General features: G+C 69.2%; 54 protein-coding genes (1 of these 54 running past the window's edge). 26 read left to right on the top strand and 28 right to left on the bottom strand.

What is annotated here, in order from left to right; genetic code table 11:
• Positions 1-371, bottom strand: the 5' portion of a protein-coding gene (locus tag BM145_RS13540) for a PaaI family thioesterase (RefSeq protein ID WP_093334197.1). 52 nt of this gene lie to the left of the window's left edge; only the first 371 of its 423 coding nucleotides appear in the window; the start codon lies at positions 369-371; its stop codon lies off the left edge, out of view.
• 96 nt (positions 372-467) lie between these two features.
• Between BM145_RS13540 and BM145_RS13535 the strand changes: the two genes are divergently transcribed.
• Positions 468-1,250 carry a crotonase/enoyl-CoA hydratase family protein gene (locus BM145_RS13535; RefSeq protein ID WP_093334196.1) on the top strand — a complete coding sequence of 261 codons (783 nt, stop codon included), beginning with the start codon at positions 468-470 and terminating at the stop codon, positions 1,248-1,250.
• A gap of 166 nt (positions 1,251-1,416) precedes the next feature.
• Here BM145_RS13535 and BM145_RS13530 read toward each other — a convergent pair whose 3' ends face one another.
• Both BM145_RS13530 and BM145_RS13525 read right to left on the bottom strand, forming a co-directional pair.
• Positions 1,417-1,683 carry a hypothetical protein gene (locus tag BM145_RS13530; protein ID WP_093334195.1) on the bottom strand — a complete coding sequence of 89 codons (267 nt, stop codon included), beginning with the start codon at positions 1,681-1,683 and terminating at the stop codon, positions 1,417-1,419.
• A gap of 55 nt (positions 1,684-1,738) precedes the next feature.
• Positions 1,739-3,178 carry a DEAD/DEAH box helicase gene (locus BM145_RS13525; protein ID WP_093334194.1) on the bottom strand — a complete coding sequence of 480 codons (1,440 nt, stop codon included), beginning with the start codon at positions 3,176-3,178 and terminating at the stop codon, positions 1,739-1,741.
• Between the two features lie 250 nt (positions 3,179-3,428).
• Between BM145_RS13525 and BM145_RS13520 the strand changes: the two genes are divergently transcribed.
• The 5 genes from BM145_RS13520 to rarD all read left to right on the top strand — a co-directional run bounded on the left by BM145_RS13520 (position 3,429) and on the right by rarD (position 9,584).
• Entirely contained in the window at positions 3,429-4,430 is a 1,002-nt protein-coding gene (locus BM145_RS13520) for a fumarylacetoacetate hydrolase family protein (RefSeq protein ID WP_093334193.1), read from the top strand.
• A 210-nt stretch (positions 4,431-4,640) separates the two neighbouring features.
• The gene (locus BM145_RS13515) at positions 4,641-5,936 is read left to right on the top strand and encodes a 3-methyl-2-oxobutanoate dehydrogenase (2-methylpropanoyl-transferring) subunit alpha (RefSeq protein ID WP_093334192.1); all 1,296 of its coding nucleotides are present in this window, start codon (positions 4,641-4,643) and stop codon (positions 5,934-5,936) included.
• Positions 5,937-6,111: 175 nt separating this feature from the next.
• Positions 6,112-7,119 carry an alpha-ketoacid dehydrogenase subunit beta gene (locus BM145_RS13510; RefSeq protein ID WP_093334311.1) on the top strand — a complete coding sequence of 336 codons (1,008 nt, stop codon included), beginning with the start codon at positions 6,112-6,114 and terminating at the stop codon, positions 7,117-7,119.
• Positions 7,120-8,514, top strand: a complete 1,395-nt coding sequence (locus tag BM145_RS13505; RefSeq protein WP_093334191.1) for a dihydrolipoamide acetyltransferase family protein — start codon at positions 7,120-7,122, stop codon at positions 8,512-8,514. It begins immediately after the preceding gene.
• Positions 8,515-8,678: 164 nt separating this feature from the next.
• A complete protein-coding gene (gene rarD, locus BM145_RS13500; protein ID WP_093334190.1) occupies positions 8,679-9,584 on the top strand; it encodes an EamA family transporter RarD in 906 nt (301 codons plus the stop codon).
• Positions 9,585-9,713: 129 nt separating this feature from the next.
• On the opposite strand, the gene BM145_RS13495 is transcribed toward rarD, so the two are convergent.
• Positions 9,714-10,910, bottom strand: coding sequence for an acetyl-CoA C-acyltransferase (locus tag BM145_RS13495; protein WP_093334310.1), 1,197 nt, complete (start codon positions 10,908-10,910; stop codon positions 9,714-9,716).
• 105 nt (positions 10,911-11,015) lie between these two features.
• Here BM145_RS13495 and BM145_RS13490 point away from each other — a divergent pair, with 105 nt between their 5' ends.
• Entirely contained in the window at positions 11,016-11,780 is a 765-nt protein-coding gene (locus BM145_RS13490; protein ID WP_093334189.1) for an enoyl-CoA hydratase/isomerase family protein, read from the top strand.
• 392 nt (positions 11,781-12,172) lie between these two features.
• Here the strand turns inward: BM145_RS13490 and gorA are convergent, their stop codons facing one another.
• Genes gorA through pgi form a run of 4 tightly spaced genes read right to left on the bottom strand, consistent with a single transcriptional unit; the run spans position 12,173 to position 15,678 of the window.
• Positions 12,173-13,519 (bottom strand): glutathione-disulfide reductase, encoded by a 1,347-nt coding sequence (gene gorA, locus BM145_RS13485; protein WP_093334188.1) that lies wholly within the window; start codon positions 13,517-13,519, stop codon positions 12,173-12,175.
• Between the two features lies 1 nt (position 13,520).
• A complete protein-coding gene (gene vapC, locus BM145_RS13480; RefSeq protein ID WP_093334187.1) occupies positions 13,521-13,940 on the bottom strand; it encodes a type II toxin-antitoxin system VapC family toxin in 420 nt (139 codons plus the stop codon).
• On the bottom strand, positions 13,934-14,143 hold the full coding sequence (locus tag BM145_RS13475) for a type II toxin-antitoxin system VapB family antitoxin (protein WP_093334186.1): 210 nt from the start codon (positions 14,141-14,143) through the stop codon (positions 13,934-13,936). Before BM145_RS13475 ends, vapC begins: the two co-directional genes overlap by 7 nt.
• Positions 14,144-14,187: 44 nt before the next feature.
• Positions 14,188-15,678, bottom strand: a complete 1,491-nt coding sequence (gene pgi, locus BM145_RS13470) for a glucose-6-phosphate isomerase (RefSeq protein ID WP_177200217.1) — start codon at positions 15,676-15,678, stop codon at positions 14,188-14,190.
• A gap of 103 nt (positions 15,679-15,781) precedes the next feature.
• Here pgi and lepB point away from each other — a divergent pair, with 103 nt between their 5' ends.
• From lepB to era, 3 genes are all read left to right on the top strand, one after another.
• Complete coding sequence (gene lepB, locus BM145_RS16430; protein ID WP_245739364.1) at positions 15,782-16,606, top strand: signal peptidase I; 825 nt, start codon at positions 15,782-15,784, stop codon at positions 16,604-16,606.
• Positions 16,603-17,268 carry a ribonuclease III gene (gene rnc / locus BM145_RS16425; protein ID WP_245739362.1) on the top strand — a complete coding sequence of 222 codons (666 nt, stop codon included), beginning with the start codon at positions 16,603-16,605 and terminating at the stop codon, positions 17,266-17,268. The genes lepB and rnc overlap by 4 nt, the downstream gene beginning before the upstream one ends.
• A 258-nt stretch (positions 17,269-17,526) precedes the next feature.
• Positions 17,527-18,444, top strand: a complete 918-nt coding sequence (gene era / locus BM145_RS13460) for a GTPase Era (RefSeq protein WP_093334185.1) — start codon at positions 17,527-17,529, stop codon at positions 18,442-18,444.
• A 414-nt stretch (positions 18,445-18,858) separates the two neighbouring features.
• Here the strand turns inward: era and BM145_RS13450 are convergent, their stop codons facing one another.
• Positions 18,859-19,560, bottom strand: a complete 702-nt coding sequence (locus BM145_RS13450; RefSeq protein WP_093334183.1) for an NAD-dependent deacylase — start codon at positions 19,558-19,560, stop codon at positions 18,859-18,861.
• Positions 19,561-19,834: 274 nt separating this feature from the next.
• Here BM145_RS13450 and dapB point away from each other — a divergent pair, with 274 nt between their 5' ends.
• Genes dapB through BM145_RS13435 form a run of 3 tightly spaced genes read left to right on the top strand, consistent with a single transcriptional unit; the run spans position 19,835 to position 21,578 of the window.
• A complete protein-coding gene (dapB, locus tag BM145_RS13445) occupies positions 19,835-20,554 on the top strand; it encodes a 4-hydroxy-tetrahydrodipicolinate reductase (protein WP_093334182.1) in 720 nt (239 codons plus the stop codon).
• The gene (nth, locus tag BM145_RS13440; RefSeq protein WP_093334181.1) at positions 20,551-21,204 is read left to right on the top strand and encodes an endonuclease III; all 654 of its coding nucleotides are present in this window, start codon (positions 20,551-20,553) and stop codon (positions 21,202-21,204) included. Before dapB ends, nth begins: the two co-directional genes overlap by 4 nt.
• 11 nt (positions 21,205-21,215) lie before the next feature.
• Positions 21,216-21,578, top strand: a complete 363-nt coding sequence (locus BM145_RS13435) for a hypothetical protein (protein ID WP_093334180.1) — start codon at positions 21,216-21,218, stop codon at positions 21,576-21,578.
• Here the strand turns inward: BM145_RS13435 and BM145_RS13430 are convergent.
• The 4 genes from BM145_RS13430 to ku all read right to left on the bottom strand — a co-directional run bounded on the left by BM145_RS13430 (position 21,575) and on the right by ku (position 28,719).
• A complete protein-coding gene (locus BM145_RS13430; RefSeq protein ID WP_093334179.1) occupies positions 21,575-22,456 on the bottom strand; it encodes a transglutaminase family protein in 882 nt (293 codons plus the stop codon). The genes BM145_RS13435 and BM145_RS13430 overlap by 4 nt on opposite strands.
• A gap of 8 nt (positions 22,457-22,464) precedes the next feature.
• Complete coding sequence (locus BM145_RS13425; RefSeq protein WP_093334178.1) at positions 22,465-24,924, bottom strand: circularly permuted type 2 ATP-grasp protein; 2,460 nt, start codon at positions 24,922-24,924, stop codon at positions 22,465-22,467.
• A gap of 363 nt (positions 24,925-25,287) precedes the next feature.
• Positions 25,288-27,750 (bottom strand): DNA ligase D, encoded by a 2,463-nt coding sequence (ligD, locus tag BM145_RS13420; RefSeq protein ID WP_093334177.1) that lies wholly within the window; start codon positions 27,748-27,750, stop codon positions 25,288-25,290.
• Positions 27,751-27,855: 105 nt separating this feature from the next.
• Entirely contained in the window at positions 27,856-28,719 is an 864-nt protein-coding gene (gene ku / locus BM145_RS13415) for a non-homologous end joining protein Ku (RefSeq protein WP_093334176.1), read from the bottom strand.
• A gap of 88 nt (positions 28,720-28,807) precedes the next feature.
• Here ku and pdxH point away from each other — a divergent pair, with 88 nt between their 5' ends.
• The 3 genes from pdxH (at position 28,808) to BM145_RS13400 (ending at position 31,279) form a co-directional block, all read left to right on the top strand.
• Positions 28,808-29,383, top strand: a complete 576-nt coding sequence (gene pdxH / locus BM145_RS13410; RefSeq protein WP_093334175.1) for a pyridoxamine 5'-phosphate oxidase — start codon at positions 28,808-28,810, stop codon at positions 29,381-29,383.
• Positions 29,380-30,327 (top strand): cation diffusion facilitator family transporter, encoded by a 948-nt coding sequence (locus BM145_RS13405; protein WP_093334174.1) that lies wholly within the window; start codon positions 29,380-29,382, stop codon positions 30,325-30,327. The genes pdxH and BM145_RS13405 overlap by 4 nt, the downstream gene beginning before the upstream one ends.
• Before the next feature lie 154 nt (positions 30,328-30,481).
• Entirely contained in the window at positions 30,482-31,279 is a 798-nt protein-coding gene (locus tag BM145_RS13400; RefSeq protein ID WP_093334307.1) for a PhzF family phenazine biosynthesis protein, read from the top strand.
• A gap of 45 nt (positions 31,280-31,324) precedes the next feature.
• Here BM145_RS13400 and BM145_RS13395 read toward each other — a convergent pair whose 3' ends face one another.
• From BM145_RS13395 to BM145_RS13380, 4 genes are read right to left on the bottom strand one after another with little or no spacing between them, the layout of a single operon-like run.
• Positions 31,325-31,543 (bottom strand): hypothetical protein, encoded by a 219-nt coding sequence (locus BM145_RS13395; RefSeq protein ID WP_093334306.1) that lies wholly within the window; start codon positions 31,541-31,543, stop codon positions 31,325-31,327.
• A 14-nt stretch (positions 31,544-31,557) separates the two neighbouring features.
• Positions 31,558-31,827: a hypothetical protein gene (locus BM145_RS13390; protein ID WP_093334173.1), complete on the bottom strand. Its 270-nt coding sequence runs from the start codon at positions 31,825-31,827 to the stop codon at positions 31,558-31,560.
• 56 nt (positions 31,828-31,883) lie between these two features.
• Complete coding sequence (locus BM145_RS13385) at positions 31,884-32,372, bottom strand: DUF421 domain-containing protein (protein WP_093334172.1); 489 nt, start codon at positions 32,370-32,372, stop codon at positions 31,884-31,886.
• A gap of 12 nt (positions 32,373-32,384) precedes the next feature.
• Positions 32,385-33,392, bottom strand: a complete 1,008-nt coding sequence (locus tag BM145_RS13380; RefSeq protein WP_093334171.1) for a ligase-associated DNA damage response exonuclease — start codon at positions 33,390-33,392, stop codon at positions 32,385-32,387.
• Positions 33,393-33,504: 112 nt separating this feature from the next.
• Here BM145_RS13380 and BM145_RS16115 point away from each other — a divergent pair, with 112 nt between their 5' ends.
• Positions 33,505-33,720, top strand: a complete 216-nt coding sequence (locus BM145_RS16115; protein WP_177200214.1) for a hypothetical protein — start codon at positions 33,505-33,507, stop codon at positions 33,718-33,720.
• The gene (locus BM145_RS13375; RefSeq protein WP_093334305.1) at positions 33,717-36,125 is read left to right on the top strand and encodes a ligase-associated DNA damage response DEXH box helicase; all 2,409 of its coding nucleotides are present in this window, start codon (positions 33,717-33,719) and stop codon (positions 36,123-36,125) included. The genes BM145_RS16115 and BM145_RS13375 overlap by 4 nt, the downstream gene beginning before the upstream one ends.
• A 165-nt stretch (positions 36,126-36,290) precedes the next feature.
• Here the strand turns inward: BM145_RS13375 and BM145_RS13370 are convergent, their stop codons facing one another.
• From BM145_RS13370 to BM145_RS13360, 3 genes are all read right to left on the bottom strand, one after another.
• On the bottom strand, positions 36,291-37,733 hold the full coding sequence (locus BM145_RS13370; protein ID WP_093334170.1) for a M48 family metalloprotease: 1,443 nt from the start codon (positions 37,731-37,733) through the stop codon (positions 36,291-36,293).
• A gap of 57 nt (positions 37,734-37,790) precedes the next feature.
• A complete protein-coding gene (locus BM145_RS13365) occupies positions 37,791-39,620 on the bottom strand; it encodes a DUF885 domain-containing protein (RefSeq protein WP_093334169.1) in 1,830 nt (609 codons plus the stop codon).
• 67 nt (positions 39,621-39,687) lie between these two features.
• Positions 39,688-40,146: a hypothetical protein gene (locus BM145_RS13360; RefSeq protein WP_093334168.1), complete on the bottom strand. Its 459-nt coding sequence runs from the start codon at positions 40,144-40,146 to the stop codon at positions 39,688-39,690.
• A gap of 109 nt (positions 40,147-40,255) precedes the next feature.
• Here BM145_RS13360 and uvrA point away from each other — a divergent pair, with 109 nt between their 5' ends.
• Positions 40,256-43,162: an excinuclease ABC subunit UvrA gene (gene uvrA / locus BM145_RS13355; protein WP_093334167.1), complete on the top strand. Its 2,907-nt coding sequence runs from the start codon at positions 40,256-40,258 to the stop codon at positions 43,160-43,162.
• A gap of 72 nt (positions 43,163-43,234) precedes the next feature.
• Here uvrA and BM145_RS16110 read toward each other — a convergent pair whose 3' ends face one another.
• Complete coding sequence (locus BM145_RS16110; protein WP_177200216.1) at positions 43,235-43,390, bottom strand: hypothetical protein; 156 nt, start codon at positions 43,388-43,390, stop codon at positions 43,235-43,237.
• A 75-nt stretch (positions 43,391-43,465) separates the two neighbouring features.
• On the opposite strand from BM145_RS16110, the gene BM145_RS13350 reads away from it, so the two are divergent.
• Positions 43,466-45,067 (top strand): anti-phage dCTP deaminase, encoded by a 1,602-nt coding sequence (locus tag BM145_RS13350; RefSeq protein ID WP_177200215.1) that lies wholly within the window; start codon positions 43,466-43,468, stop codon positions 45,065-45,067.
• 6 nt (positions 45,068-45,073) lie between these two features.
• Here BM145_RS13350 and BM145_RS13345 read toward each other — a convergent pair whose 3' ends face one another.
• Both BM145_RS13345 and BM145_RS13340 read right to left on the bottom strand, forming a co-directional pair.
• Complete coding sequence (locus tag BM145_RS13345) at positions 45,074-45,358, bottom strand: BrnA antitoxin family protein (RefSeq protein WP_093334166.1); 285 nt, start codon at positions 45,356-45,358, stop codon at positions 45,074-45,076.
• Entirely contained in the window at positions 45,318-45,590 is a 273-nt protein-coding gene (locus BM145_RS13340) for a BrnT family toxin (protein WP_093334165.1), read from the bottom strand. Before BM145_RS13340 ends, BM145_RS13345 begins: the two co-directional genes overlap by 41 nt.
• A 251-nt stretch (positions 45,591-45,841) precedes the next feature.
• Here BM145_RS13340 and BM145_RS13335 point away from each other — a divergent pair, with 251 nt between their 5' ends.
• Together BM145_RS13335 and BM145_RS13330 are read left to right on the top strand one after the other, a co-directional pair.
• Positions 45,842-46,480 (top strand): hypothetical protein, encoded by a 639-nt coding sequence (locus tag BM145_RS13335; protein ID WP_143090191.1) that lies wholly within the window; start codon positions 45,842-45,844, stop codon positions 46,478-46,480.
• A gap of 149 nt (positions 46,481-46,629) precedes the next feature.
• On the top strand, positions 46,630-47,124 hold the full coding sequence (locus BM145_RS13330) for a hypothetical protein (protein ID WP_093334163.1): 495 nt from the start codon (positions 46,630-46,632) through the stop codon (positions 47,122-47,124).
• Between the two features lie 6 nt (positions 47,125-47,130).
• Here BM145_RS13330 and BM145_RS13325 read toward each other — a convergent pair whose 3' ends face one another.
• From BM145_RS13325 to pyk, 4 genes are read right to left on the bottom strand one after another with little or no spacing between them, the layout of a single operon-like run.
• Positions 47,131-47,892 (bottom strand): Crp/Fnr family transcriptional regulator, encoded by a 762-nt coding sequence (locus tag BM145_RS13325; RefSeq protein WP_093334162.1) that lies wholly within the window; start codon positions 47,890-47,892, stop codon positions 47,131-47,133.
• 49 nt (positions 47,893-47,941) lie between these two features.
• Positions 47,942-48,121: a YbdD/YjiX family protein gene (locus tag BM145_RS13320; protein WP_093334161.1), complete on the bottom strand. Its 180-nt coding sequence runs from the start codon at positions 48,119-48,121 to the stop codon at positions 47,942-47,944.
• On the bottom strand, positions 48,118-50,157 hold the full coding sequence (locus BM145_RS13315) for a carbon starvation CstA family protein (protein ID WP_093334160.1): 2,040 nt from the start codon (positions 50,155-50,157) through the stop codon (positions 48,118-48,120). The genes BM145_RS13320 and BM145_RS13315 overlap by 4 nt, the downstream gene beginning before the upstream one ends.
• A 56-nt stretch (positions 50,158-50,213) precedes the next feature.
• Positions 50,214-51,677 carry a pyruvate kinase gene (gene pyk, locus BM145_RS13310; RefSeq protein WP_093334159.1) on the bottom strand — a complete coding sequence of 488 codons (1,464 nt, stop codon included), beginning with the start codon at positions 51,675-51,677 and terminating at the stop codon, positions 50,214-50,216.
• A gap of 74 nt (positions 51,678-51,751) precedes the next feature.
• On the opposite strand from pyk, the gene BM145_RS13305 reads away from it, so the two are divergent.
• From BM145_RS13305 to BM145_RS15765, 4 genes are all read left to right on the top strand, one after another.
• Positions 51,752-52,045, top strand: coding sequence for a DUF1244 domain-containing protein (locus tag BM145_RS13305; RefSeq protein ID WP_093334158.1), 294 nt, complete (start codon positions 51,752-51,754; stop codon positions 52,043-52,045).
• 49 nt (positions 52,046-52,094) lie between these two features.
• Positions 52,095-53,399: a metal-dependent hydrolase family protein gene (locus tag BM145_RS13300; protein ID WP_093334157.1), complete on the top strand. Its 1,305-nt coding sequence runs from the start codon at positions 52,095-52,097 to the stop codon at positions 53,397-53,399.
• Positions 53,400-53,521: 122 nt separating this feature from the next.
• Entirely contained in the window at positions 53,522-53,788 is a 267-nt protein-coding gene (locus BM145_RS13295) for a DUF2312 domain-containing protein (protein WP_093334156.1), read from the top strand.
• 554 nt (positions 53,789-54,342) lie between these two features.
• Positions 54,343-54,630 carry a hypothetical protein gene (locus tag BM145_RS15765; RefSeq protein ID WP_143090190.1) on the top strand — a complete coding sequence of 96 codons (288 nt, stop codon included), beginning with the start codon at positions 54,343-54,345 and terminating at the stop codon, positions 54,628-54,630.
• On the opposite strand, the gene BM145_RS13290 is transcribed toward BM145_RS15765, so the two are convergent.
• A protein-coding gene (locus tag BM145_RS13290; protein ID WP_093333954.1) for an IS5 family transposase occupies positions 54,589-55,340 on the bottom strand; the annotation gives its coding sequence in 2 pieces (ribosomal slippage) (positions 54,589-55,007 and positions 55,007-55,340; 753 coding nt in all). The genes BM145_RS15765 and BM145_RS13290 overlap by 42 nt on opposite strands.
• Between the last annotated feature and the right edge of the window lie 81 nt (positions 55,341-55,421).

Genomic DNA, 55,421 nt, shown 5'->3' with positions numbered 1-55,421 from the left:
GCAGGGTCGCCGTCGTGCGCCTCGCCGCGCACGAAGGCGACCGATGGGGTGAGGCGGGTGCAGGTGCCGCGGCCGATCACCGTGCGGCCGGGCGCGGCGGCGCGGAGGTGATCGACGCGCAGGTCCAGCGTGGCATGCGGCAGGAAGGCACCGCGCCTGGTCCAGATCGCGAGCGAGGTCGCCATGTCGATCAGCGTGACGATCGGCCCGGAGGCGAGGGTGCCGCGCGCCGGATCGCCGACCTGGTCCGGCGAGAAGGGCAGGGCGAGTTCCACCCAGTCGGGCCCGTGCGCGTGATAGGCGATGCCGAGGCGCCCGCCATGGCCCCAGGTCAGGCGCTTGGCGAAGCGGGCGGGGTCGAAGGGCTGCATGGCGCGGGGGTGTAGCAGCGGCGCGGGAGGGGGCAAGTTGGCGCGTCGTTCGGGGCGGGGTTCACGTAGGCGGCGGCGCGCGGTAGCGTTCGGGGCATGACCGATCGCATCCTCCTCGACGTGGACGCGGGCGTGGCGCACGTCCGCCTGGCCCGCGCCGACAAGCTCAACGCGCTGGACCCGGCGATGTTCGAAGGGATCGCCGACGCGATCGCGCGGATCGGCGATCGGTGCGACGTGCGCGCGGTGGTGCTGTCGGGCGAGGGGCGCGGGTTCTGCGCGGGGCTCGACATGGCGGCGATGGCCGGCGGCGGGTCGGGGTTGCTGACGCGGGAGCGGACGCACGGGCTGGCCAATCTCGTCCAGCAGGTGGCGTGGGGATGGCGGACGCTGCCGCAACCGGTGATCGCGGCGATCCACGGCGTGGCGCTGGGCGGCGGCCTGCAGGTGGCGGCGGGCGCGGACGTGCGGCTGGTCGCGGCGGACGCGCGGCTGTCGGTGCGCGAGCTGCACTGGGGGATCGTCCCCGACATGGCGGGCTTCGCGCTGTGGCGCGGATGCGTGCGGGACGATCATTTGCGCGAGGCGGTCTATACCGCGCGCGAGTTCGGCGGCGAGGAAGCGGTGCGGCTGGGCTTCGCGACGCGGGTGGCGGACGATCCGGTGGCGGAGGCGCTGGCGCTGGCGCGGACGATCGCGGGGCGGAACCCGGAAGCGGTGCGCGCGGCCAAGCGGTTGTTCTCGGTGGTGGCGGACGGCGACGACGCGGCGATCCTGCAGGCCGAGAGCGCGGAGCAGGCGGGGTTGCTGGGGACGGCGAACCAGCGCGAGCAGGTGAGGGCGAACATGGAGAAGCGGGCGGCGGTGTTCGCGAATTGAGGGCTGCCGACCCATGCGCTCGTGTTCTTCCTTGGCACCCCGGCGGAGGCCGGGGCCCAGGTGGGAGACGTTGGTGGCGGAAGCGATATGCTCGACCATGCAAGCCTTCCCACCTGGGCCCCGGCCTTCGCCGGGCTGCAAGTAGGTGAGTCGAGGAGCGAGCGTTCTACAACACCACCGTCTTCGGCTTGGCGGCTCGAATCGCGACCAGCACCATCGCTTCCCACACCGCGACGTCGCCGGCGGCGGCCATCGCCTGGTCCGGTTCGCGCAGGGTGCGGAGCACGGCCAGCGCGTCGGGCAGATAGTCCGGCCAGGCGCGGTCGATCTCGGCGGAGGCGTGGGTCGCCGCGCCGCCGGCGTTGGCGCTGATCCGCTGGCCGGCGAGAACGCGGGCGATGCGCTCGGCGACCGGGGTGGTGGATACGTCCATGGCTGTTCTCCTCGCGGGCCTGAGCCGTCAACCCGCGAGGAGAAGCGTGTATCCGTCAGCGGCCGGAGGGCGCACCCGAACGACCGCCGCCGCCGCGGCCCGCACCGCCGCGACCGCCGCCCTGGCCGCCGCGTGCGGGACCGCGGGCACCGCCGCCCTGGCCGCCACCTTGTCCGCCCGGGCGACCGCCGCGGCTGGCGTTCGCGTAGTTACGCCCCCCCGTATTCGCCGCGCCGGTGTGGCTGGGGGCGTGCGTCGCGCGCGGCTTCATCGGCCCGCGCTGCTGGCGGGGGCGATCCTCGCGCGGGGCGGGATCGGCGCCGACGGCGGCGACGCGCGCCGACTTGATCTTGGCGGCCTTGTTCTGGAAGTCGTCGGGCAGCGGGGTGACCGCGATCTTCTGACGCGTGGTGCGCTCGATGTCCTTCAGATACGGCCGCTCGTCGTCGGCGCAGAAGGCGACGGCGATGCCGCTGGCGCCGGCGCGCGCGGTGCGGCCGATGCGGTGGACGTACTGCTCGGGCACGTTGGGCAGCTCGAAGTTCACCACGTGGCTGACGCCGGACACGTCGATGCCGCGCGCGGCGATGTCGGTCGCGACCAGGATCGGCACGTCGCCCGACTTAAACGCGGCCAGCGCCCGCTCGCGCTGCGGCTGCGACTTGTTGCCGTGGATGGCGTTGGCCGCGATGCCGTTGCCCGCGAGCAGCTTCACGACGCGGTCGGCACCGTGCTTGGTGCGGGTGAAGACCAGCGCGCGGTCGATCTCCTCCTCCTGCAACAGTAGGGTGAGCAGCGCCTGCTTCTCCTGCTGGTTGACGAAGGTGACGGACTGGTCGACGCGCTCCGCCGTGGTCGACGCCGGCTTGACCGAGACGGTCGCCGGATCGTTCAGGAACTGCGACGCCAGCTCGCGGATCGAGGCGGGCATGGTGGCCGAGAAGAACAGCGTCTGGCGCTTGCGGGGCACCATGCGGACGATCTTCTTGAGCGCGTGGATGAAGCCCAGGTCGAGCATCTGGTCCGCCTCGTCGAGCACCAGGATCTCGATCATCGACAGGTTGACGAAGCCCTGCTCGACCAGGTCGATCAGGCGGCCGGGCGTGGCGACCAGGATGTCGACGCCGCGGCTCATGTCCTGGCGGTTCTTGTTGATGCTGGTGCCGCCGAAGACGGTGGTCACCGACATCTTGGAGAACTGGCCGTAGCCGCGGGCGTTGTCGGCGATCTGTGACGCCAGTTCGCGCGTGGGGGCCAGGACGAGCATCCGGCAGTGCGTCGGCAGGACGCGCTTGGCATTCGCCACCATGCGCTGGATCGACGGCAGCACGAAGGCCGCGGTCTTGCCGGTGCCGGTCTGCGCGATGCCGAGCAGGTCGCCGCCTTCCAGCACGGTCGGGATCGCCTGCGCCTGGATCGGGGTGGGGGTGGTATAGCCTTTGGCCTCGAGCGCGCGGACGAGCGGCTCGGCAAGGCCGAGATCGGAGAAGGACATGGGGATAGCTTTCGAAACGGGCCATGCACCGCACGCATCGTGGCGCACGGGTGGCGGGGGAGAATGACACCCCGCGTGAATAGGGAAGCCTTGGGCTTGAGCCGAGACGGAGCACGGATCAGATCCGCTCACGCTGCATGACGCCTCGATGCCGCGCCACATACGCATAACTGCGCATAAGTCAAGGTCGCGAGATGGCTTGCCGTAAAGGCCCCGGCGGTTCTACCGCGGGGCCAGAGGAGAGAAGCGCATGAAACTGGCAAGCCTGAAGCAGGGGCGCGACGGCAAGCTCGTCGTGGTGTCGAGCGACCTCGCCTGGTACGCCGACGCCGGGCACATCGCGCCGACGATGCAGGCGGCGCTCGACGACTGGGACAATCTCGTACCGCGGCTGGAGAACCTCGCGACCGACCTCGACCATGAGGTGATCCCGCGTTTCCGTTTCCACGAGCGCGAGGCGGCCGCACCCTTGCCGCGGGCGTATCAGTGGGCGGACGGCTCGGCCTACGTCAACCACGTGGCGCTGGTGCGGCAGGCGCGCGGGGCGGAGATGCCGGAGAGCTTCTGGCACGATCCGCTGATGTACCAGGGCGGCTCGGACGGGTTCCTGGGGCCGCGCGACGCGATCCCGCTCGCCGACGAGAGCTGGGGCTGCGACCTGGAAGCGGAGGTCGTGGTGGTGACCGGCGACGTGCCGCAGGGGGCGAGCCGCGAGGAGGCGCTGGCGGCGGTGCGGCTGGTGGGCCTCACCAACGACGTGTCCTTGCGCAACCTGATCCCCGGCGAACTCGCCAAGGGGTTCGGCTTCTTCCAGTCGAAGCCGGCGTCGTCCTTCTCGCCGGTGTTCGTGACGCCGGATGCGCTGGGCGACTGGTGGGTGGACGGCAAGCTGCACCGGACGCTCAACGTCGACCTCAACGACAAGCCGTTCGGCCGCGCCGAGGCGGGCGAGGACATGACCTTCGATTTCGGCACGCTGATCGCCCATGCCGCGAAGACGCGCAAACTGGGGGCGGGAACGATCGTCGGCTCGGGCACGGTGTCGAACCGCGACCATGACGGCGGACCGGGCAAGCCGATCAGTCAGGGCGGCGTGGGCTATTCCTGCCTGGCGGAGGTCAGGACGGTGGAGACGATCAACGGCGGCAAGCCAGTGACGCCGTTCCTCCAGCGCGGCGACACCGTGCGCATCTGGGCGGAGGACGAGCGGCACCATCCGATCTTCGGCACGATCGAGCAGAAGGTGGGGTGAACGACATCCGTCATGCCGGGCTCGTCCCGGCATCCAGGGTTACAGGGCGACACGCTGCTTGACCCTGGACCGCGGGACGAACCCGGGGTGACGAGTCGGGTGGACACCCGACACGACAGAATCGTACAAGAACCGCCCTCGCAGCGCGCTTGTAATAATCTAACAAGCGCCGGTAAGCAGGGGGCTAGAGCGGCGGTGTCACGTCGCAACATGGAGAGAGCCGTGGCGACGCACCTTCGCGCCAATCTGCCCCCGTTGTCGCTCCACGTGCCGGAGCCGAAGTTCCGGCCCGGCGACGCGGTCGACTTCGCATCCGTCGACGTACCCGCCGCCGGCGCCACCCGTCGCCCCGACACGGCCGACGAGGCGCGCAGCTTCACCGATCTCGCCTACGGCCTCGTCCGCGTGCTGGACGACGAGAACCGCGCGGTGGGGCCGTGGGACCCGAAGCTGTCGCCCGACACGCTGCGCCGCATGCTGCGCGACATGGCGCTGGTCCGCGCCTTCGACGAGCGGATGTTCCGCGCGCAGCGGCAGGGCAAGACCAGCTTCTACATGAAGTGCACCGGCGAGGAGGCGGTGTCGATCGGCGCCACCGCCGCGCTGGACGCCGACGACATGTGCTTCCCGTCGTACCGGCAGCAGGGCATCCTGCTGTCGCGCGGGTGCCCGATGGTCGACATGATGAACCAGATCTATTCCAACAGGGGCGACAAGCTGCAGGGCAAGCAGCTGCCGATCATGTATTCGGAGAAGCGGTTCGGCTTCTTCTCGATCTCCGGCAATCTCACGACGCAATATCCGCAGGCGGTGGGCTGGGCGATGGCGTCCGCGTCGAAGGGCGACACACGCATCGCGGCGACCTGGTGCGGCGAGGGGTCGACGGCGGAGGGCGACTTCCACTCGGCCCTGACCTTCGCCACCGTGTACCGCGCGCCGGTGATCTTCAACGTCGTCAACAACCAGTGGGCGATTTCCAGCTTCTCGGGCTTCGCGGGGGCGGAGGCGACGACCTTCGCGGCGCGGGCGGTAGGCTACGGCATCGCCGGCCTGCGCGTCGACGGCAACGATGCGCTGGCGGTGTACGCGGCGACCGAGTGGGCGGCGGAGCGCGCGCGGACCAACCAGGGGCCGACGCTGATCGAGCATTTCACCTACCGCGCCGAGGGACACTCGACGTCGGACGATCCGTCGCAATACCGTTCCGCCGGCGAGCCGACGGCGTGGCCGCTGGGCGATCCGATCCGGCGGTTGAAGGATCACCTGATCGCGCTGGGCGAGTGGGACGAGGAACGCCACGCGGCGCAGGACAAGGAACTCGCCGAGGCGGTGAAGGCGGCGCAGAAGGAGGCGGAGCAGAACGGCATCCTCGGCCACGGCCTGCACCAGCCGCTCGACTCGCTGTTCGACGGGGTGTTCGAGGAGATGCCCTGGCACCTGCGCGAACAGCAGGCGCAGATGCTGGCGGAAGAGGAAGCGAGCGGACGGCCATGGGCGCGCAAGTGATGATCTCCCTCTCCCACCGGGAGAGGGAAGGGGCCCGCGCGGCGCAGCCGCGTGGGAAGGGTGAGGGCAGTACAGGCCCTGCCCTCACCCTTCCGCCGCTTCGCGGCTCCCTCCCTCTCCCGATGGGAGCGGGATCATGAGTGACAGCATGACCGACACCAACGACACCAGCCGCATGAACATGATCCAGGCGATCAACTCCGCCATGGACGTCGTGATGGCGCGCGATCCGGGCGTGATCGTGATGGGGGAGGACGTGGGCTTCTTCGGCGGCGTGTTCCGCGCGACCGCGGGCTTGCAGGCGAAATACGGCAAGACGCGCGTGTTCGACACGCCGATCACCGAGTGCGGGATCATCGGCGTCGCGGTCGGCATGGGCGCTTACGGCCTGCGGCCGGTGCCGGAGATCCAGTTCGCCGATTACATCTACCCCGCGCTCGACCAGCTGGTCAGCGAGGCGGCACGGCTTCGCTACCGCTCGGGCGGCGAGTTCACCGCGCCGATCACGGTGCGCTCGCCGTTCGGCGGCGGCATCTTCGGCGGGCAGACGCACTCGCAGTCGCCGGAGGGACTGTTCACGCACATGTCGGGGATCAAGACGGTGATCCCGTCCACGCCCTACGACGCCAAGGGACTGCTGATCGCCGCGATCGAGGATAACGACCCGGTCATCTTCTTCGAGCCCAAGCGCATCTACAACGGCCCGTTCAACGGTTACTGGGACAAGCCGGCCGAGAACTGGTCGAAGCATCCCGGCGGCGAGGTGCCGGGCGGCTATTACCGGGTCGAGCTGGGCAAGGCGAACGTCGTGCGCGAGGGCGAGGCGCTGACCGTCCTCTGCTACGGCACGATGGTCCATGTCTGCCAGGCGGTGATCGCCGAGGCCGGGATCGACGCCGAGATCGTCGACCTGCGCAGCCTCGTCCCCCTCGACATCGAGACGATCGAGGCGTCGGTGAAGAAGACCGGGCGCTGCATGATCGTGCACGAGGCGACGCGCACCTCCGGCTTCGGTGCCGAACTGTCGGCCTTGGTGCAGGAGCGGTGCTTCTATCACCTGGAGGCGCCGATCGAGCGCGTCACCGGTTACGACACGCCGTACCCGCACAGCCTGGAATGGGCGTATTTCCCCGGCCCCGTCCGCATCGGCGAGGCGCTCAAGAAGATCATGAAGGACGCATAAGTGGCACGCTTCACCTTCAAGCTCCCCGACATCGGCGAAGGCATCGCCGAGGCCGAGATCGTCGCGTGGCACGTGGCGGTCGGCGACCGAGTCGAGGAAGACCAGAACATCGCCGACATGATGACCGACAAGGCGACGGTCGAGATGGAGTCGCCGGTGTCGGGCACGGTGGTCGAGCTGGCGGGCGAGGTCGGTGACCAGGTCGCGATCGGCGCGGCGCTGGTGGTGATCGAGACCGAGGGCGACGTGTCGGCCGACGAGGCCGTCGCCGCCCCGCCCAGCGCGGCGCAGGAAGAGGTCGCCGAGCAGTATGAGGCGGAGAACCCGGGCGTCGAGGAAGCCGAGGCGGCGGGGATGACCACGCCGGCGCGTGCGGGTGCGTCTCAAGACCTCCCCGGTACGGGGAGGGGGACCGCTCGCGAAGCGAGTGGTGGAGGGGCAGCCACGAGCGACAGTCCTGCCGGACTGCCCCTCCACCATCAGCCTGCGGCTGATGGTCCCCCTCCCCGTTCCGGGGAGGTACAGGGGCGCCCCATCCTCGCCTCCCCCGCGGTCCGCGCGCGTGCGGCAGAGCTCGGTGTCGACCTCTCCCAAGTCCAGGCCGAGGGCGACCGCGTCCGCCATTCGGACCTCGACGCGTTCCTCCGCTACGGCTCGGGCCAGGGCTATTCGGCCCCCGGCCGCTCCCGCGCGCGCGACGACGAGGCGATCCGCGTCATCGGCATGCGCCGGCGCATCGCCGAGAACATGGCCGCGTCGAAGCGCAACATCCCGCACTTCACCTATGTCGACGAGATCGACGTGACCGAGCTGGAGCGTGTCCGCGCCGACCTCAACGACAACCGCGGACAGCGTCCCAAGCTGACGATGCTGCCGCTGATGATCGTCGCGATCTGCCGCACGCTGCCCGATTTCCCGATGCTCAACGCCCGCTACGACGACGAGGCGGGGGTGGTGACCCGTTCGGGTCGCGTCCATCTCGGCATGGCGGCGCAGACCGACGCGGGGCTGACCGTGCCCGTCATCCGCGACGCGCAGGATCGCAACGTCTGGCAGCTCGCGACCGAGATCGGCCGGCTGGCCGAGGCGGCGCGCGCGGGCAAGCTGAAGCCCGACGAACTGGGCAACGGCACCATCACCGTCACCTCGCTGGGGCCGCTCGGCGGCATCGCGACGACGCCGGTCATCAACCGACCCGAGGTCGCGATCATCGGCCCGAACAAGATTGTCGAGCGCCCCGTCTTCACCGGCCGCGGCGACGAAATCCGCCGCGCCAAGCTGATGAACCTGTCGATCAGCTGCGACCACCGCGTCGTCGACGGCTGGGACGCGGCGAGTTACGTCCAGGCGCTGAAGAAGGTGCTGGAGACGCCGGTGCTGCTCTTCGCGGACTGAACTCTCTCGTCATGCCGGGCTCGTCCCGGCATCCAGAGCCAGGAACGTCACGCTGCTTAACCCTGGATGCCGGGACGAGCCCGGCATGACGGAGGTTTGCTTTACCGGGGCGCGGGCCATCCTCCCTTGCCCCACTGCGCACGCCCCGCGATGAAGCGGGCCACATGACCGATCACACCACCCGCAACGGCTTCCTCCTTGGCGTCGGCGCCTATGCCGCCTGGGGGTTGCTGCCGCTCTACCTGAAGCTGCTCGCGCACGTGCCGGCGGCGCAGGTGCTGAGCCACCGTATCCTGTGGTCGCTGCTGTTTCTTGGCCTCGTCGTCCTGGTGCTGCGGCAGGGGCGCGAGATCGCGGCGGCGGCGCGGGGGCGGACGCTGGCGATGCTGTGCGCGAGCGCGGCGCTGATCGCGGTCAACTGGTACGTCTATATCTGGGCGATCGAGCACGCGCATGTGCTGGAGGCGAGCCTCGGTTATTTCATCAACCCGCTGGTCAACGTCGCGCTGGGCGTGGCGGTGCTCGGCGAGCGGGTATCGAGGGTGCAGAAGCTGGCGGTCGCGGTGGCGGCGGCGGGGGTGCTGGCGATGGCGGCGAGCGGCGGCGGCGCGATCTGGATCTCACTGGTGCTGGCGCTCAGCTTCGGCACCTACGGCCTGATCCGCAAGACGGTCGCGGTCGGCGCGCTCGGCGGGCTGACGATCGAGACGCTGGTGCTGGCGCCGTTCGCACTGGCGATGCTGCTGTACGCGGGACAGGCGGGCACGGCGGCCTGGGGGCGTGACGGGGGCACCGACTGGCTGCTGGTGCTGGCGGGCGGCGTCACCGCGGCGCCGCTGCTGATGTTCGCGGGCGCGGCGCGGCGGCTGCGCTACACGACGTTGGGACTGCTCCAGTATCTCGCGCCGACGCTCCAATTCGCAGAGGCGGTGCTGCTGTTCGGCGAGCGGCTGCGGCCGGTGCATCTGGTCACGTTCGGGCTGATCTGGACGGGGTGCGCGCTGTACGCGTGGGATGGGTGGCGCGGGGTTCGGCGGTCGCGGGCGGGCGACGGCGAGGCCGCAGCCTGACATCGACTGTGATGGGGTCGGAGGTTGGCCGCGCCGCGGCGAAGCCGCGTCGTCAGACGGCGTCGGCTTCGCCGACCCGCTGGCCGGGCGGGCGGCCATAGGTCGGCGTTGGGGCAGCGTTTCGCCGTTTTACACGATCTCGAACAACCCGGCCGCGCCCATGCCGCCCGCCGTGCACATCGTCACCACCACCCAGCGCACGCCGCGCTTCCTGCCCTCGATCAGCGCGTGGCCGACCAGCCGGCTGCCGCTCATGCCGAAGGGATGGCCGACCGCGATCGCGCCGCCGTCGACATTGAACCGGTCGGGATCAATGCCGAGCGTGTCGCGGCAGTAGAGCGCCTGCGACGCGAACGCCTCGTTCAGCTCCCAAAGGCCGATGTCCGCCACCGACAGCCCGGCGCGGTCGAGCAGCTTGGGCACCGCGAAGACCGGTCCGATCCCCATCTCCTCCGGCCCGCAGCCCGCCGCCTGGAAGCCGCGGTAGATGCCCAGGATGTCCTTGCCCTCCGCCTCCGCCGTGGCGCGGTCCATCAGCAGCTGCGCCGACGCGCCGTCGGACAGCTGGCTGGCGTTGCCCGCCGTCACGTATGCGCCGGGGCCGGAGAAGTCGCCGCCCTGCCACACCGTCTTCAGCCCCGCGAGCGCCTCGGCCGTGGTGCCGGGGCGGATGCCCTCGTCCTGGGTGACCGTGACCGTCTCGGTGCCGGTGCGGGTGCCCGCCTTGTCGAACAGCGCCTTCTCGACCGTGATCGGCACGATCTCCTCGGCAAAGGCGCCGCGCTCCAGCCCGCGCGCGGCGCGCTGCTGCGACTCGGCGGCATAGGCGTCTTGCGCGGCGCGGCTGATACCGTAGCGCTCGGCGACGATCTCCGCCGTCTCAATCATCGGCACGTAGGCGGCGGGCTCGCGCGCAATCACGGATTGGTTGACGAAGCGCGGCGCGTCCTTGGTGACGGTGAAGCTGATCGATTCCATGCCGCCGGCCAGTGCAACGTCCGCCTCGCCGCACATGATCGTGCGTGCGGCAAGCGCGACCGCGTTCAGGCCGGAGCCGCATTTGCGGTCGAGCGTGAAGGCGGGCACCGATTGCGGCAGCCCGCCCGCGAACAGCGCCATCCGGCCCGCATTGCCGCCGGTCGTGCCCCATTGGTTGCCGACGCCCCAGAACACATCGTCGATCCGCGCCGGGTCGATGCCCGCCCGCTCGACGGCGGCGTTCATCACGTGGCCGGCGAGCACGGGCGCCTCGGTCGCGTTGAAATAACCGCGATACGCCTTGCCGATGCCGGTGCGGGCGGTGGCGACGATCGCTGCTTCTCGGATGGCGGAAGGGCGCATGGGATGACCTTTCGAGGATCGGGTACGGCGCCGGTCTAGGCGTGGTCGCGGCCGGTTGGAAGAGCCGGGCGGTTGCGCTAGTCGGTGGGCATGACCGTCCAGACCCGGCGCGACGCGCACGTCGCCATCGCCACCTTCGCGCGCCCGCCGCACAATTTCGCCGATCTGGAGCTGATCCGGTCCATCGGCGCGGCGTTCGACGCGGCCGATGCCGATCCGGAGGTGCGCGCGATCGTCTTGCGGTCGGAGGGGAGGGTGTTCTGCGCGGGTGCCGACCTGGTCAACGCCAACCCGGTGGCGGACGGCGTCGCGGTGGAGCGCAATCCCTTCTACGTCGCCGCGGCCCGGCTGTTCGGGACGCGCAAGCCCGTGGTCGCGGCGGTGCAGGGCAGCGCGGTGGGGGCGGGGCTGGGACTGAGCCTGGTCGCCGATTTCCGCGTGGCGAGCCCGGAGGCGCGGTTCGCGGCCAATTTCGTGCAGATCGGCTTTCATCCGGGCTTCGGCATCTCGGCCGTGCTGGAACGGGTGGTGGGGCGGCAGCGGGCGCTGCTGATGAACCTGACCGGCCGGCGCGTGAAGGGCGAGGAGGCGGCCGCCTGGGGGCTGGTCGACCAGCTGGTGCCATTGGACGAACTCGACGCGGCGGCGCTGGCGCTGGCGCACGAGATCGCCGCCGGCGCGCCGCTGGCGGTTCAGGCGACGCGCGCGACGATGCGCGGCGATCTGGCGGCACTGGTCGAGGCGCAGACGGACCACGAACTGGCGGAACAGGCCAAGCTGATGGGAACGGCCGATTTCGCCGAGGGTGTTCGCGCCGTAGCGGAGCGGCGGCCGGGGCGGTTCGTGGGGCGGTAGTGGGGGCGTTCGCGGGAAGACGCCAAGGAGAATAAGGTTTATTCGCGCGGAGACGCAGAGGCGCGGAGAGGCTGTGGGGGCGGCGGACTTTCACGCTGCCATCGACGTTGGGTTCGCGGCAGCCCTTATCTGTCTGCCGGTTCAGCAGACACCGCGTTCTCGATGACGGGTGCGGATAGCGGCGGGCGCAACATCTCCGCGCCTCCGCGTCTCCGCGCGAACCAACCTTCTTCTCTTCGCGTCTTCGCGCGGACCATCCTTCCGTCCATTACGAGAAGAGTCCCGCCGCGGCGAAGCCGCGTCGTCGGACGGGTTCGGCGGCGCCGACCCGCCGGCCGGGTAGGGCGCTCGCGCATCCGCGCGACCGGCGCGGGCGTGGCCGCGTCTGCGCCTTACCGCAGCAGTACCAGTTCCTCCGCCATCGACGGATGCAGCGCCACCGTGGCGTCGAAATCCGCCTTGGTCAGGCCCGCTTTCACCGCCACCGCGGCGGCCTGGAGGATCTCGGGGGCGTCGGGGCCGATCATGTGGATGCCGACGACACGGTCGGTCATGCCGTCACACACCATCTTGTACAGCGCGCGCTCGTTGCGCCCCGCCAGCACGTTCTTCATCGGCCGGAAGTCGGACGAGTAGACCCTGACCGAGCCGAGCTTCTCGCGCGCCTCCGCCTCCGTCATCCCCACGCCGGCGAGCGGCGGGTGGCTGAACACGGCCGAGGGAATGCAGTCGTAGTCGACCGTGGTCGGCCTGCCGCCATAGACGCTGTCGGCGAACGCCTGCCCCTCGCGGATCGCGACGGGGGTCAGCTGCACGCGGTTGGTGACGTCGCCGATCGCGTAGATCGACGGGCAGGTGGAGGCGTTGTGCGCGTCCACCTTGATCGCGCCCAGATCGTCCACCTCCACGCCCGCGCTCTCCAGCCCCAGCCCGGCGACGTTCGGCCGGCGGCCGGTGGCGAACAGCACCTGGTCGACCACGACCGGTTCCTGCCCGGTCAGGTGAACGGTCAGGCAGCCGTCCGCACCCTTGTCGATGCCGCGAAAGGCGGCGTCGAAGCGGAAGTCGATCCCCTTCATGGTCGAGATCTGGAGCAGCCGGTCGCGGATCTGCGCGTCGTAGCCGCGCAGCAGCTCCTGGCTGCGATTGGCGAGGATGACGTGCGTGCCGAACTGGTGGAAGATGCCGGCGAACTCGTTGGCGATATAGCCGCCGCCCGCGATCAGGATGCGCCGTGGCAACTCGGGCAGGTGGAACACTTCGTTGGAGGTGATGCCGTGCTCGTGCCCCTCGCACTCCGGAATGGCCGAATGCGCGCCCACCGCGACCAGGATGCGCTCGGCGGTCTTCTCGGTCCCGTCGGCGAGGCGCACGGTGTGCGGGCCGGTCACGACGGCGCGCTGCTCGATGATCTCGACGCCGTTGTTCCGGAGGGTCTGGGTGTAGGCACCGTTGATCCGGTCGACTTCGCGCATGACATTGTCGCGCAGGCGGGCCCAGGAGAAGCTGCACGGCGCCGGCACGTCCCAGCCGAAATGCCGCGCGTCGCGCAGATCCTCGGCGAAATGCGCGCCGTAGACGAGCAGCTTCTTGGGCACGCAGCCGCGGATCACGCAGGTGCCGCCGACGCGGTATTCCTCCGCCACCGCCACCCGCGCGCCGTGCGCCGCCGCGACGCGCGACGCACGCGTGCCGCCGGAGCCGGCACCGATGGTGAACAGGTCGTAGTCGTAGGGCATGTCAGTTCATTCCATGAAGATCGAGCGCGGACTTCATCCCGAGATGCTCGACGAACGGGTCGAAATCACGGTCGCTGTATAGGAGCGGCAGGCCGTCGACGATGCAGCGCGTGGCGATCAGCGTGTCGATCGTCTTGCGCGGCGTGATGCTGCGGTTGCGGAGATGGCGATAGTGCCGGGCTGCCTCGATGGCGACGTGTCGATCAGCGATCGTCAGGGTTTCGAATAGCGCCAATCGACTCGCCGTCTGCCGAAAATGTGCGTCGCCGCGAGTGCCTTGCAGGATTTCCGCGAGCACGAGATCACCCATCACGATCGTCTGCTCGTGTTCGAGCAAGCGCGTGAACGCGAGCGTCTGGATGGTCGTCCGGTCAGTCAGCACGTCTATCCACACGCTGCTGTCCACCACGATGGCTACCACCCCGACGCGCGCTTGTCGGTGCGCATCTCGTCGAGATCGCCGTCCCAACCCGTTCCGCGTAATTCATCCAATGCTTGAAGCTGCCGCTTGGCCAGAACCGAACGGCGAAGAGATTTTTCAACCGCCTCGCGCTTGGTTTTGGCGCCGAGCGCGATCATCGCCTCCGCCATCAACTCGTCGTCGATCTCGATGTTCGTCCGCATGTGTATGCCTCTGTCGAAACATACACATAGCGACGCTCACTCCCTCAATCCAGCCCGGCCCGCCGGATCAGGTCGGTCGTGGACGGATCGAACGTCTGCCCGCCGGCATCCGCCGCCTTGGCCATCTCCTTGCCCAGTTCCACCCCGAACTGGTCGAAGCTATTGATACCCAGCAGCACGCCGTTCACGAACACGCGGTGCTCGTAGAAGGCGATCAGCGCGCCCAGCGTGCGCGCGTCCAGCGTGTCGAGCAGCAGTGTCGAGGACGGGCGGTCGCCGGTGTAGCTGCGCGCCGGATCGTCGGCGTGGCGCCCGGTCATCAGCGCCGCGCCTTGGGCGAAGGCGTTGAGGAGCAGCTGGCGGTGGTGATCCTCCGACAGCGTGTCCCATTGCTCGATCACCGCGATGAACTCGACCGGCACCAGATGCGTGCCCTGGTGGAGCAGCTGGAACACCGCGTGCTGCGCGTCCGTGCCGACCCCGCCCCAGGTGATCGCCGCCGTCGGCCGCCCGACGGGCCGCCCGTCCACCGTCACGCCCTTGCCGTTCGACTCCATCTCCAGCTGTTGGAGGTAGCTCGGCAGCAGTCGCAGCCGCTCGTCATAGGCGAAGGGTGCGCGCGTCTCGGCATGGCGCACCTGCGTGTAATAAAGGTCGGCGAAGGCGGCGAGCGCGGGTGCGTTCTCGTGCAGTGCCGCGAGGCGGAAATGGCGGTCCATCTCGGCCGCGCCCTCCAGCAACTCCTCGAACGCCGCCCAGCCGAGGCCGAGCGCCGCCGGGAAGCCGATCGACGACCACAATGAGTAGCGCCCGCCGACCCCTTCCGAGAACGGCAACACGCGCGTCTCGTCCACGCCCCATTCCACCGCCTTGTCGGGCGAGGCCGTCAGCGCGACGACACGGCCGTACGGGTCCTCGACGCCGTGCTCCGTCATCCACGAGATGACCGAATTGGCGTTGAGCATCGTCTCCGTCGTCGTGAACGTCTTGGAGGCGACCACCAACAGCGTGAACTCGGGATCGAACCGATCGAACACGTCGTCCAGCGCCACGCCGTCGACGTTGGAGACGATCGCCACCTCGTACCGCTCCTCGTCCCGGCCCAGCGCATCGACCAGCAGGTGCGGCCCCAGCGCCGATCCGCCGATGCCGACGTGGAGGACGTGGCGGATCTCGCCCAGCGCGCCCGCCTCGATCGCGTCGATCAGCGCGCGCATCCGCTCGTGATAATGGCGCGCGCGGGCGACGCTCTCCGGATTGCCCTCGCCCCGCTCGGCGGTGTGCTCGACCGGGCGGTCCTCGGTGACGTTGACGTGTTCGCCGCCGAACATCGCGTCGCGCTTGCCCGCCAAGTTCTGCGCCTTGGCCAGCGCCTCGAACGCGGCAACCGCCTCCTTCGTCAGGTGCGTCTTCGACCAGTCGAAATGGATGCCGGCGACGTCCAGGCTGAAGCCGGCGAGCCGGTTCGGATCGGCGTCGAACAGATCGGTCAGCTTGGGCGAGGGCAGGGCTTCGATCGCGGACCAGTCGGCCATGATGCTTCTCCGTGGGCGGGATGTCGTCGGCACAACGCCTGTGGCCCGCGGCGTGTCCGCCCGCAAGCTTGACGCGCCCGCCGACGGACGCCACGCCCGCGGCATGGCCGATGCCCCTTCCACCAAGCCGCCCGCGAGCCCGCCGCGCTCGGAAACGAGCGAGACGATCCGCTTCCTCCTGAAGCTGGCGCTGATCGTGCTGATCTTCCGCAGCTTCGTGCTGGCGCCGTTCTCGATTCCCTCGGAATCGATGCTGCCGCGGCTGTTGATCGGCGATTACCTGTTCGTGTCGAAATGGAACTACGGCTATTCGCGGTGGTCGCTGCCCTGGGGCGTGCCGCTGTTTCCGGGCCGGATCTTCGCCTCCACGCCGGCGCGCGGCGACGTGGTCGTGTTCCGCTCGCCTGGTCCCGACGATCACGACGTCATCAAGCGGGTGATCGGCCTGCCGGGCGACCGGGTGCAGATGCGCACCGGCCAGTTGTTCCTGAACGGCCGGGCGGTGCCCAAGGAGCGCGTCGCCGACTTCACGCTGCCGTTGTCGCCCAACTACGATGCCGAGCGCTGCGGCGCCCCGTTCGTCGACGTGGCGCCGGACGGGCAGCAGATCTGCCGCTATCCCCGCTTTCGCGAGACGCTGCCGGGCGGGCGGAGCTATTATGTGCTCGACCAGCGCGAGATTCCCGAGGCGGACGACACCGGCGAATATGTCGTGCCCGCCGGCGACGTGTTCCTGATGGGCGACAACCGCGACGATTCGGGCGACAGCCGCTTCGCGCCGCCCGGCGGCATGGGCTACGTGCCGATGGAGCGCATTCAGGGGCGCGCCTTGGTCACCTTCTTCTCGACCGACGGGTCGGCCTCCTGGCTCAAGCCCTGGACCTGGTTCTCGGCCGCACGGCCGGAGCGGATCGGGGAGGGGTTCTGAGCGACCTTCACGCCTGGCTCGCCGCCACCTTCGGCCGCGCGCCCGCCGACGCCGCCTCGTTCGAGCGCGCGCTGACCCATGGCAGCCGCTCGGCCGAGGATTACCAGCGGCTGGAATTCCTCGGCGATCGCGTACTCGGCCTGGTAATGGCGGAATGGCTGTTCGAGACCTTCCCCGACGAGCCCGAGGGCCAATTGTCCAAACGCCTCAACGCGCTGGTGACGGGTGCGGTGTGCGCCGAGGTGGCGCGCGAATTGGGCGCGCGCGACCATGTGCGGCTCGGCAAGCAGGCGCTCTCCGACGGCGCGGGCGACAGCGACAACGTGCTGGGCGACGTGATGGAGGCGCTGATCGGCGCCTGGTACCGCGAGGCCGGGCTGGACGCCGTTCGCGGTTTCGTCCGCGCCGCCTGGGGCGACCGCGTGCGCCGCGGCGGCAAGGCGCCGCAGCATCCCAAATCGCAACTCCAGGAATGGGCCGCCGCCGTCGGCCGCCGCCCGCCGGAATACACGCTGGTGGAACGGTCGGGTCCGGGCCACGCGCCGCGCTTCATCGTGCGGGTCACGATCGGTAAGCTGTCGGCAGAAGCGACCGGCGGCAGCAAGCAGGAGGCGGAAACCGACGCCGCCAAGGCGTTGCTGGCCAAGGTGACGCGCGGCTGAAAACCCTCCCGTCATGCCGGGCTTGACCCGGCATCCATGGTGCCGCGAACTCGACGGCCTGATAGTACGCGGAACGATAGACCCCGGATATCCGCCCCGCCCTGGAAGGGAGGGGCGGGGTTGGGTCGCTGCCGCCTGGGCGAACGTCATCCGCATTACGCACTACCCACCCCCAACCCCTCCCTTCCAGGGAGGGGAGAAGAAGGGCAGGGCCACCCCCACTTTGCCCCGCCCCCGCTTTCCGGCTACCCCGCGGCGATGACCGACCACACCCCCGCGCCGCCCGAACAGCATTGCGGCCTCGTCGCCGTCGTCGGCGCGCCCAACGCGGGCAAGTCCACCCTCGTCAACGCGCTCGTCGGCCAGAAGGTCGCCATCGTCAGCCCCAAGGCGCAGACCACGCGCACCAAGCTGCTCGGCGTCGCGATCGAGGGTGACGCGCAACTCCTCCTCGTCGACACCCCCGGCATCTTCGAGCCCAAGCGCCGCTTCGACCGCGCGATGGTCGCCGCCGCCTGGGGCGGGGCGGAGGGCGCCGACGTGCTGGCGCTGGTCGTCGACGCCAAGGGTGGGCTTGGCAGCAAGGTGACCGACATCGTCGAGTCGCTCAAAGACCGGCCCGAGCCGCGCCACCTGATCCTCAACAAGGTCGACCTCGCCGACAAGGCCAAGCTCCTCCTCCACGCCGAGCGGCTGAACGCGATGATCCCCTTCGCGGAAACCTGGTTCGTCTCCGCGCAGACCGGCGACGGCCTGCCCGAACTGAAACGCGCGCTGGCCAAGGCGATGCCGCCCGGCCCGTGGCACTATCCGGAGGACCAGGTCTCCGACGCCACCGAGCGCGCGATGGCGGCCGAGGTGACGCGCGAGCAGCTCTATCTCCAGCTCCACGCCGAACTCCCCTACGCCAGCGCGATCGAGACCGAGAAATTCGCCGAGCGCGCCGACGGCTCGGTCGAGATCCACCAGCAGGTGCTGGTCGAACGCCCCACGCAGCGCGCCATCGTGCTCGGCAAGGGCGGCACCCGCATCCGCGAGATCGGCGCGCGCGCGCGGGCAGAACTGGCGGTGTTGCTCGACCGGCCGGTGCATCTCTACCTCCACGTCAAGGTCAAGCCCGGCTGGGACGAGGACCGGCAACTCTATCGCGATATCGGGCTCGACTGGGTGGAGTGAGGGTCGGCTATCGCCCAATATCAAACATCCGACTACCGCTTGGGTCGTACAAGCCTATGTGTCAAAGCGACGGCGGCGATTGCGGGCATGGCTCCGATGATGCACCCCGCCGCAATCCAAATGGCCAACATCACCAACATAACAGCGAACATGCCCGCTTCCTGCCACGAGGCGATAAACCAAGGCTGCATGAACAACACGCCAAGGCCGTAAGAAAGCAGGAATGGCGGCCGGAGGGTTGCCGTGCGTGACGACAACGCCGCGACGCCAACAATCCAGACTGCGCTAACAAGCGCTGCCAACGGGATCAGAAGCAAGCCCGAAAAGTCCATACGACATGCTAGGCGCGACTTCGCTAGCTTTCCAGCCTTTCCGCTGAATGCCGAGCGTCCGCTCTCCACCCACTATCAACCGCTAACAAGCCAACATGCCCGCCACCCAAGCCGGCACCAACTCACCCGCCGGCCCAAGCCGGCTCTCGTCGAACAACGCATTCCCCGCCGACCGATCGAGATTCAGCTCCAACGTCCGCGCGCCGCACGCCCGCGCCATCTGCACGAACCCGGCCGCAGGATAGACCGCGCCCGAGGTGCCGATCGACACGAACAGGTCGCACCCGGCGATCGCCGCCTCGATCCGCTCCATCCCGTACGGCATCTCGCCGAAGAACACGATGTCGGGGCGAAGCGCTTCCTCGCCGCAGTGCGGGCAGGGCGCGGCAGGCGGCAGCGCGTCCACCCACTCGGTCCGGATGCCGCACAGCCCGCACAAGGCCGAGCGCAACTCCCCGTGCATGTGGAGCAGCCGCGTCGACCCCGCCCGCTCGTGCAGATCGTCGACGTTCTGCGTCACGAGCAGCAAGTCGCCCGGCCACCGCGCGTCGAGCTCGGCCAGCGCCCGGTGCCCGGCGTTTGGCACCACCCCTGCCAGCGCCGCCCGCCGCGCGTCGTAGAAGCGGTGGACCAGCACCGGATCGGCCGCCAGCGCCTCGGGCGTGCACACGTCCTCCACCCGGTGTCCTTCCCACAAGCCACCGGGGCCGCGAAAGGTGGCGATGCCGCTCTCCGCCGAGATGCCCGCGCCGGTCAGCACGACGATGTTGCGAAGGTCGTTCATGGACCGGCTGTACGCTCGTCCGCTCGCCCGCGCCAACGGTCGCTGTCCTACAAGCGCCCGCTCCGCTATAGGTGGCGGACGGGCTTCGCCGTCGCTGTTTCTCATCATCTCCTGTTCGGAAACAACCGCGCCCGCGTGTTTCCGTGTAGGGATCAATCGAGTCAAGCAACGCGCTCGCGCGCGATTTTATCGCTGACGTCGGCCTGAACTTCCACGGTCGTCCCTCCGCCGCAACGCTGGCCTTTCACCGCCGGTCCGTGCCACAGCGGCGACCATGACGAGCATCGGTATCCTGGGCGGCGACGGGCGGATGGGGCGGTCGATCGCGGCGGCGGCAGCGGCGGCGGGTGTTCCCGTCGCGGGAACGGTCGATCGCGGCGGCGACGCGGTCGCGTTGGCGCGGGCGGCGGACGTGCTGATCGACTTCTCCGCGGCCGGCGCGGTCGAGGCGCATCTCGCCGCCGCGCGCGCCGCCCGCACGCCGCTGCTGATCGGCACCACCGGCCTCTCGCCCGAACAGCACCGCGCGATTGATGCGGCGGCGGGCGACGTGGCGGTGCTCCAGACCGGCAACACCTCGCTCGGCGTCACATTGCTCGCGACCCTGGTGCGGGAGGCGGCCGCGCGGCTGGGCGAGGGGTGGGACGTCGAGATCGTCGAGATGCACCACCGCCACAAGGCCGACGCTCCCTCGGGCACCGCGTTGCTGCTCGGGGAAGCGGCGGCGGCGGGCCGCGGACGCCCCCTCGACGACATCCGCGTCGATGCCCATGCTGGCGTCCGTGCGGACGGCGCGATCGGCTTCGCGTCCTTGCGCGGCGGATCGGTCGTCGGCGACCACCGCGTGATCCTGGCGGGTGAAGGCGAGCGGATCGAGCTCGCGCACGTCGCCGAGGATCGCGGCCTCTTCGCGCGCGGGGCGGTGAAGGCAGCGCTGTGGCTCGCGGGCCAGCCGGCCGGTCGCTACACGATGCGCGACGTGCTGGGCCTGTGAAGAAGGCCGACGCGTTCGAATTCTACCGCCGCCTGGCCGAGGCCGATCCCGCGCCCGAGACCGAACTCGACTATCGCAACCCCTACACCTTGCTCGTCGCCGTCGCATTGTCGGCGCAGGCGACCGACGTGTCGGTGAACAAGGCGACCAAGGCGCTGTTCGAGGAGGTCGACAATCCGCAAGCGATGGTCGCGCTGGGCGAGCAGGAACTGCGCCGCCACATCCGCACGATCGGGCTGTACAATACCAAGGCCAAGAACGTCATCGCGCTGTCCGAACAGCTGATCCGCGACCATGGCGGCGCGGTGCCCGCCGATCGCGCCGCGCTGGAGGCGCTGCCCGGCGTCGGCCGCAAGACCGCCAATGTGGTGATGAACGTCGCGTTCGGTGCGCCGACGATCGCGGTCGACACGCACATCTTCCGCGTCGGCAACCGTACCGGCCTCGCCCGCGGCAAGACGCCGCTGGCGGTCGAGCTGAAGCTGGAGAAGGCGACGCCTGCCCCCTTCCTCTCCCACGCCCACCACTGGCTGATCCTGCATGGTCGCTACGTGTGCAAGGCGCGCAAACCGGAATGCTGGCGGTGCATCGTCGCCGACCTGTGCGCGTTCAAGCCCAAGACGCCGCCGCCGACCGCCGCCGCGGCGTGAGGAGCCGTTCGATGCGCTTTGTCCTCCTGTCGCTCGCCATCACCGCCGCCGCGGCGCCCGCCGCCGACCGCGTGCCCGCTGCGACACCGGCGGGGGAGGAGGTGACGTGCATCCCGATCGCCGGCATCCGCGAGAGCCGGGTGCGGAGCGACGACGTGATCGACTTCGTGATGCGCAACCGGAAAGTGTACCGCGTGACGCTGCCGAACGGCTGCCCCGGCCTGGGCTCCGAGCGGCGCTTCTCCTACACCACCTCGCTGTCGCGGCTGTGCGCGCAGGACGTCGTCACCGTCTTCTCCACCGCGCCGGTGCAGCGCGGCGCGAGCTGCGGCCTGGCGCCGTTCCGGCCAGTGACGCTGGTAGCGCGCCGCTAGCCTTCGACCGGCGCCACGTCGACGCTGACCGCCATCCCCTGCGCACCGGCGCCGAGCACGACGCCATCGACCGGCGCGATCTCGGCATAGTCGCGGCCGACCGCCACCACGACGTGGTCGCCTGCCATCCAGATGCCGTTGGTGGGATCGAGCCCGATCCAGCCGCGCGCCGGCCCGCACCACAGCAGCACCCAGGCGTGCGTCGCGTCGGCGCCGACCAGCCGCTCCTGACCCGGCGGCGGGATGGTGCGGATATAGCCGGAGGCGTAGGCAGCGGGCAGCCCGGCGGCGCGCAGGCCGGAGATCATGATCTGCGCGAAATCCTGGCACACGCCGCGGCGCTGGCGAAAGGCATGGCCGGGCGGCGTGTCGACCAGCGTCGCGGTGGCGTCGAAGGCGAAGTCGCGCTGGATGCGGCGGGCGAGTGCGATTCCCGCCTCCAGGCAGCCGCGCTCCGGGTCCAGGTCGGGCGCGCACCAGGCGGCGATGTCGCGGTCGAGCGGGATCAGCGCGGTGGGGTAGATGTAGCCCGCCGGCCCGGCCGCGGACAGGTCGCCGTGCGTCCGCGCCCAGCCGGCGATCTCCGCCAGCGTCGGATCACCGGGGTCGGGCACGGGGACGAGCCGGTCGACGCGGACGCGGGCGCGGCTCTCGATCGACAGCGCGCGCACCGGCCGGTCGACGACCAGCCGGGTGACATGGGCGAGCCCGGCCTCGGCAAGGGCGGGGGACAGCCGGGCGGCAGGCTCCACCGTCAGCGCATAATCCTCCAGCCGCTGCCCGGCCCAGGCGATCGGCCGCAGCCGCAGGTTGCAGCGCGCGAAGCGGACGGGGCGGCCGTAATCGAACCGGGTGACGTGGCGGATGTCGTAGATCATGTCGCCCGTTACGCCAGCGTCAGTTCCGGCGCGCGCAGCGGCTCCGCGCCTTGCAGGAAATAGCGATGGGCGATCGCGTCCGACAGGGCAGCCAGGCGGCGCTCGATATCGCCCAGCGAGTCGGCGTCGAGCCCGGCCGGCGAGGCGGTGGCGATCGTCGCGGCGAGGGCGACCGCCTGCGCCTGTTGCGGCTCGGCCACCTCGTCGTCGCCGAGCACGGGCAGGCGGGCGAGGTGCTCGGCCAGGCGCTCGGCCTGGAAGGCGAGGCTGCGGGGGTTGGCCGGGTCGAGCGCGACCAGGTCGATTGCGCCGACCCGCGCCAATCCGGTGGGATAGCGCTGGCGATAGCTGATCTGGCTGTCGGCCAGGTCGAGCAGCGTCGACAGGTCGTCGTCGCCCGCCCCGGCCATCCCGAACAGCCGGATCGCCCGCGCCGTCGCCACCGCGCGCTCCAGCCGGCGGCCGAGATCGTGGAAGCGCCAGGCGTCGTTGCGCACCATGTGCTCCGCCGACAGGCCGGCGATCGCGGCGTAGCGGCGCTGGAGCGATCCGGCGCGCTCCAGCAGTCCCGGCTGGCCCGGCGGCGGCGCGTCGAGCAGGCGCAGCATGTCCGCCGACAGCCGGTCGCGTGACGCCTCGCCGATGCCCCGCGCGGCGCGGTTGATCGCGGCCACCGTGCCGCCGCCGTCGCCCTCCATCGCGGTCTTGGCGAAGGTGGTGAGCGCGGCGCGCGACAGGTCCGCCGGCGCGGGCGCGGCGCCGGTGCCGGCGATCAGGCCGACCAGCTTGCCGACGGTGGCGGGCGGCAGCACCGCGCCGCCATCGGCGTCGATCGAGTGGCCGAGCAGCACCCGGATCGCCGTCAGCAGCGCCTCGCCCCGTTCCAGGTAGCGGCCGAGCCAGAAGCCGTTGTCGGCGACGCGGCTGGGCAAGGTGCCGGGATTGCGGCGGACGTGGAGCGCGTCGGGCGCCGCCAGCAGCGACACGCGCGGCACCGGGTCGGGACCGTGGACGCAGACGTCGGCCGACCACAGCCCCTCGCCGATCGCGGCGACGGTGGCGTGCGGATGCTCGCCGATGCGGCCGAAGCCGCCGGGCATCACCACCCAGGCGCCGTCCTCGCCCCGCGCGGCAAAGGCGCGCAGCACGAACGGGCGCGGTTCCAGCCGGTCGCCGATCACCGTCGGCACCGTAGACAGGCGCACCTCCTCCTGGCCGACATAATCCTGCGGGCGGCGCGCCAAATCGGCGAGCAGGTCGGCGCGGCTGGCATCGTCCGCCAGGCCGAGCGGCAGGTGCTGGAAGGCGGGGGCGACCGTCAGCCGGTCGAGGTTCGCCGCGACGTGCGCCCGCTCGGCCGAGCCGCCGCACCACCAGGTGGCGATCGTCGGCAGCTTCAGCGGCTCGCCGAGCACCGCCTGCGCCAGCGCCGGCATGAAGGCGGCGACGGCGGCCGCCTCCAGCACGCCGGCGCCCGGCGCGTTGGCGAGCAGGACGTTACCGGCGGCATAGGCGTCGATCAGGCCGGGCACGCCGATCCGCGAGTGGGTGTCGAAGGCGAGCGGGTCGAGCAGCCGCGGATCGAGGCGCCGCCACAGCGCGTCGATCCGCTTCAGCCCGGCGATGGTGCGCACGTAGAGCTTGTCGTCGAGCGCCGCCAGGTCGGCCCCCTCGACCAGCAGCAGGCCCAGATAGCGGGCGAGGTGCGCCTGTTCGGGGTAGCTGGGATTGTAGCGGCCGGGCGTCAGCAGACCGATGCGCGGATCGCTGCGCCGGCACAGCGCGGCGAGGCCGGCGCGAAAGGCGGCAAAGAACGGCGCGTGGCGCTGGACGTGCAGCATATCCTGCAGTCCGCCCAGCGTGCGGCCGACGGCCAGCCGGTTCTCCAGCGCGTAGCCGGCGCCGGCGGGCGCGCGCAGGTGATCGGCCAGGACGCGCCACTCCCCCGTCGGCCCGCGCGCCAGGTCCATCGCGACGAAGTGGAGGTGGCGGCCGCCGGGCGGCGCCAGCCCGACCAGCGGGCGCAGGAACAGCGGGCTGCCGGTGACGAGCGCCGCCGGAACCGTGCCGTTCGCCACCAGTGTCTGCGCGCCGTACAGGTCGGCGACGATCCGCTCCAGCAGCTCGGCGCGCTGGATGATGCCGGCGGCGACGCCCGCCCACTCGGCCGCGTCGATCAGCAGCGGCACGGGGGAGACGGGCCAGGGCCGCTCCTCCGTCTCGCCGAGCAGGCGGAAGCCGGTGCCGATATCGGCGGCGTGGCGCTGCACCCGATCGCGCGCGTGGCCGAGATCGTGCGCGGCGACGGCGGCGAGCTCCTCCAGGGTCGCCCGCCAGGGCGCGAGCGCCGCGCCGCGCAGCACGTCGTGCGCGGGCGCGCGGGCGAGATAGTCGTCGATCCACGCCCGCGCGGTGGCGGCGGCGTCGGGCGCGCGGGTGGGCAGGGGAGCGGCGGGCACGGTCGCCATGATGGTTCGCCTCCTCCGCTGCCGGGCGGCGGGGTGGTCACACAGGTGCGGGGGCTGGCGCAACCGGTTTGTTCGCGCGGGGGGAGAAGAGGCTTCGACGCCCTACCGCATCCCGTGCTCTTGCGCACGCGGGAGTCCTAGAGCCGCAACCGCAAGGCCCTGATCCTGAACTTCTGTGGTCTCGAGACTTTCGGAGAATCCCCGCCAAGGCATCTCCTCCGTCACCCCGGACTTGTTCCGGGGGCCACCGTGCCATGAAATCAACGGATTACGGATTTGCGGCCCGGTGGATGCCGGAACAAGTCCGGCATGACGGGTGAGTTGCGCAGAAGCCTCGCGTTCGCAGGAGCACGGGAAATAGCATCACAGGTCGGGCAGCACCTGATCGGCGATGCCCCAGCCAGCCAGCGCGCGGCTGCCGGCACGGGCGAGGAGGTCGTCGGCGTCCGTGACCGACCAGCGGGTGGCGGTGTCGAGGGTGCGGAGTTCGGTCCAGGAGACGGGCGCGGCCACCGGAGCGCCGGCGCGCGCGCGGGCGGAATAGGGCATGATCGCGGTGCTGCCGCGCTGGTTGCGCAGCCAGTCGATGAAGATCCGCCCCTGGCGCTTGGCCTTGGCCGCCTGCGCGACGAAGCGGTCGGGCTCCGCCGCGCTGAGCGCCTGCGCGAAGCGGCTGGCGAAGTCCTTCACCGCCGGCCACTCGGCGCGCGGGGTCAGCGGCACGACGACGTGGACGCCCTTGCCGCCCGACAGCAGCGGGAAGCTGACCAGGCCGAGTTCGGCCAGCTGCTCCTTCAGATGCTCGGCCGCCTTCTTCGTCTCCGCGAAGCCCAGGCCCTCGTCGGGGTCGAGATCGAACACCATGCGATCGGGCGTCTCCAGGGCGTCGTTGCGCGCCCCCCAGCCGTGGAACTCGATCGATCCCATCTGCACGCACGCGACCAGCCCGGCGGCGTCGTCGACCCACAGGTAATTCTCGGTCGACCCGTCCTTCTCCGGGATCGGCACCTGGTGGACGTGCGGGCCGAAGCTGCCGGCGTCGTGCTTCTGGAAGAAACAGGCGCGGGCGCGTCCTTGCGGGCAGCGGACCAGGCTGACCGGGCGGCCGCCGGTCCAGGGCAGCATGATGCCGGCGACGGCCGCGTAATAGGCGGCGAGGTCGCCCTTGGTGACCGTCGAGTCGGGAAAGATCAGCCGGTCGGCGCTGGATACCGTGGGCAGGTCGGGCGCGGGCGGCGGTGGCACGGCGCGCTCCGTCGCGACCTCGCGGGCGGGCTTGTCCGCGCGCAGGGCCACGAAGCTCGCGTGGCGCAGGATGCCGTCGGGCGTGACCTCGCCATAGGCGACCTCGGCGACGAGTTCGGGCTCCACCCAGCGCGCGCCGCGGACCAGCGCGCGCGGCGCCTTCACCGTCGCCTTGTCCCGCGCGAGCGGCGCGAGCCGGGCGGCGACGTCTTCGATCGTCGCGGCGTCGAAGCCGGTGCCGACCTTGCCGCGGTACGTCCACGCCCCCCCGTCGCAGGTGGCGAGCAGCAGGGAGGCGAAGCCGCGGCGCTTCTCCGACGGCTGCCAGCCGACGATCGCGAACTCTTGGCGCTGGACGCATTTGGTCTTGGTCCACGCCTTGCTCCGCCCCGAGCGGTAGGGCGCGTCGGCGAGCTTGGAAACGACGCCTTCCAGCCCTTCCGCGCACATCTGATGGAATAGCGGCTCGCCCGAGCCGACGACGTGCTCGGAGAAGCGCAGCGCTTCCCCATCCTCCCCGAGCAGCGCGCGCAGCCGTTCCTTGCGGGTGACGAGCGGCAGCGCCGACAGGTCCTCGCCGTCCTGTTCGATCAGGTCGAAGGCGAACATCGTCATCGCGCCGCCCGCGCCGATCGCGTCCTTCAGCGTCGAGAAATCGGGTTTGCCGTCCTTGAACGACACGATCTCGCCGTCGATGAGCGCCGAGCCCGGCAATGCGGCCGCGGCGGTGGCGACGGCGAGGAATCTGTCCGTCCAGTCGTTGCCCTTGCGGGTGAAGACCTTGGCCTTGCCGTTCGCGACCGCGACGAGGGCGCGGTAGCCGTCATACTTGATCTCGTGCAGCCACGCCGCGCCGGCCGGCACCGCATCGACCAGCGTGCAGAGCTGCGGCTCCCGGAACGCCGGCAATCCTTTCGGATTGCGGCGAGCGGGACCGCGCCGCGCCTGCGCCTTGGTCCCCCTGCCCTTGGACGGGGAGGACAGTGCAGGCTTCCCCTCCTCGATCTCCACCATCGTGCGCCCGGTGGCGACGCTGGTCAGCGCCTCGTCGACCAGCGAGTCGGTGCCGCCGGCGTCCGCATCGTCGATCTTGCGGAGCAGCCAGTTCTCGCGCTTCTCCTTGGGGCGGCCTTTCAGGCGGATCAGCAGCCACTCGCCCTTCATCCGCTCGCCGTCGAGGACGAAGTGGAGATGACCTTTGTCGAGATCCTTGGCCGATTTGCCCACGATCGGCGACCAGGTGCCGCGGTCCCACAGCATCACCGTGCCGCCGCCATATTCGCCCTTCGGGATCGTGCCCTCGAAGCTGGCGTAGGAGAGGGGATGGTCCTCCGTCCGGACGGCGAGGCGCTTCTCGGCAGGGTCGAGGCTGGGCCCGCGGGTGACCGCCCAGCTCTTCAGCACGCCGTCGATCTCCAGCCGGAAATCCCAGTGGAGGCGGGTGGCGTCGTGCTTCTGGACGATGAAGGACGCCTGTCCTGAGCCTGTCGAAGGGACATGGCCGGGCGCGAGCGTGCCGGCGGGCTCCGCGGTCTTCGCGAAATCGCGCTTGGCGTTGTAGCGGGCGAGGGGGTCAGTCACCGGGCTCGTCCGTCATGCCGGGCCTGTCCCGGCATCCAGAGCCAAGCAGCGCCATCGTCCGCGACCCTGGATGCCGGGACGAGCCCGGCATGACGATGGGGGGCATCACGCACGTTTCTTCGCCGCCGGTTTCTTGGCGGGCGCCTTCTTCGCAGGCGCCCTCGCCGCTGGCTTGGCGGCGGGCTTGTCGCCCATCGACTTGCGCAGCGCCGCCATCAGATCGACCACGTTGGACCCCCGCTTGTCGGGCGCGTCGGTTTCCTCGATCACCTTGCCGCCCTTGGCCTTGCGCTTGCGCTCGACCAGCGCCTTCAGCGCATCGACGTAGCGGTCGTGGAACTCCTGCGGATCGAAGGCGGCGGACTTGCGGTCGATCAGCGCCTCGGCGAGGTCGAGCAGCTCCGCGTCGGGCTTGGCATCGGGGATCTCGCGGAAATAGCCCTGCGCCTTGTTGACCTCGTCGGCGTAGCGCAGCGTTTCCAGCACCATGCCGCGCCCGCACGGTTTCAGGCTGACGACGTACTCGCGCCCGCGCAGCGCAAGTTGGCCGAGCCCGACCTTCTTCGTCCGCCTGAGCGCCTCGCGCAGCACGATGAACGCCTCCTCCGCCAGGTCGTCCGCGGGCACGACGAAGTACGGCTTCTCGTAGTAGAGCACGTCGATCTCGTGCGCATCGACGAACTGGGTCAGCTCCAGCGTCTTCTTCGATTCCAGCTTCACCGCGTCGATCTCGTCCTGGTCGAGCAGCACGTACTCGCCCTTGGACACTTCATATCCTTTGACGATGTCGTCGACGTCGATCGGGCCGACGCCGGTCACCACCTTCTCGTAGGAGATCGGCTTGCCGGTCGGCTCGTGGATCTGGCGGAACTGCACGGCCGCGCCGCTCTTGGTGGCGGAGTAGATCTCGACCGGGATCGAGACCAGCGCCAGCCTGATCTGCCCCTGCCAGTACGCGCGCGCCGCCATGCCCTGAACCTTCCGTTTCGCCCGCGATTCAATGCCGCGCCGCCGGACTCGTTCCGTTCGTACGCACGATACGCTATAGAGGCGGGCGATGGACGATCCCTTCACCCTGTTCGCCGCCTGGATGACCGAGGCGGAAGCGTCGGAGCCCAACGATCCCAATGCGATGGCGCTCGCCACCGCCGACGCCGACGGGCGGCCATCGGTGCGCATCGTGCTGTTGAAGGGCCACGGGCCCAACGGGTTCGTGTTCTACACCAACCGCGAGGGGCGCAAGGCGGCCGACCTCGCCGCCAACCCGCACGCGGCGCTGGCGCTGCATTGGAAGTCGCTGCGCCGGCAGGTGCGGATCGAGGGGCCGGTGAGCCTGGCGACCGACGCGATGTCGGACGCCTACTTCGCCTCGCGCAGCCGCGACTCGCGGATCGGGGCCTGGGCGTCGGACCAGTCGCGTCCCCTCGACGCGCGCGAGACGTTCGAGGCGCGCGTCGCCGAGGTGACCGCGCGATTCGACGGAGCGGACGTGCCGCGCCCGCCTTTCTGGGGCGGCTACGTCGTCCGGCCGGAGCGGATCGAGTTCTGGCAGGATCGCGCGCACCGCCTGCACGAGCGGCGCCTGTTCACGCGGGCCGGAGACGGCTGGACGGAAGGGCTGCTTTTCCCATGACGCAGGACGAACGCCGCCGGATCGTGCCCCTCGCCACGCGCGCCGCGCTGGCGAGCGTGGCGATGGCGACCTTCCTGCTCGGGCTGAAGGGCTTCGCGGCCTGGCACACCGGCTCGATCGCGATGCTGGGCTCGCTCGCCGACACGGGGCTGGACCTGCTCGCCTCGCTGGTGACGCTCTACGGCGTGCGCCTGGCCGCGACGCCGGCCGATCACGACCACCGCTTCGGCCACGGCAAGGCGGAGGCGCTGGCGGCGCTGTTCCAGGTCGGCCTCATCACCGCCAGCGCCGTCGGTATCGGCTGGCGCGCGATCATGGCGTTGGGAGAGCGCGCGCCGACGCAGGACGCGGAGTTCGGCATCGGCGTGTCGATCGCCGCGATCGCCGCCACCGCGGTGCTGCTCTGGTATCAGCGGCGGGTGATCCGCCAGACCGGGTCGGTCGCGATCCTGGCCGACAACGTCCATTACCAGTCGGACGTGCTGCTCAACGGATCGGTGATCCTGGCGCTGGTGCTCGACCAGTATCTGCGCGTGCGCGGCGCCGACGCGGTGTTCGGCATCGCCATCGCGCTGTGGCTCGCCTGGGGGGCGTTCCAGGCGTCGTCCAACGCGATCGACCAGCTGATGGACAAGGAATGGCCGGAGGACCAGCGCGCGGCTTTCCTGGACGTCGCCGCGCGCCAGCCGGGCCTGCGCGGCATCCATGATTTCCGCACGCGCCGCGCCGGCACGCACGACTTCGCGCAATTCCACATGGAGGTCGACCCCGCGATCACCGTGGCCCGCGCGCACGACCTGGTCGAGGCGGTGGAGCACAACCTCAAACGCGCCTTTCCCAAGGTGGAGGTACTGATCCACCTCGACCCGGAAGGGCATGTCGACACGGACAATCCGCTGGTCGAGGCGGACGTGACGCCGCACTGGTTCGGCAAGCGGATGTAGCGGTCGGCTGCACCCGCTTCCGCCGTCATGCCGGACCTTTCGACAAGCTCAAGACAGGCTTGATCCGCCATCCGTGTTTCCGCAAGCGGGTGGACGGTTGTAGTCGCGGCAGGATGGACCCCGGCTCAAGGTCAGGGCGACGAAAGGACCGATGATGCGCATCCCCTTCACCCAGGTCGACGCTTTCGCCGACGCGCCGTTCGCCGGCAATCCGGCCGCGGTGATGCCTCTGTCGGCCTGGCTGCCTGACGAGACGCTGCTGGCGATCGCGCGGGAGAACAACCTGTCGGAAACCGCCTTCTTCCTGCCGGACGAGACAGGTGAGGCCGATTTCGAGCTGCGCTGGTTCACCCCCGGCGGCGAGGTGGCGCTGTGCGGCCATGCGACGCTGGCGAGCGGGCACGTCGTCCTCGCCTCGGATACCGCGCTGGAGCGGGTCCATTTCCGCACCCGCCGCGCCGGGCTGCTGGAGGTGGCGCGCGCCGACGCGGGTTACCTGATGGCGCTGCCCGCCTGGGCGCCCGTGCCCCGCGACCTGCCTTCCACGGTCGCGGCGCTGGGCGTCGGCGGCGTGGTGGAGACGCTGTTCCACGACAGCGGCTACGCGCTGGTGGTGGTCGACGACGAGGCCACGGTGCGCGCCGCCGCGCCCGACATGGCGGCGCTCGCCGCGGAGGGACCCTGGGTGGTGATCGTCGCCGCGCGCGGAGCCGACAGCGACATCGTCAGCCGCGTGTTCGTGCCCGCCTTCGGGATCGACGAGGACCCGGTCACCGGCTCCGCCCACGCCGTGATGGTGCCCTATTTCGCCGGCGTGCTCGGCCGCGACCGGTTCACCGCCTATCAGGCGAGCGCGCGCGGTGGGCGGCTGACCTGCCGGCTCGACGGCGACCGGGTGGTCCTGGGCGGCGCCTGCGTCACGGTGATCGAGGGCGCGTTCCTGCTGCCGTGATGCTCCCTCTCCTGCGCCCGTGGGAACAGGGCACGGACGACGGACTTACTTGGGCAGCCGCTCTGCCAGCGCGCGGATCGCCTCACCGCTGAACGCCGCCACCGGCTCGCCGTCGTCCATCTCGACCGGCCGCTCGGGCGTCAGCACCGCCTCGCCCTGCATTTCGCCGTCGAGCATCGTCCACGCGCGTACCGCGCCGGCCAGGCTGGTTACCTCCGGCAGTTCGCTTTCCCCGCGCGGCACGTTCTCCAGGGCCGCCGACATGTGCCAGTCGATGCTCAAAGGTCGGCCTCGCCGATTACCACCATCACCTGATCCTCGTCGCGGGCCAGCGCCTTGGCGCCCGCCACCGCTAGCTCGTCGGCGTAGCGCCGGACCAGCGCCACCGGCTCCGTCACCGGGTCGATGCCCGACAGCGCGCGCAGCGTGTCGTACGGCACGGCGAACGCCTGCTGCATGTCGCCGAGATCGCCGGCGAACTCGACGCGACGCTCGTCGACATTGTCGAGCAGGGTGGTGGGATCGATCAACAGCCGGTCGGCGGCCATGGGCATGCTCCTGTGGTTCGCGGGTCCAAGCGCCGGAGCCCGCCGCATGTTCCGGATCAGGCGTCCTCGTACTTGACCACGCTGACCTCGCCGTCGCCCTCCATCATCGCGTGGCGGACCTGGCCGACGTCCTCGACGCCTTCCTCGCGCAGCTGCTGCATCAATTCTTCGGTGGTCATCAGCGCGCGGCGCATGTTGGCGCGGCAAAACCTGCCGTTCTCGATCAGCACCACCGGCTTGGCCGCAGTCAGCCATTTCAGCGCGGCGAACCGCCAGCTCAGCCAGTTGAGCAGCCACGACCAGAAGATCACCGTCACCACGAACAGCGCGCTCTCCGTGATCGAATCCGCCTCGCCGTTGAAGGCAGGCTGCGCGCCGTCGACGATCGCCACCACCACCAGCAGGTCGGCGATGTTCACCTGACCGCCCTCGCGCTTGAGCAGGAAACGCAGCGCGAAGAACAGGAACAGGTACATGATGGAGGCGCGCAGCACGACCTCCGTCAGTTCGACCGACGGCGAGAACATCGCATCCCAATCGGGCATCAGCCGCTCTCCTCAATCATCCTCGTCTTCGAAGCCGACCAGCGCCAGCGCGCGCGCCTTGATCTGGCGCTGCTCGCACCAGTGGACCAGCGCCTCCTCGCGCCCGTGCGTCACCCACACTTCGCGCGGCGCGATCTCGATCAGCGTGGTCGTCAGCTCGTCCCAGTCGGCATGGTCGGACAGGATCAGCGGCAGCTCGACATTCTTCTGCCGCGCGCGCTGGCGCACCCGCATCCAGCCGCTCGCCATCGCCGTGATCGGATCGGGCAGCCGCCGCGACCAGCGGTCGTTGAGCGCGGAGGGCGGGCACATCACGACGTGACCGGCGATCTCCTTCTTGGCCACGCCGGTCGCCGGGATCAGCTCGCCGAGCCGCACGCCCAGCTCCTCGTACAGGTCGCACAAGCGTTGCAGCGCGCCGTGGATGTAGATCGGCGCGTGGTGCCCGCGGTCGCGCAGCTCGCAGATCACCCGCTGCGCCTTGCCCAGCGCATAGGCGCCGACGACGACGCAGCGATCGGGATTGGCGTGGAGCCGCGCGATCAGCTTGTCGATCTCGTCACCCGTGTCGGGATGGCGAAAGACGGGCAGCGCGAAGGTCGCCTCGGTGACGAACACGTCGCACTTGACCGGTTCGAACCCCGCGCAGGTCGGGTCGGGGCGCCGCTTGTAGTCGCCCGACACCACCACCCGCTCGCCCCGATAGTCGAGCACGATCTGCGCGGAGCCGAGCACGTGGCCGGCGGGCACGAAGCCGACCTCCACCTCCCCCAGCCGGATCGTCTCGCCATACGCCACCGGTTCGCCCGTCTGCGGGCCGTAGCGCGCGTCCATGATCGCCAGCGTCTCGGGCGTCGCCCATACGCGGTCATGGCCGCCGCGCGCGTGATCGGCATGGCCGTGCGTCACCAGCGCGCGGGGCGAGGGCTCCGACGGGTCGATCCACGCGTCGGCGGGCGCGACGTAGATGCCGTGGGGGTGCGGCTGGAGCCAGTCGCCGAGCCGTTCGCGCTTCGCCATGGCGTGTCATACGCGTGAGCGCCGCTCTTGGTGCCGGGATCGAGGGGCGCACCGGAACGTACCCGTTGCCGCCGTCGTTGATCGGCACGACATTGAAACGGGATGACCGACCATGAACGAGATGCAGGAACAGGTGGCGGGCAACTGGCTGACGGGCAGCGGCTGGGTGATCGTGGTGTTCATCGGCGCGTTCGTGCTGTTCGGCGCGATCGCCTGGGCCCGCGCGCAGAACAAGAAGCGCTCGGCCCAGGAGGAGCGGCGGACGGAAGAGGCGACGCGCGACCTGTACCGGGATCAGAACCGCGACGATCAGTTGCGCGACCGCTGACCGACCTGCCCGCGCCGCTCGACCGGTGGTTCGGGCAGCGCGGCTGGCGCCCCCGCCGCCACCAGCTGGCGATGCTGGCGGAGGCGAGGGCGGGGCGCCACGCGCTGCTGGTCGCCACCACCGGCGCGGGCAAGACGCTCGCCGGCTTCCTGCCGACGCTGGCCGAACTGATTGAGCATCCGCGCGACGGCCTCCACACCCTCTACGTCTCGCCGCTGAAGGCGCTGGCGGTGGACATCCAGCGCAACCTCGTCACCCCGCTGGATGAGATGGGCCTCGACATCCGGGTCGAGACGCGAACCGGCGACACGCCGTCGGATCGCAAGGCCCGCCAGCGGGTCAAGCCGCCGCATATCCTGCTGACCACGCCCGAATCGCTGTCGCTGCTGCTCAGCTATCCCGACGCGGCGACGCTGTTCGCCGGCCTGCGGACGATCGTGATCGACGAGGTCCACGCCTTCGCCACCGGCAAGCGCGGCGACCTGCTCGCGCTGTCGATGGCGCGGTTGCAGCGGCTCGCGCCCGACCTTCGCCGCGTCGCGCTGTCGGCGACGGTGGCGGACCCCGACGGCTACCGCGCCTGGCTCGCCCCCGACGGCGACATCGACGCGGTCAGCCTGGTCGAGGGCGAAGCGGGCGCCGACCCGAACATCGAGATCCTCCTGCCGCAGGATCGTATTCCCTGGGCCGGCCATTCGGGTCGCTACGCCGCCGAGCAGGTGATGCGCCAGATCGAGGCACACCGCACCTCCATCATCTTCTGCAACACGCGCTCGCTGTGCGAACTGATCTTCCAGGATCTGTGGAAGGCGAACGACCAGGGCCTCCCCATCGGCGTCCACCACGGCAGCCTGTCCTTGGAGGCGCGCCGCAAGGTCGAGGGCGCGATGGCGGCCGGCAAGCTCCGCGCCCTCGTCGCCACCGCCAGCCTCGACCTGGGCGTCGACTGGGGCGACGTCGATTGCGTCATCCAGATGGGCGCACCCAAAGGCTCCTCGCGCCTGCTCCAGCGGATCGGTCGCGCCAACCACCGGCTCGACGAGGCGTCGGAAGCGATCCTCGTTCCCGGCAACCGCTTCGAATATCTGGAAGCGCGCGCTGCCCTAGACGCGGTCGAGGCGGGCGAGCTCGATCCCGACCTGTTCCGCCCCGGCGCGCTCGACGTGCTGGCGCAACACGTCATGGCCTGCGCCTGTGCCGCGCCCTTCGTCGAGGCGGAACTGCTCGACGAGGTCCGCTCCGCGCTCCCCTATTCGGCGCTGACCGACGAGTTGTTCGCGCAGGTGCTCGGCTTCATCCGCGACGGCGGCTATTCGCTCCGCGCCTACGATCGGTTCAAGCGGCTGGTGCAGGACGCCGATGGCACCTGGCGCGTCGCGCATCCGAAGTTCGTCGCGCAGCATCGCCTCAACGCCGGCATCATCGTCGAGGCGACGATGCTCGTCGTTCGCTTCAAGAACGGCCGCTCGCTCGGCAAGGTGGAGGAGGGGTTCGCCGCCACGCTCTCCCCCGGCGACACCTTCTTCTTCGCCGGATTGAGCCTGGAGGTCGAGAAGATCGACACCGAGGACCTGGTCGTCCGCGCGACCAGCCGCCCGGCGCGCATCCCCACCTACGGCGGCAGCCGCATGCCGCTCTCCACCAGCCTCGCCGACCGCGTCCGCCACTTTCTCTCCGAACCGGCGGAGTGGCCGCGCTTCCCTGACGACGTGCGCGAGTGGCTGGAGATCCAGGGCCGCCGCTCCGTCCTGCCCGCGCCCGGCCAGCTGCTGGTCGAGACCTTCCCGCGCGAGGGGCGCCACTATATGGTCGCCTACGGGTTCGAGGGGTGGAACGCGCACCAGTCGCTCGGCATGTTGCTCACCCGGCGCATGGAAACGATGGGGCTGAAACCCTTCGGCTTCGTCGCCAACGATTACGCCATCGCCTGTTTCGGCGGTGAGCCGATCACCGATCCCAGGGCGCTGTTCTCCGCCGACATCCTGGAACACGAGTTCGTCGAATGGGTGCAGCAGTCGCACCTGCTCAAACGCGCGTTCCGCGAGGTGGCGGTGATCGGCGGCCTGGTCGAGCGCCAGCATCCCGGCAAGCGCAAGACCGGCCGTCAGGTCACCTTCTCGACCGACCTGATCTACGACGTGCTGCGCAAGTACGAGCCCTCGCACCTGCTGCTGCAAGCCGCGTGGGACGACGCGCGCGCCCGCATGACGGACGTGGGGCGTCTGGCAGGGCTGCTCGACCGCGCGGCGGACACGATGCTCCACGTGCGTTTGCCGCGCGTGTCCCCGCTCGCGGTGCCGGTGCTCGTCCTGATCGGCCGCGAGAAGGTGTCGACCAACGCCGGCGACGACGCGCTGCTGATCGAGGCGGAAGGGCTGGCGGCGGAGGCGATGGCGCTGGATTGAGCACGCTCATCGCCCGCCCGAGCCGATGTTCGGATCGTGCCGTCACCCCGGCCTTGTGCCGGGGTCCAGGGTCAAGCAGCGTCGGCGTTCGTGGCTCTGGATGCCGGGACGAGCCCGGCATGACGGGACTTGGGTGACATCTGCACCTGGTTTACCGCCCAGCTATTACCCCTCCACCACCAGCTTCACCAGCGTCCCCGGCACCAATCGCGCATCCGCCGCGATGCCGTTCAGCGTCGTGAACCGCTCCCGCCGGTAATCCGGATAGGCCATGCGCGCCGACAGCGAGTCGACCGTGTCGCCGGCCTTCACCGCCACCACGCGTACCACCTTGCCGCGGATCGCCGCCGCTTCGGCGGGGGTCAGCGCCGCGACGCTGGCGAGCAGCGGCTCGAAAGGCCCGATGCCCGTGCCCGGTGCCGTCACCAGCGTGAACCAGTGGGTCGCGCCCGGAAACGCGTAAGCGACCACCGTCGCGTCCACCGTCCGCCCGCCGGCCGATCCGCGAACGGTGGAGAAGGCGTAGGAACGCCCGTTCGCCTGACCCGTCCGCACCTCGCCCGGCTGTGCCGCGCCGAGCTTTCGCAACTGCTGCGCGACGAAGCCCGGCAGGTCGCCGGTCGCCGCCGCCGTCCTGAACTGCGCCTGGCCGCCGCTGCCGAGGATCGTCACCGCATCGGTGCCGTTGGCGATCTTGTATCCGGCCGGCGCGGTGAAGCGGACGCGCAGCGCCGGGTGGCGGAAACGCTGCCCGTCGACCACGCCCTGCTGCGGATCGTCGTCGTAGGGCAGGCCGTCGAGCATCCGCAGGAACGTCGTGTCCTGCACCGCCGACGCGGGTGGCTGCCCGGTCGCCTCCGCCAGCCGCCGTGCGCGGACGATGCGATCGGCGCCGTTGGGGTGCGTCGACATCCAGCTCGGCACCGCATTGGCGTCGCGCCCGGCGATGCGCGCGTCGAGCGTCGTTTCCGCGTTGAGCTGCGTCAGCATGCTCGCCGCCGCATAGGGGGTGTAGCCGGCGGCGGTGATGTAGCGAACGCCCAGCCTGTCCGCCTCATATTCTTGGGCACGGCCATAGCCGAGCACCGCCAGCTGCGGCGCGATCTGCGACGCGCGGCTGCCCAGGGCGCCCGCCAGCCCCGATCCCAGGAACGTGCTCGACGCGACCTGGCCGAGCGTCCCCAGGATCGAGCCGATTCCCGCGGCCCGCTGTCGGCTGCGCGAATGGTTGGCGGCGACGTGGCCGACCTCGTGCCCCAGCACCGAGGCGAGCTCGGCCTCCGAATTCATCAGCGCCAGCAGCTGCCGCGTCACGTAGACGTAGCCGCCGGGGATGGCGAAGGCGTTCTCGACCGGCGAGTTGAGCGTCGTCACCGTGAAGTCGCCGCCCGCGTTCGACAGGCCCGACTGCACCGCCACGCGCTTGCCCACCCGCTCCACGAACGCCGCCTGCGGGCCGGAATAGGCGCCGCCATATTCGGCCACTAGCTGCGGGTTGGCCTGCGCGCCCTGCGCCCGGTCGGACGCGGAGATCGATCGCGCCTGCTGCGCGGCGGCGGGGACGGAAGCGGTGCCGACGAGGCACGCGGCGAGGATCAGGTGGCGCATGGTTTCTCCCTTTGCGGGGAAGAATACGCCCGACCCGGCCGCGGTTCCCCGATCCGGCTACCCCCGCATCGCCCGCGCCTGCTCCTCCGTCAGCTTCTCCAGCATGACCAGCGGCACCGCGCCCGATTCCAGCACGTCGTGGAACCGCTTCAGGTCGAACCGGTCGCCCGCGATCTCCTGCGCCTTCTTGCGCGCGCGCAGCCAGCTGGCATGACCGATCTTGTACGAACAGGCCTGCCCCGGCATCGTGCAGTAGCGTTCGATCTCCCGCTGCGAGCGGCCGGGCGCGAAGCCGACCGTGTCGACCATGTACTGCGTGGCCCGCTCACGGCTCCACCCTTGCGCGTGGATGCCGGTATCCACCACCAGCCGCGCCGCGCGGAACAGGAACGACTGCAGGTAGCCCGCCCGCTCGATCGGCCCGGCATAGCCGCCCAGCTCGTCGGCCAGCTGCTCGGCGTAGAGCGCCCAGCCTTCGAGATAGGCGCCGAAGAAGCTGATCTTGCGCAGCACGTGCGTGTCGGCACGCTGCGCGGTGGAGATCTGCAGGTGATGCCCCGGCACGCCCTCGTGATAGGTGAGGCTGGGCAGCGTGTATTTCGGCCAGTCAGCGACCGATTTCAGGTTGATCCAGTAGATCGCCGGCCGCGATCCGTCGAGCGGCGCGCGGTAGTAATAGCCGTTCGACGCGCCGTCCTGGATCTCCGCCGGCACCGCCTTGATCTCCAGGGGAGCGTTGGGCGGATTGGTGAAGGCGCGCGGCAGCTTCGCCTGCATCGCCCGCACGCCGGTGTTGAGGCTCGCGATCAGCGCCGCGCGCCCCGCCGGCGTGTCCGGGTAGAGCTGCGCGGGGCTCGCGTTCAGCGCCGCCAGCCGCGCGCCGACCGACCCCTGGCTCATCCCCTGGCCCTTCAGGATCGCGTCGAGCTGCGCCGACAGGTCGGCGACCTCTTCCAGCCCCATGCGGTGCACCTCGGCCGGCGACAGGGTGGTGGTCGTCGCGCCCGCCAGCGCGGCGGCGTAGATCGCCGCGCCGTTCGGCACCGCGCCCAGCCCGGCGGCACTGCGCGCGCCCCTGCGAAGCCGCGTCACCGCGGCGATCTGTCGGTCGAGCGCCGGGTAGACCGACCGCTCCACCAGTTGCGCCGCGCGGCCGCGCCAGTCGCCCGGCAGCTTCGCGGCCGCGGCGCGGCGGACCAGCGAGGCGACCATCGGATGGTCGGCCGGCGCGGGCGCACGCAGCTTCCTCATCTGGCCCAGCGCCAGGTCGAGCGAGAAATCGGGCGCGAGCAGGCCGCGCGCCGCCTGCTCCTGCTGCACCGCGGTGTCGGTGTCGAGCGCGCCGCCCATCGCGCCCAGTCGCGAGAGATACGCCTCCGCGTCGAACACGGTCTGCACCGGATGCGTCGAATCGAGGAAATCGGGCAGCGAGAAATAGACGCCGCCCTGTTGCGTGATCCGATAGGGGCGGATCGGCGTATCGATCCCGAACCGCTCCGGCCCGACCATCTGCTGGTCGATCGAGTAGAGCACCACCTCGCGGTCGATCCGCTTCTGCGGGGACAGCGTGTCGGGCGCGATTGCCCGCAGCCGCGCCGCCGCCGCCTTGGCCCGCGCCAGGTCGCGCGCCCGCGCCGCCGCCGAATTGTCGTCGAGCTTGCCGCGCAGCGCCGCGTTCGCCCCCTTGTCGAAGCCGAGCGAGGTGGCGAACTGCGGCGAGGCGCGGATCGTCTCCGCCAGGATCGCGTCGAACGCCGTATTGAGCCGCGCGTCGCCCGGCATCGCCTCGGCGGGCGCCGCCGCGACCGTCGCCTGTGCCGCGAGCCGCTCCACCGGCAACGCCGCGACGGCCGCCCCGGCCCCGGCGATGAACTGACGACGATCCATGTGCTTCTCTCCCGCTTATGTCAGGGCACCGGACCTATCGCGCGGCGACGGTGAGGGGAAGAGGCGCCTAACCCTTTGGCGCGCCGAACTTCGCCGCCCATTTCTCCAGCCCCGCCGCGACCGACCCGATCACCCGCGCGACCTCCGGCGGCACGTCGGCGCGGGGCGGCGAGGAGGGCTCGCGCGGTGGTTCGGCCGGGTTGCCGGCATAGGAGCGTGGCGGCTCCGGTGGGGCCGGCGGCGCGGGCGGGGCAGGGGGCTCGGGCGCCCGCGCCGGCTTGGGGGCGAGCGCGTCGGCGGCGGCGCGCAGGCCCATCGCCATCGCCTGCCGCCCGGCCGGCGTGTCGAGCTGGTTCTTCACCTGCGCGATCGCCATCGCCGCGATCCCGGCGAACGCACCCTTGCCGCCTCCCCCGCTCGCCTGGCCCTCGTGCCCATGCCCATGCCCATGCGCCTCATGGCCGTGCTTGCGATGCTTGTCCTTCTTCTTGCCCATGCCGCGCTCCTGTTCGTGTGTCAGCAACATAAGACACCTCCGCGCGCCTGCAAGGGTGGGGCGCAAGGTGGCGATTCCCAACCGTGCTTCCTATCTCGCCCCTCTGGCACGCCCCGCGGAACGGAAGTAGAACCACCCCATGTCCCTCACGAAGATTTCGGTGCGCGGCGCGCGCGAGCACAACCTCAAGGACGTCGACATCGACATCCCCCGCGACACCCTCACGGTCATCACCGGCCTGTCGGGCAGCGGCAAGTCGAGCCTCGCCTTCGACACCATCTACGCCGAGGGACAGCGCCGCTACGTCGAGTCGCTCTCCGCCTATGCGCGCCAGTTCCTGGAACTGATGCAGAAGCCCGACGTCGACCATATCGAGGGCCTGTCGCCGGCCATCTCGATCGAGCAGAAGACGACGTCGAGGAACCCGCGCTCCACCGTCGCGACGGTGACCGAGATATACGATTACATGCGCCTGCTCTGGGCGCGTGTCGGCATCCCCTATTCCCCCGCCACCGGCGAGCCGATCGCCGCGCAGCAGGTCAGCCAGATGGTCGACCGCGTCCTCAGCTTGCCCGAGGGCACGCGCCTGCTCCTCCTCGCCCCCGTCGTCCGCGGCCGCAAGGGCGAGTATCGCAAGGAGCTCGCCGAGTGGCAGAAGGCGGGCTTCACCCGCGTGCGCATCGACGGCACCGTGTACGAGATCGACGAGGCGCCCGCGCTCGACAAGAAGTACAAGCACGACATCGAGGTCGTCGTCGACCGCATCGTCGTGCGCGGCGACATCGGCGGCCGCCTGGCGGAATCGTTCGAGACCGCGCTCAAACTCGCCGACGGCCTCGCTTATGTCGACCCCGCCGATCCGGTCGACGTCGCCACGCCCAAGTCCGCGATCCTCGGCGACAACGCGCCCGACGGCCGCATCGTCTTCTCGGAAAAATTCGCCTGCCCCGTCTCCGGCTTCACCATCTCCGAGATCGAGCCGCGCCTCTTCTCCTTCAACGCGCCGCAAGGCGCCTGCCCCGCCTGCGACGGGCTGGGCGAGAAGATGGAGTTCGACGAGGACCTTGTCGTCCCCAACCACGCGCTCTCGATCAAGAAGGGCGCGGTCGTCCCCTGGGCCAAGTCCAACCCGCCATCGCCTTATTACATGCAGGTGCTGGGCTCACTCGCCAAGGCGTTCGACTTCTCGCTCGACACCCCCTGGAGCGACCTGCCCGCCGACGTGCAGGCCAAGATTCTCCACGGCACCGCCGGCAAGCCCGTCGTCCTCACCTTCGTCGACGGCAAGAAGAAGTACGACGTCAACAAGCCGTTCGAGGGCGTGATCGGCAACCTCAACCGCCGCCTCCTCCAGACGGAGAGCGCCTGGATGCGCGAGGAACTGGTGAAATACCAGTCCGCGCAGGCCTGCGAGGTCTGCCGCGGCGCCCGCCTCAAGCCGGAGGCGCTGGCGGTCAAGATCGCGCACCAGGACATCAGCCACGCCACCCATCTGTCGGTGGTCGACGCGCTCGCCTTCTTCACCGACATGCCCAACCATCTCGGCGACCAGCAGCGCGCCATCGCCGAGCGCATCCTGAAGGAGATCGTCGAGCGGCTTGGCTTCCTCAACAATGTCGGCCTCGATTACCTGAACCTCAACCGCACCAGCGGCACGCTGTCAGGTGGCGAGAGCCAGCGCATCCGCCTCGCGTCGCAGATCGGCAGCGGCCTGTCGGGCGTCCTCTACGTCCTCGACGAGCCGTCGATCGGCCTCCACCAGCGCGACAACGACATGCTGCTGGCGACCCTTCGGCGCCTCCGCGACCTCGGCAACACCGTGCTCGTCGTCGAGCATGACGAGGACGCGATCCGCACCGCCGACTACGTCATCGACATGGGGCCGGGCGCCGGCGTCCATGGCGGCCAGGTCGTGGCGCAGGGCACGCTCAAGCAGCTGCTCAAGTCCAAGACCAGCATCACCGCCGATTACCTCAACGGCGTCCGCGAGGTCGCCGTGCCGCCCAAGCGCCGCAAGGGCAGCGGCAAGAAGCTCACCGTCCACAACGCCACGGCGAACAACCTCACCGGCGTCACCGCCAGCGTGCCGCTCGGCACCTTCACCTGCATCACCGGCGTGTCGGGCTCGGGCAAGTCGAGCTTCACCATCGACACGCTCTACGCCGCCGCCGCGCGGACGCTCAACGGCGCGCGTATCCTCGCGGGCAAGCACGACAAGGTCACCGGGTTCAACCATCTCGACAAGGTCATCGACATCGACCAGTCGCCGATCGGCCGTACGCCGCGATCGAACCCCGCGACCTACACGGGCAGCTTCACCCAGATCCGCGACTGGTTCGCCGGCCTGCCGGAGAGCTTGGCCCGCGGCTACAAGCCCGGCCGCTTCTCCTTCAACGTCAAGGGGGGCCGCTGCGAGGCGTGCCAGGGCGACGGCGTGCTCAAGATCGAGATGCACTTCCTCCCCGACGTCTACGTCACCTGCGACGTCTGCCACGGCGCCCGCTACAATCGCGAGACGCTGGAGGTGAAGTTCAAGGGCCACAGCATCGCCGACGTGCTCGACATGACGGTCGAGGACGCCGCCGAGTTCTTCAAGGCCGTCCCCCCCATCCGCGAGAAGATGGCGATGCTGGTCGAAGTCGGCCTTGGCTACGTCAAGGTCGGCCAGCAGGCGACGACACTCTCCGGCGGCGAGGCACAGCGCGTGAAACTCGCCAAGGAACTCGCCCGCCGCGCCACCGGCAACACGCTCTACATCCTCGACGAACCCACCACCGGCCTCCACTTCGAGGACGTGCGCAAACTGCTGGAAGTGCTCCACGCGCTCGTCGAACAGGGCAACACCGTGGTCGTGATCGAGCACAACCTCGACGTCATCAAGACGGCGGACTGGGTCATCGACCTGGGCCCGGAAGGCGGCGTCAAGGGCGGCGAGATCGTCGCCGTCGGTACGCCGGAAGAGGTGGCGGCCGAGCCGCGCAGCTTCACGGGACGGTACTTGAAGCCGTTGCTCGAGAAGGGCGCGCGGGCGGAGGCGGCGGAGTAGGTCTAATCCTACGGTCGCTTAGAACCAACACGATGACAAAAATAGGCGGCTATGACCACCTACGTCGCTGGCTCACCTGCGCCCTTGTTCTTTGATAGTCGATCGCTCGACATAGCTGATTCGTCGGCCTGTGTCGGGAATGAAGGTGCCGCCCATCTGGCGAGCAAATTCTAAGGCAACTTGAGCAGCTTGACGGGCCTTTCTCTCTCCATAGGTTTGCTCATCCATCTCTACTCTCCCCTTGACCGGGATTGATCCTAGCGCTGAAAGTGTCAAACGCTAGAGGTCTCGGAGAGGATGCACGTGTCAAACGATTTTAGTGTTATTCGCTATCCTGAATTAATTTTTGGAGTAGCCGGTCCAGTCGGTGTTGACATGGAAGCGATCGTTACGGCGCTTAGTGAGTCCTTACATTCAGTGGAATACAAAGCAGTAAATATCCGCCTTACTGATGAAATTGCAGAAGTGCCATCTAACGCGAAAAAGCCTATTCGACGTGATTACTATTCAACGCTCAACTACAAAATGGATCATACTAGTGAAATATGCCGTGATAATGATGATCCTGCATGGGCAATTAGGTACGCTATAGACGCTATTCGAAGAGAGCGCGGCGATCTCCAAAGTCATATTTTATTTGATGATGACGTTAACGTCGAAGCTCCTTTTGCCGATATTGCAAAAGAAGATAAAGTTCTTCACAAGGTAGCCTTTATTATAAGGCAAATTAAAAGACCAGAAGAAGTTAAGCTATTACGAAGCGTTTATGGCAAACAGTTTATATTTGTGTCTGCGTATGGACCTGTTGAGGAAAGAACTAAAGTAGTTTTTGACAAAATAAAGCAAACATTACCGATAACAACAAAATCATCAAAAGTAACATCGTTTGCCGAAGCTTTGATCAACAAAGATGCGAGCGAAGATGCTGATGATTACGGGCAGCATCTTAGGGATGCATTTCATTTGGCAGATGTTTTCATAGACGGGATGGCTGCCGCGCCAATGCGGCTTAAGATTGATCGTTTTATAAATGCTCTTTTTGGGCTGAATGAGCTTGCTCCTACGAAGGCGGAGTTTGGAATGTATGCCGCTAAAGGAGCATCTCTACGCTCTACCGATCTATCCCGCCAAGTTGGCGCTGCCATATTCACCTCTGATGGTGAGATGTTAGTCCAGGGATGCAATGAAGTGCCTAGGGCGTTTGGAGGTACATACTGGGATACGGAAGAGCCAGATAATAGAGATGTAAAACTGGGATCCGATCCTAACGATGTTCTTAAAAAAGACGTTTTAAGGGATGTTTTAGAAAGGCTTGAGCAGGCTAAGATGCTGTCAGATAAGGCAAGAAAGCTCGGTAAGTCCAGTGGTAAGCTCATCGACGCTTTAACAAAAAAGCCGGCAGCGGATGCTGTTGATGATGGATCAGGATGTCTTCATGGTGCGCTCATTTCCGATCTAACTGAGTTTGGTAGAGTGGTGCATGCCGAAATGAATTGTATATGTGATGCAGCAAGAAAAGGTGTAAGCCTCAAAGGAGCAATCTTGTACTGCACAACATTTCCATGTCACAATTGCACAAAGCATATTCTCGCATCAGGAATAGCAAAAGTGTTTTACATGGAGCCCTATCCAAAAAGTAGAGCTAAAGAGCTGCATCATAACGAAATAGAAATAGAAAAAAGTAGCGCTACAAAAGTTTCATTTATGCCATTCTTAGGAATATCACCTTATCGATACCGTGATATTTTTGAGAAAAGCAAGCGTAAATCGGGAGGAGTGGCGCAGCGCTGGTATTACGAGTCTCCATCGCCCATGATTGACGTATTAGTCCCAAACTATACTCGTCTTGAGCTGTTCGCAGTTTCCAAGCTGTTTGGTAGTGTGACAGCCGATCAACCTGAATAGTAAAAATCAGCTTAGCCCCACCGCCTTCCGCAACGCGTCGTTGACCCGCCCCTGCCACCCCCGCCCGCCCTCGCGAAACTTTTCGATCACGTCCGGGTCAAGCCGCAGCGTCACCTGCCGCTTGGCTTGCGCTCCCAATGGCGGTCGCCCGACCCGCGTGAGCGTGCCATTCGCCGGCCGAACCACCTTGCCGCCGACCGCCAGTTCGGCACGGTCGAGTTGATCGTCGGTCCATTCCGGCGTGTCCTCGTCATCCCAGGCGGGGAGCGATGCGGCGGCTTTCCTTGTCATGGCAGTTCCTCATCGAGATCACGCGGATGCCGTCGTCGGTCGGCGTCCACGCAACCAATACCATCCGTCCGGCCAACCAGCCGTAAGTCTGGAAGCGCGGCTCGGGATAGTCGAACCGATCGTCTTCCTGCGTCAGCCGCGGCCCTTTGAACACCATGACGGCATCCGCGAAATCCAATCCACGCTCCGTCAGCGTCCACGCGCGTTTGGCAGGGTCGAAGCTTACGTTCATGCTAATATGTAGTTACGGAAAAGGGTGAGTCAACGTACACCGCGCGGCACCTGATGTTCCTCGGAGAGGATCACGATCGTGCACTCAGGACGAGCGAACGCAAGCGGAACAAGTACCAAACCGGCGGCAACGCGGCCTTCAAAACCTGGCCTGCTGCCAATTCAAGAAATAACCTATCCGGTAAAAAGCCGCTGTCCTACAAGCACCGATCCGGCATATCTGTTCGGTCCTTTCATCCATGGAGGACCATCATGACCGATCCCGTCGAAACACCCGCCGAACAGACCCGCGTTCCTGCCCAGCCTGAACGACCCGCCCGCGCCCGCCGCCGCCAGCCTTGGGAAGTGGACCAGGAGCGCATGGAGGCCGAGATTCGCGTCCGACGATCGGAGATCGCCCGCCAGGTCATCGCCGCCCGTGCGCAACGCCGCCGCGAGCGACCGGCCCGCCTCGCCGCCCCCGGCTGGACCGCCGACGCCCAGCGCGCCTTTATCGAACATCTCGCCGCCCATGGCTGCGTCAGCCACGCCGCGCACGCGGTCGGCCTGTCCAAGCAATCCGCCTATCAATTGCGCGATCGGTCGCCCAATTCGCTCTTCGCGCTTGCCTGGAACGTCGCCATCCAGCGCTCGCGCCGCATCCTCCTCGATCAGGCGACCGAGCGGGCGATGAACGGACAGGAAAAGCCGATCTTCCACCGTGGCCAGGAGGTCGGCACGCAGATCGTCCACAACGATCGCCTGCTGATGTTCCTGCTGGCGATGAAGCGCGATCCCGTCCATCCCAATCTGTCCGAGCACGAACTCGCCGAACTCTGGCCCACCATGCTCGCGCAGATCGATGTCATCATGCCCAACACGCTCACCGCCGACCGGCTGGAGGACAGGTAAGTGTCGCAAACGGAAACGATCGGCGCTGCAAGTTTCGTTCTAGGGGTCAATCGAGTCAAGCAGGTGTCAACTTCGCCATCGTGTCGCGAGGGGAACAGCCGCCCGATCTCGCCCGTTCTCCGCCGCGCAGTATCGAAGGACTAAAGATCATGGCGAACAAGCAGCCCACCCGGAACAAGCAGGCAGGCGTGCAGGCGCTGCTCGGTCTCGGCGCCTTCGCCGCGGGGGCGGTCGCCTGGGTGGTCGGCACCGGCCGTTACGGCGATCGTCTCGCCGCGCTGGCGAAGAAGCTCCCCGCCGCCCCGAAGCTCGGCGCCGTGCCCGGCGACCGCACCACCGCGCCCGCCGCGTCGCCGTCCTCCGGCAAACCCGCCGACATGGCCGCCGCCCCCGTCGGCATGGCCGAGACCGACAAGCGTTTCCAGGAACGCCCCGGCAGCCCCGCCGCCGAGCACGTGCCGACCGACCTCCTCGCCGATGCCGAGGTGACCGCCACGACCCGCGCGCCCGAGGCATTCCGCCCCGATCCCACCGCCGTGCCGACCGCGGAGGAGCGCGAGAGCCTGCGCCCCGCCACCGGCCCCGCGCCGACGCTCAGCGCCGATCGCGGCTCGGGCTTCTCTGAAGGTGCAGGCGCCGCCTGAGCCGCGTCAGGCGGCGGCGGCCGGCAGCCACTCGGTCGCCACCGTCTCGTACCGGTCGACGAAGCCGGTGAACGCCTTCAACTCCGCCTCGTGCAGGATGGTCAGGCGGCGGCCGTGGCGCGCGATCATGCCGCGCGCCTCCATCTCGCGGAAGGTGCGGTTGACGTGCACCTTGGTCAGGCCCAGCGCGTCGCCCAGGTCCGCCTGCGTCAGCGGCAGCTCGATCGTGTCGACCACGCCGCCCGCCGTCACCCGCAGGCGCGCGGTGATGTCGAGCAGCAGCGTCGCCAGCCGCTGGATCGAATCCATCCGCCCGATCGAGGTCAGCCGATCCGCCATCGCCACGTTCTCGGCGGCCGACACCGCGAACAGCAAGCCGCCGACCCGCCGCTGCGTCGCGAACAACTCGCCCAGCGCCGGCTTGGGCACCGCGGAGACGATGCAGTCGCTCACCGCCGTCAGCGTCGCCGCCGCCTGCGACCAGGCGATCGACGAGGTGCCGATCAGGTCGCCGGCATAGTGGAAGCGCAGGATCTGCCGCCCCCCGCTCGGCAGCCGCAGCGACGAGTGCAGCCAGCCGTGCTGCACCACGTACAGCATATCGACCGGTCCATCCTGATCGATCAGCGTCGCGCCCGCAGGCAGCCGGCGGTCACCGTGCTCCAGCGCGTCGATCGCGTCCATCTCGTCGGAGGTCAGGCGGAGATAGTGCGACAAGCGCTGCGCGAGCGCACTGCGCCGGGCGCCGACGAGGGAAGCGAGCGTCATGGTCACGGAACATGCCACGTGGTCGCGGCGGGGGCAATCGCGTGCGTTCTCAACAGCAACGGCCCTGGCCGCCGCCGTAGCGCGCCTGCTGCCGCTCGCGAAAGAATGCCGCCTCGTCCATCGGCTCGACCTCCGGATGCCGCTCAGCCATGTGCCGGCGATAGGTGGCGTAGCACGGCAGGCCCACCATCAGTCGCGCCGTCTGCGCCAGCAGCGCGGGCCAGCTCATGCCAGAACCGGGATTTCGGACACCGTCGGCCGATCCGTGCGGCGCGCCTCGATACAGGCGCGCACGCCGTACACCAGGATGGTCGCGACGACGCCCAGGAACAGCGCGCACAGCCCCGCGTCGATCCGATCGTTCATCACCACGCGCGCCATGTCGCCCAGCGACTTGGCCGGGGCGAGCACGCGCCCCTCGGCCAGCGCCGCGGAGAAGCGCCTGGCGTGCGCCAGGAAGCCGATCGCCGGATCGGGGTGGAACAGCTTCTGGAGGCCCGCCGTCCCCGTGCAGAGCAGCAGCCACGCGGTCGGCAGCGCCGTGACCCAGGCGTATCGATCGCGCTTCATCCGGAACAGCACCACCGTGGCGAGGATCAGCGCCACCGCCGCCAGCATCTGGTTGGCGATGCCGAACAGCGGCCACAGCGTGTTCACCCCGCCGAGCGGATCGGTCACGCCCTGATAGAGGAAGAAGCCCCACGCCGCGACGCAGACTCCGGTGGCGGCCAGCCCCGGCCCCCACGAACTCGTGTCGCGGAAGCGCGGGTGGAGCAGGCCGAACAGGTCCTGCAGCATGAAGCGCCCGGCCCGCGTACCCGCGTCGACGGCGGTGAGGATGAACAGCGCCTCGAACAGGATCGCGAAATGGTACCAGAAGGCCTTCATCGCCGATCCGCCGGCGATGTGGCTGAAGATCTCCGCCATCGCCACCGCCAGCGTCGGCGCGCCGCCGGTGCGGCTGATGATCGTCGCCTCGCCCACGTCGCGCGCCGCCTGCGCCAGCGCGGCGGGCGAGATGGGGAAGCCCATCGCGGTGACGGCGGCCGCGGCGCTCTCCGGCGTCGTGCCGACCAGCGCGGTGGGGCTGTTCATCGCGAAATAGAGGCCGGGGTCGAGGATCGACGCGCCGACCAGCGCCATGATCGCAACGAAGCTCTCCGCCAGCATCGCGCCGTAGCCGATGATCGGCGCGTCTGCCTCCGACGCGATCAGCTTGGGCGTGGTGCCGCTGGCGATCAGCGCGTGAAAGCCGGACACGGCACCGCAGGCGATGGTGATGAACAGGAACGGGAACAGCGACCCCGCCCATACCGGCCCGCCGCCGCCCGCGAACGGTGTCAGCGCCGGCATGCGGAGCGGCGGCGCCATGATCGCGATGCCGATCGCCAGCGCCATGATCGCGCCGATCTTGAGAAAGGTCGACAGATAGTCGCGCGGCGCGAGCAGCAGCCACACCGGCAGCACCGCCGCCACCGCGCCGTAAACGATGAGGGCGAAGGCGAGCGGCTCCGGCGCCAGGGTGAAGGCGGGTGCCCAGCTCGATCCCGCTACCTGCCCGCCCAGCACGATCGCTGCGAGCAGGCCAGCGAGCCCGATCATCGACACCTCGCCGATCTTGCCCGGCCGCAGCCAGCGGGAGTAGCCGCCCATCAGCATCGCCAGCGGGATGGTGGCGGCAACGGTGAACAGCCCCCACGGGCTCTCCGCCAGCGCGCGCACGACGATCAGGGCGAGGACCGCCAGGATGATGACCATGATCGCGAAGGCGCCGACCAGCGCCACCGTGCCCGCCACCGGCCCCATCTCGGCGCGCACCAGTTCGCCGAGCGAGCGGCCGTCGCGGCGCATCGACACGAACAGGATGCAGAAATCCTGCACCGCGCCCGCGAGCACGACGCCGACCAGGATCCACAGCGTGCCCGGCAGATAGCCCATCTGCGCGGCGAGGACCGGCCCCACCAGCGGGCCTGCACCCGCGATGGCGGCGAAATGGTGGCCGAACAACACGCGCCGATCCGTCGCGACATAGTCCAGCCCGTCAGCGCGGCGGATGGCCGGGGTAGGCCGGCCTGCGTCAAGCCCCAGCACGGTGCGGGCGATGAAGCGCGCGTAGAAGCGGTAGGCGATCAGGTAGGTGCAGAGCGCCGCCACGACGATCCAGAGCGCATTGATCGTCTCGCCCCGCGACAGCGCGACGACGCCGAGCGCCGCGGTGCCGAGCAGCGCGAGCGCCCCCCAGCCGATCCTGTCGCGTGCCGTCATGCGTTCCTCCCCTTACGCGCCCACGGTGCACCGGGGCGGCAGCGCGGGCAAGCCGGCTATTTCGCGTAGTTGCTCAGCTCGTTGCCGGTGATGCGGACGACGTGGAGGACGTTGGTCGAGCCGGGCGTGCGGAAGGGGACGCCCGCCATGACGATGATCTGGTCGCCCGCGCCGGCGATGCCGTGGCGCAGCGCCATGCGCTTGGCCTTGGCGACCATCTCCTCGAAGGATTCCACGTCGCGGGTGTGGACGGAGGTGGTGCCCCATAGGAGACCCAGTCGCCGCGCCGTCTCCAGCTTGGGGGTGAGCACCATCACCGGCACCGCCGGCCGCTCCCGCGCGACGCGGCGGGCGGTGGAGCCGGAGGTGGTGAAGCAGACGATGGCGCTGGCCGAGACGGTGCGCGCGATCTGCTTGGCCGCCTCGGCCAGCGCGTCGGCGGTGGTGGGATCGGGCTTGGTGACGGTGAAGTGGACGCGGTCGCCGTGGCCGGGATCGCGCTCCACCGCGCAGCCGATCGCGTCCATCATCGTCACCGACTCGGTCGGCCAGGCGCCGGCGGCGCTCTCCGCCGACAGCATGATCGCGTCGGCACCGTCGTAGATGGCGGTGGCGACGTCGGACACCTCGGCGCGGGTCGGGGAGGGCGACTGGATCATCGATTCCAGCATCTGCGTCGCGACCACGACGGGGCGGCCCATGCGGCGCGACACCTCGACGATGCGCTTCTGCAAGGGGGGCACCTGCTCGGGCGGGAGCTCGACGCCCAGGTCGCCGCGCGCGACCATGACGCCGTCGCACTGCTCGACGATCTCCTCCAGCCGCTCGATCGCGGCGGGCTTCTCGATCTTGGCGAGGAGCGCGGCCTTGCCCTTGATGAGGCCGCGCGCCTCCATCAGATCCTCGGGGCGCTGGACGAAGGAGAGAGCGATCCAGTCGACGCCCTGCTCCACCGCCCAGGCGAGGTCGCTGCGATCCTTCTCGGTCAGCGCGGCCATGGGGATGACGACGTCGGGGACGTTCAGCCCCTTGTTGTTCGACAGCGCGCCGCCGACCTCGACCCGGGTGACGATGCGGTCGGCATCGTGTTCCTGCACGCGCAGGACCAGCTTGCCGTCGTCGAGCAGCAGCCTCGCGCCGGGTTCGATCGCGGCGAAGATCTCGCGGTGCGGCAGCTCGACGCGGGTGGCGTCGCCGGGTTCGGGCGAGCGGTCGAGCACGAAGGTCGCGCCCGTCTCCAACATCACCCGGCCCTCGGCGAAGCGGCCGACGCGCAGCTTGGGCCCTTGAAGGTCGGCGAGGATCGTGCTCGGCCGGCCGAAACGGCGTTCCAGCCCGCGGATCGCCTGCACTACCGCGACCTTGGACTGCTGGTCGCCGTGGCTCATGTTGATGCGGAAGGCGTCGGCGCCGGCCTGGAACAAGCGGGCGATCATCTCGGCATCGCTGCTGGCGGGGCCGAGCGTGGCGAGCACGCGCACCTTGCGCGAGCGCGGGGCGACCGTGGAGGATGAGGTCATGGGATCGCTTTCCTGGGGGATGCGGGTCCGCTTCCTAGAGCCTATCTCCCCCCGATCAACCTTGGAGCATACGAATGGATCGCCTCGACGCCCTGGACGACGCCGCCGCGGCCGCCGCCTTTCGCCGGCTGGTGCGGCATTTGCGCCATCGCACCGACGCGCAGAACGTCGACCTGATGGGGCTGGCCGGTTTCTGCCGCAACTGCCTGTCCGACTGGGTCGAGGAGGCGGGCGGGTTGCCCAAGGATGCCACACGGGAGACGATCTACGGCATGCCGCAAGCTGAGTGGAAGGCACGGTTCCAGACGGAGGCTTCGCCTGAGCAGTTGCAGCGGATGAAGGACAGCGTGGCGAAGAACGCGGCTTGACCCGCCCCCGCCGTCGGGCGACGTTCCGGCGGATAAGGGGAGAGAAATCATGAAGATGTTCGTGGCGGCCGCCGTGACGGCGTTGATGGCGGGCAGCGCGCTGGCGCAGTCCGGCAATGTCACCTACGTCCAGGCGGGCGCGCTGCTCGACCGGCCGGGCGAGGCGCCGCGCGGCAACAGCACGGTGGTGGTGCGCGACGGCAAGGTGGCCGAAGTGCTGCCGGGCTTCGTCGCGCCGCTCGCGGGGGCGAAGCTGGTCGACCTGCGCGACCGTTTCGTGCTGCCGGGGCTGGTCGACCTGCACGTCCATCTGTGGGGCGTCGGCGGCGATCCGATGAAGGAGCGGCTGAACGCGCTGACCACCGACGACGCCGACGACATGATGCAGGCGGTGGTGAACGCCCGGACGACGCTGCGCGCGGGCTTCACCACCGTGCGCGACCTTGGCGGCAATCCGCGCGGGATTAGGGCGCTGCGCGACGCGGTGGCGCGGGGCGACGTCGAGGGGCCGACGATCGTCAACGCGGGGCGCATGGTGTCGGTGACCGGCGGGCACGGCGACGGGACGAACGGGCTGGCCGAGGAATGGGCCGACGCGGTCCATCAGCACCAGGTGAACACCTGCGACGGCCCCGACGATTGCCGGCGGGCGGTGCGCGCGCAGGTCGGCATGGGCGCGCAGGTCATCAAGTTCGCGGCGACCGGCGGCGTGCTGTCCAACGTCGCCGGCGGCCTCGGTCGGGCGATGACGCCGGAGGAGATGCGCGCGATCATCGACACGGCGCATGCGCTGGGCCGCAAGGTCGCCGCGCACAGCCACGCGGCGGAGGGCACCAGGGCGGCGCTGGAGGCGGGCGTCGACTCGATCGAGCACGGCACCTTCATCGACGACGAGACGGTGAAGCTGTTCAAGGCCAGGGGCGCGTATCTGGTGCCGACGATGATCGCCCCCGTGACCGCGCTGGCGCAGGCGCGCGGCGGGCAGTTGCCGCCGGCGACGATCCCCAAGGCGGAAGCAGCGGCCGCCGCGGCGGCGGAGAGCCATGCGCGCGCGATCCGGGCGGGCGTCAAGGTGGCGTTCGGCACCGACACCGGCGTGTCGAAGCACGGCGACAACGCCAAGGAGTTCGCGCTGATGGTGCGCGCGGGGATGACGCCGGCGCAGGCGATCCGTGCCGCCACCGTCGGCGCGGCGGACCTGCTGGGCCGCTCGGCGGAACTCGGCACGCTGGAGCCGGGCCATGCGGCGGACCTGATCGCGGTGACGGGATCGCCGCTCGACGACGTGACGCGGCTGGAGCGGGTCGATTTCGTGATGCACCGCGGCGTTGTCGCCAAACCGCTCGCCGACTGATGCTTGAGCGGGGCGCCGCGATCCCCTAGACGCGCCGCCGCACCCAGCAGGGTTAACCACGCCACACCCTTCCGCCATCGTGCGTCGGAGGGGGTTGGCGCTTCTATTCGGGGACGGGGATCATGGCGGACGAGCGTAACGAGGGCATGGGCGGCGGCCAGGTCGCGGCGGACGAGCTGCGGCTGCTGATCGAGCGAGCCGAGCGGTTGGAGGAAGAGAAGAAGGGCATCGCCGACGACATCAAGGACGTGATGGCGGAGGCCAAGGGCCGCGGGTACGACCCCAAGGCGATCCGCCAGATCCTGCGCATCCGCAAGCAGAAGCGCGAGGAATATCAGGAGGAGCAGTCGATCCTGGAGGTGTACATGCAGGCGCTGGGGATGCTCTGATCTGACGCCGCACCCTGTGAATCCTCGCGGGGCGCGGACGACCGGGCGGATCGATGCCGCCCGCGCTCGCCGATCAATCGGCGGCGAAAGTTCAGGCTAGATGCCGTCAGGAAAATTGCGCGTCGACGTTCCGGGCGCAACGGTTGCTTGACTTGATTGACCCCCAGACGCGAACAGTGCGAGGCGATCGTTTCCGAATTTGCGGCAATGAGAAAGAACGTAGGTGATCCCGTCCGCTGCTTATAGCGGAGTCGGGGCTTGTAGGACAGCGACGTCGAGCCGCGTCCGTGGGCGGCAAACCGCTCGTCAAGCAACCCTTTTCCATTCCCGTTTCCCCATGTCCGAGCAGCCCTTTCGGGGAAAAGCAATCGGGAACGGCTTTTGGGAAAAGCGCTCATAGTACGCGTGCGTACTGTGGCTCGCGGGAGTTCTATTCTTGCCGCAGGTTCGTGTTCGGGAAAGTCGGCAACCCCGCCGTTGGTCAACCTCGCCCTCTCGCAGCCGCGCTAGCCGTGTCGATTGCAGATGCCTGTTTGTGCAGCTAACCTCAATCCATGCTCGCTTTGCTTGCCATTTTCGCTCAAGATTACGTTCTTCGCTATCTACAAAAGAAGCCGGTCGCCGCCTATGGCCCATTTGAATTGGAGCGCGAAGATTGCATTGCGAGTGATCCACCTGTCAGCGTTTTACACTACGCCTCTTGTAGACCAATGGCTCGATTGAGCTGGTCATCCGCCGATGGCCAGATTGCAATCAAGTACGAAGATAATGGCTTTTTGCTTATTAGGGCTCAGACTCATTCACAGCCAGAAGGCGACGGCGGTGGCGAGCGCTACGCCTGACAGGAAGTTGGCGGCGAGTTTGTCGTAGCGGGTGGCGACGCGGCGAAAGTCCTTGAGGCGGCAGAAGGCGTTCTCGATGAGGTGCCGGCCGCGGTAGCGGTCCTTGTCGTAGCGGATGGCTCTCTTTCGGTTGCGTCTGCCGGGGATGACCGGAATGGCGCCCGCCTCGCGCAGCGACTGGCGGAGCCGGTCGGCATCGTAGCCCTTGTCGGCCAGCAGGTAGCGCATGCGGCTGGCGCGTTCGAGGAGCGCAGGCGCTGCCTTGATGTCGCTGACGTTGCCGGACGTCAGCATCAGCGCGTAGGGACGACCGATGACGTCGGTGAGCGCATGGACCTTGGTCGTCCAGCCACCACGCGAGCGGCCGATCGCCTGGTGCGAGCGCCCCCTTTTGCGCCAAATGCGGCACGCTGCGCCTTCACGTAGGTGCTGTCGATTGCGGTGCTCCTCGTCACCGCGCCCGCGTCCACCAGCGCATCCAGCAGCTTGAGCCAGAAGCCCCGGTGCGACCAGCGGTTGAACCGGTTGTAGACCGTCGTCGAGGGCCCGTAGTCGGCCGGGCAGTCGCACCAGCGACAGCCGACCTTCAGCACATGCAGGATGCCGGAGATCACCCGCCGGTCGTCCACCCGTCGCGCTCCAGGCTGGTTCCTGGGTAGGTGCGGCTCGATCGCCGCCCACGCTTCATCCGACAACCAGAACAGCGCCATGCCCACACTCCCGTGACCCACGCCCACAGTGAATCAGGAAAGCCGCTCCGCCTCAACCCGCTGATTGGGTTTGAGCCCTAG

The organism is Sphingomonas rubra (assembly GCF_900115745.1).
GTDB lineage: Bacteria > Pseudomonadota > Alphaproteobacteria > Sphingomonadales > Sphingomonadaceae > Sphingomonas > Sphingomonas rubra.
Note: the sequence above shows the minus strand (reverse complement) of the source record. Positions and strands in the feature narration are given on the sequence as shown.

Excerpts from the sequence above, each read along its gene's own strand:
- BM145_RS13405 (WP_093334174.1), top strand. The coding sequence starts at position 29,380 with ATGACGCAGGACGAACGCCGCCGGATCGTGCCCCTCGCCACGCGCGCC.
- BM145_RS13450 (WP_093334183.1), bottom strand. The coding sequence starts at position 19,560 with ATGAACGACCTTCGCAACATCGTCGTGCTGACCGGCGCGGGCATCTCG.
- pdxH (WP_093334175.1), top strand. The coding sequence starts at position 28,808 with ATGGACGATCCCTTCACCCTGTTCGCCGCCTGGATGACCGAGGCGGAA.
- BM145_RS13370 (WP_093334170.1), bottom strand. The coding sequence starts at position 37,733 with ATGCGCCACCTGATCCTCGCCGCGTGCCTCGTCGGCACCGCTTCCGTC.
- BM145_RS13530 (WP_093334195.1), bottom strand. The coding sequence starts at position 1,683 with ATGGACGTATCCACCACCCCGGTCGCCGAGCGCATCGCCCGCGTTCTC.
- BM145_RS13300 (WP_093334157.1), top strand. The coding sequence starts at position 52,095 with ATGAAGATGTTCGTGGCGGCCGCCGTGACGGCGTTGATGGCGGGCAGC.
- gorA (WP_093334188.1), bottom strand. The coding sequence starts at position 13,519 with ATGCCCTACGACTACGACCTGTTCACCATCGGTGCCGGCTCCGGCGGC.
- BM145_RS13345 (WP_093334166.1), bottom strand. The coding sequence starts at position 45,358 with ATGACAAGGAAAGCCGCCGCATCGCTCCCCGCCTGGGATGACGAGGAC.
- BM145_RS13520 (WP_093334193.1), top strand. The coding sequence starts at position 3,429 with ATGAAACTGGCAAGCCTGAAGCAGGGGCGCGACGGCAAGCTCGTCGTG.
- era (WP_093334185.1), top strand. The coding sequence starts at position 17,527 with ATGACCGACCACACCCCCGCGCCGCCCGAACAGCATTGCGGCCTCGTC.
- BM145_RS13390 (WP_093334173.1), bottom strand. The coding sequence starts at position 31,827 with ATGGCCGCCGACCGGCTGTTGATCGATCCCACCACCCTGCTCGACAAT.
- BM145_RS13380 (WP_093334171.1), bottom strand. The coding sequence starts at position 33,392 with ATGGCGAAGCGCGAACGGCTCGGCGACTGGCTCCAGCCGCACCCCCAC.
- BM145_RS13315 (WP_093334160.1), bottom strand. The coding sequence starts at position 50,157 with ATGACGGCACGCGACAGGATCGGCTGGGGGGCGCTCGCGCTGCTCGGC.
- BM145_RS13305 (WP_093334158.1), top strand. The coding sequence starts at position 51,752 with ATGGATCGCCTCGACGCCCTGGACGACGCCGCCGCGGCCGCCGCCTTT.
- BM145_RS13490 (WP_093334189.1), top strand. The coding sequence starts at position 11,016 with ATGACCGTCCAGACCCGGCGCGACGCGCACGTCGCCATCGCCACCTTC.
- BM145_RS15765 (WP_143090190.1), top strand. The coding sequence starts at position 54,343 with ATGCTCGCTTTGCTTGCCATTTTCGCTCAAGATTACGTTCTTCGCTAT.
- BM145_RS13535 (WP_093334196.1), top strand. The coding sequence starts at position 468 with ATGACCGATCGCATCCTCCTCGACGTGGACGCGGGCGTGGCGCACGTC.
- BM145_RS13515 (WP_093334192.1), top strand. The coding sequence starts at position 4,641 with ATGGAGAGAGCCGTGGCGACGCACCTTCGCGCCAATCTGCCCCCGTTG.
- rarD (WP_093334190.1), top strand. The coding sequence starts at position 8,679 with ATGACCGATCACACCACCCGCAACGGCTTCCTCCTTGGCGTCGGCGCC.
- BM145_RS13425 (WP_093334178.1), bottom strand. The coding sequence starts at position 24,924 with ATGGCGACCGTGCCCGCCGCTCCCCTGCCCACCCGCGCGCCCGACGCC.
- dapB (WP_093334182.1), top strand. The coding sequence starts at position 19,835 with ATGACGAGCATCGGTATCCTGGGCGGCGACGGGCGGATGGGGCGGTCG.
- uvrA (WP_093334167.1), top strand. The coding sequence starts at position 40,256 with ATGTCCCTCACGAAGATTTCGGTGCGCGGCGCGCGCGAGCACAACCTC.
- pyk (WP_093334159.1), bottom strand. The coding sequence starts at position 51,677 with ATGACCTCATCCTCCACGGTCGCCCCGCGCTCGCGCAAGGTGCGCGTG.
- BM145_RS13395 (WP_093334306.1), bottom strand. The coding sequence starts at position 31,543 with ATGTCGGCGGCCCTGGAGAACGTGCCGCGCGGGGAAAGCGAACTGCCG.
- lepB (WP_245739364.1), top strand. The coding sequence starts at position 15,782 with ATGGCCGATGCCCCTTCCACCAAGCCGCCCGCGAGCCCGCCGCGCTCG.
- BM145_RS13510 (WP_093334311.1), top strand. The coding sequence starts at position 6,112 with ATGAACATGATCCAGGCGATCAACTCCGCCATGGACGTCGTGATGGCG.
- BM145_RS13340 (WP_093334165.1), bottom strand. The coding sequence starts at position 45,590 with ATGAACGTAAGCTTCGACCCTGCCAAACGCGCGTGGACGCTGACGGAG.
- BM145_RS13400 (WP_093334307.1), top strand. The coding sequence starts at position 30,482 with ATGCGCATCCCCTTCACCCAGGTCGACGCTTTCGCCGACGCGCCGTTC.
- BM145_RS13365 (WP_093334169.1), bottom strand. The coding sequence starts at position 39,620 with ATGGATCGTCGTCAGTTCATCGCCGGGGCCGGGGCGGCCGTCGCGGCG.
- ku (WP_093334176.1), bottom strand. The coding sequence starts at position 28,719 with ATGGCGGCGCGCGCGTACTGGCAGGGGCAGATCAGGCTGGCGCTGGTC.
- BM145_RS13435 (WP_093334180.1), top strand. The coding sequence starts at position 21,216 with ATGCGCTTTGTCCTCCTGTCGCTCGCCATCACCGCCGCCGCGGCGCCC.
- BM145_RS16110 (WP_177200216.1), bottom strand. The coding sequence starts at position 43,390 with ATGGATGAGCAAACCTATGGAGAGAGAAAGGCCCGTCAAGCTGCTCAA.
- BM145_RS13525 (WP_093334194.1), bottom strand. The coding sequence starts at position 3,178 with ATGTCCTTCTCCGATCTCGGCCTTGCCGAGCCGCTCGTCCGCGCGCTC.
- BM145_RS13330 (WP_093334163.1), top strand. The coding sequence starts at position 46,630 with ATGGCGAACAAGCAGCCCACCCGGAACAAGCAGGCAGGCGTGCAGGCG.
- pgi (WP_177200217.1), bottom strand. The coding sequence starts at position 15,678 with ATGGCCGACTGGTCCGCGATCGAAGCCCTGCCCTCGCCCAAGCTGACC.
- BM145_RS13295 (WP_093334156.1), top strand. The coding sequence starts at position 53,522 with ATGGCGGACGAGCGTAACGAGGGCATGGGCGGCGGCCAGGTCGCGGCG.
- BM145_RS13430 (WP_093334179.1), bottom strand. The coding sequence starts at position 22,456 with ATGATCTACGACATCCGCCACGTCACCCGGTTCGATTACGGCCGCCCC.
- BM145_RS13385 (WP_093334172.1), bottom strand. The coding sequence starts at position 32,372 with ATGCCCGATTGGGATGCGATGTTCTCGCCGTCGGTCGAACTGACGGAG.
- BM145_RS16115 (WP_177200214.1), top strand. The coding sequence starts at position 33,505 with ATGAACGAGATGCAGGAACAGGTGGCGGGCAACTGGCTGACGGGCAGC.
- BM145_RS13360 (WP_093334168.1), bottom strand. The coding sequence starts at position 40,146 with ATGTTGCTGACACACGAACAGGAGCGCGGCATGGGCAAGAAGAAGGAC.
- BM145_RS13475 (WP_093334186.1), bottom strand. The coding sequence starts at position 14,143 with ATGCGGACGAACATCGAGATCGACGACGAGTTGATGGCGGAGGCGATG.
- BM145_RS13325 (WP_093334162.1), bottom strand. The coding sequence starts at position 47,892 with ATGACGCTCGCTTCCCTCGTCGGCGCCCGGCGCAGTGCGCTCGCGCAG.
- BM145_RS13335 (WP_143090191.1), top strand. The coding sequence starts at position 45,842 with ATGACCGATCCCGTCGAAACACCCGCCGAACAGACCCGCGTTCCTGCC.
- BM145_RS13320 (WP_093334161.1), bottom strand. The coding sequence starts at position 48,121 with ATGAGCTGGCCCGCGCTGCTGGCGCAGACGGCGCGACTGATGGTGGGC.